We start from the raw sequence: 57,671 nt of genomic DNA, 5'->3' as shown, positions 1-57,671 counted from the left end.
CCGCGGTGAGGGTGAGCCCCTCACCGGCCCGGCCGTGCCAGAGCGCCAGGGCCTCGCCGTAATGGTCGAGCGCCGCCTCGTCCTGCCCGCGCTCCCGGGCGATCCGCGCCCGCTGGACGCGCTCCCGGAACACCGTCAGGTCGAGCATGCCGGCCGCGGCGGTGAACTGGTACCCGTCGCCGATACGGTGCAGCCAGCGGCTCGACCCGCGGGCGGGGAGGCCGGGTTCGAGCACCCGGCGCAGGGCGCCGACGTACTTGTGGATGACGTTGAGCGCGCTGCCGGGGGCGTCGCGGCCCCAGAGCAGATCGATGAGCTCGGCCGTGCCGACCGGCCGGCCGTGCTGGACCAGCAGCAGGGCGAGCAGGTAGGTCTGCTGCTGCGGGCCGGTCTCCACCTCGGTGCCGTCGAGCCAGAGCCGTAGCGAGCCGAGGATCCGCAGGCGTGGGGACCCGCTGGGTTCCTGCATGCCGGACCACCCCCGGGCGACAACGTGACGGTTTGTTCAGTGCACGGAATTCGCTGGTAAGTATCGCGTGCCCCGGACACCGTCGATCAAGCGGCGGCAGTAACAAGGAAGAAATAATCCACTACGGGCCGTTACGGTCCGGTCATGACGGTGTGCGGTGGCCCACAGGTATGAAACCGGCCGGACTGCGGGTGCAGATCATGGGCCCGATGCGGGTGTGGTTGCGCGGTGCCGAACTCGACACCGGGCCACGCCAGCAACGCCGGCTGCTCGCGCTGCTGGTGGCGCGCGCCGGTCACCCGGTCGGCATGTCCGACCTGATCACGCTGCTCTGGGGCACCGAACCACCGGCGAGCGCGGTCAATGTGATCCACAAATACATCGGGGTGCTGCGCCGGTTGTTCGAACCCGCGCTGCAGGCGCGATCCTCCGGGTCGTACCTGATCCGGCATGCCGACGGGTACTGCTTCGCGGGGGGTGCCGGGATCCTGGACCTCGCGGACTTCCGCCGGATCGTGGACGCGGCCGGGGCCGGTGGTCTGCCGGACGAGGAGGCGCTCGACCGGTACGCCGACGCGTTGCGCCTGTGCCACGGCCCGGCCGGGGAGGGACTGGCGTCCACCGCCGGCGGCGCGGCCGTCCTGACCGCCGTCGACGCCGAGTTCCTGGCCGCCACCGTCGCGGCCGCGGAGATCGCCGTACGGGTGGGCCGGCCGTCCCGGGTGCTGAACGCGCTGCGGCTAGCCGCGGACATGGCTCCCGGGCACGAGCGGGTACAGGCGAGCCTGATGGCCGTGCTGGCCGCCGCCGACCGGGAGTCCGCGATGCCGGGCGACCGCGGCCGCCCTGCCGGCGATCCCCGGCCGGCCGCGATGGTGCGTCCCGCGCAACTCCCGCCGGACCTCCCGGTGTTCACCGGGAGGTCGGCCGAACTGGCCACGCTCGGTGGCCTCGTCGCCGGCCGGCGGTCGGTCGGGCGGACCGGTCCGCTGGTGGTGGCGTTGAGCGGTGCCGGCGGCGTCGGCAAGTCGGCCCTCGCCACCCGCTTCGCGCACCGGGTCGCCGCCGGCTTCCCCGACGGCCAGCTCTTCCTGGACCTGCGGGGCGACCGGGATGACGCGATGCTGTCCACCTCGGACGCCCTGCAGGCGTTCCTGCACGCGCTCGGCGTGCCCCGATCGGGGATCCCGGACCTGCCCGAGGCGCGGATGGGCCTCTACCGCAGCCTGACCGCGGGCAAGCGCGTGCTCGTGCTGCTGGACGACGTGCGCGATCCGGTGCGGGTCCGTCCGCTGCTGCCGAACTCCGCGCACAGCCTGGTGCTGGTCACGAGCCGCCGTCCGCTGGTCGGGCTGGCCGCGTTCGAGGGGGCGGACCTGCTGCGCGTCGGCCGGCCCGATCCGGCGGCGGCCCGCGAGCTGTTCAGCCGGCGGATCCAACGGCCCGGCCCAGCCCCGAAACCGGACCCGGCCCCGGACCCCCTCGACGAGATCGTCGGCTGGTGCGACCGGCTGCCGCTGGCCCTGGCGATCCAGGGTGCCCGGTTGCATGCCCAGCCGTCACTGACCCCGGCAGCCGTCGCGGCCGAGCTGCGCGACATCGGCCGGCGGTTGGACGCGTTCTCCTGCGGCCCCGGCCTGAGCGATCCCCGGGCGGTGCTCTCCTGGTCCTACCGCCTGCTCAGCCCCGGCGCGGCCACCCTGTTCCGGTTGCTGTCGCTCGTGCCGGGCCCAAACATCACGGTCGCGGCGGCGGCCGCCCTGGCCGGGCGGGACGTCGGCCGTACGCGTGCCGACCTCGCCGAACTGGCGGAGCCGGCCCTGGTCACCGACGACGACCGTGGCTTGTTCAGGATCGGGTCGCTGGCCGGGGCGTACGCGGCCGAGGTCTTCCGCATCGCCGGGACGCCGGCCGAGCGGCGGACCGCGACCGGCCGCCTGCTGCGGCACCACCTGCACAGCAGTTACCACGCCCGGTCCGCGCTCGGGGCCGGGGAAGCGGCTTTCGCGCTGCCCGCGCCCCCACCCGGGGTCGTCCCCGAACGGCCGGCGTCGCCCGCCGAGGCCATGACGTGGTTCGCCGCCCGCCGGGACATGCTCACGGCAGCGGTCCGCGCGGCCGCCGAGCTCGGGTACGGCGTCGAGGCGGGGCAGCTGGCGCTCTGCCTGCAACCGTTCCTGGAGCGGTCCGGGCTGCTCCAGGAACGCGACGAGATGCTCGGGTACGCCCCCCGCCGGGGCCGTTGAGGTGCGTCAGCAGATGCCGGAGAGCTGGTTGTCGAGGTTGCCGCCCGCGAAGCTGCCCGACGGCACCACGGTGGCCATGTTGGGCACGCTCTGCTGCCAGGAAATGATGTAGTCGATGTCGATGCCGTTGGTGGCGGGATCGAGGTACAGGTCGACTGCCTTACCCGTGTTGTTCTTGATCGAGGAGGCCTTATTGTCCATCGGCTCCCCGTTGTAGAACGTGTTGTTGCGCAGGTCCATGTCGCACAGCCAGCCCCTGCTGTCGGCCGGGACCTTGAAGACCGAACCGGTGTAATTGCTGTGCTGATAGACGCACAACTCACCGGCGTAACATGCGGCCGCCGCCTGTGCGCTCGACGCCACGACCGCCGACGAGGCGGAAGCCACCGCGAGTGCGGAGAGGAAGACAGCGATCCGTCGAGGGGTTCTCATCGGGGTACACCTTTCGGTTCCGGGCGGCGCCGTCGGATGGCCACGCCTGGACCGAAGCTAGGTGCGTGCACTGAACTCCCACTTGATTCGGATTCCTATGTGGTGGATGAGGTCAGGTAGCCCAGCTCGGTGGCGCGGGTGATGAGTTCGGCCTTGCTCGACGCGTTGAGCTTGGCCCGGATGCGCTTGAGGTAGGTCTCCACCGTTGCCTCGCTCACGCTCATCTGTTCGCTGATCACCGCGTTGGTGAGTCCGGCGGCGGCGAGCCGCAGCGTCTCGATCTCGCGGCCCGGCAGCCGCACCGGTGCATCGTCGGGACTGCCGAACACCGTGCTGACCAGGCCCGGGCTGAGGTAGACGCTGTCCAGCGCGGCCGCCTCGGTGGCGAATCGCAGGTCCTGCGCGGTGGGGTCGGGCAGAATCAGCGCGCGGGCCCCGGCCCGGACCGCGTCGCGCAGCGCCGGTGGCTCGCCGGGGCGGCAGATCAGCACCAGCCGGGTCCGCGGCGGCAGCAGGGACCAGTACTGCCGGTTGATCGAGCCGGGGCGGATCCGGGTGATGTCCACGATGGCGATCGGTGGCCCGGACGGTGGCGGGGCCAGCTGGGTGATCGAGGAGAGCTGCAGGCTCACGATCAGACCGGGGATGTCGGTGGCCAGGCGGCTGAGGCTGGTCCGGGTCGGTTCGGACGGCGAAACCACGGCCACGTTCGTCGTTCTCATGAGTGTCTCCTGCGGGCGGATCGGTCGCTGCGGTGGATCGGTCGCAAACCGTAGCCAGCCCCAGTTGACGGTTTCTTACCGAACGGCGCGGCGGTCCGGGTCCTGGCGCAGTTGGTTGCTGACCGCGGTCAGTGACAGGGTGGGTGCGGCGGCGAGCCGGGCGGCGAGCAGCGACAGGGTCAGCGGCATCCGGCCGCACAGCTCGACGATCTCCGCCAGCGCCGCGCTGTCTGGGCGGTCCCGGCCGTCGAGGCGGCGGGCGAACAGCTCCCGTGCGGCCGGCGGGTCCGGCGGATCGACGCGCAGCTGGTGTGCGCCGGCGCGGGCGGCCAGGTCGAGCAGCGGCGGTCCGCTGGTGACCAGCACGAGGGTTCCGGCGGAGCTGGGCAGCAACGGCCGGACCTGCTCGGCGTCGTGCGCGTGGTCCAGCAGGATCAGGAGCCGCCGGCCCGCGGTCAGGCTGCGGTACGTCCCGACGAGCGCGTCGAACGTGTCGGGGACGTCGTTTCTGCGCAGGCCCAGTCCGTACAGAAGGGATCGGAGCAGGTTGTCGGGTCGGCTTTCCCGCAGGTCGAGGTAGAGCTGCCCGTCGGGGAAACGGTCGGCGACGAGGTGCGCGAAGCGGACGGCGAGGGTGGACTTGCCGGCGCCGTCAGGGCCGTCCATCGTGATCACCAGCGGCCCGGTACGCCCTTCGGCGCGCAGGCCCGCGGCCAGCGTGTCGAGCGCCGCCAGCTCGTGCTCCCGGCCGGTGAACATCGGCAGGTCCGGCGGCAGCTGCGCCGGGTGGATCAGCGGCCCGGGCGAGTCGGTGCCGCCGGCCGGCACCACGGTCTGGGTCAGCACCCGCCGGTGCGCTTCCTGCAGCGCGTGCCCCGGGTCGATGCCCAGCTCGGCGGCGAGTGACCCGCGCACCGTGCGGTAGGCGGCCAGTGCCTCGGCCTGGTGCCCGGCGGCGGCCAGGGTCGTCATCAGGCTCGCCTGCAGGAGCTCGTTGAGCGGGTCCAGCTCGGCGGCCCGCCGCAGCGGCGCCAGCAGCAGCCCCGGGCGGCGCAGGCGGACCGCGATCTCGGCCGCGGCGAGGAGCGCGTCACTGAACTCGCTGTCCAGACCGGCGAAGACCGCCCGGGCCGACGGGGTGTCGGCGAGTCCGTCGGCGACCCGGCCGGCGCCGAGCCGCAGGGCCTCGGTGTACCGGTCGAGGGCCTCGTCGAACTCGTCGCGGCCGGCGTGCGCCGAGGCCTGCGCGACGAGGTGCCGGAACCGGACCAGGTCGAGCGATTCCGGACCGGCGGTGAACCGGTATCCGTTGCCGTGGCGCAGCAGGTACTCGCCGGGAGCCCGCGGCGGCAGGCCGGGTTCGAGCAGCCGGCGCAGCACCCCGATGTACTTGTGGATGACATTGACCGCGGTTGGCGGCGAGGACGGGCCCCAGAGCAGCTCGATCAGCTCGTTCATGCTGATCGGATGCCCTTCCCGGGCGAGCAGCAGCGCCAGGAGGCACCGTTGCTGGTTGGGTCCGGCATCCACTTCGCCGTCGCCCCGGATGACGCGCAAGGGGCCGAGGATCCGCAGGTGCACTGTCATGCGGATGAAGCTAGGGGCAGCTCAGGGTCGTCAGACTACGTCAGATGACGTAATGATCCGGGCCAGTTCGGTGCGTGAGCTGACGTGTACTTTCGGGTAGATCCGGTAGAGATGCGTGCTGATCGTCCGCGGGGACAGGAACAGCCGCGCGCCGATCTCGCGGTTGCTCAGGCCCTCCGCGGTCAACCGGGCGATCTGCTGCTCCTGCGGGGTGAGCTCGGCCAGCGCGTCCATCGGCTTGCGGCGGGTCTCCCCGGTGGCCCGCAGCTCGGCGCGGGCGCGGTCGGCCCAGGGCGCCGCCCCGAGCGAGTCGAACGTGTCCGCCGCCACGCGCAGCAGGGGACGGCTCTCGGTGAGCTTGAACGCGCGGCGCAGCGCCGACCCGTACGTGAGCTGCAGCCGGGCCCGGTCGAACGGCCAGCCGGTCAGATCCTGGGCCAGCGCGGTCTCGTAGTCCCCGCTGAGCACCGCGCGCGCATAGCCGAGCCCGACCTGGAGCGACGGTGACTGGCTCCGCGTGGCGACGGGTTCCAGGTCTGCCACCACCGGGCGCAGCTCGTCCAGGAAACCGCCGAGCACCGCGGCCTCGGCCAGATGTCCGAGCAGGTGCAACCGCTGGTGCGGCAGATGGGCACTGTCGGCCGGGTCGAAGACGCGCATCAGTTGCCGGAAAGCGTCGTCCGCGTGGCCCTCGGCGAGCGATGCCACCCCTCGGGCCCGCTGCACGAGCGCCAGCATCGGCAAGCGGCGGGCCGCGGTGAACATCCGCTCGCCGACGTCGGCCCGGTGCCGGGCGGCGACGATGTCCCCGCTCAGCGCCTCGGCCAGCGCGACGACCAGGCCGCCGCCCACCGCCCACATCATCTGCCCGGCCTCCTCCGCGAGGGCGACGCACTCGGTGGCCAGCCGCAGCGCGGAGCGGGCGTCGCCCAGCCCGGCGTGCGCGGACGCACCCGCGCTGAGGGCCTGGACCAGCGAGCCGATCCGGCCCTGGGCCCGGTGCTCGGCCGCGCTGGACAGGGCGAGCGCCTCGGCGATCTCGAAGGCGCCGAGCGCCCAGGCACCGAACGCGATGTCGCTGCGCCACACCGGCGGCAGGTCCGTGCGGTGCACGAGCTGCCGCAGCCGTTCCAGCCCGTCGGCGCCCCGGCCGACCGGGTCGACCATGAGCAGCACGCCGGTGAGCCGGGGGTCGTCGGCCGCGCGGCGCAGAGCGAGGGTGACGTCGACGAGCCGATCGGTGACGTCGGCCGGGGTGGCTGTGTAGTAGGCCCGCACCCCCACCTCGCTCATCGCCTCGACGGCGTGCTCGATGCTGTCCTCGTGATGGACGACGTCGATCAGGTCGGCGAACGTGAGCAGCTGCTCGGCCCCGGAGAATGCCTTCGAGGAGTGGCCCTCGCGGAACAGGGCCAGCCGGGCCTGTTCCGCCGGGGCCAGCGCGCTCACGTCGATCTCCTCGAGGATGCGCCGCGCGGTGTGCTCGTCGCCCTGCTCCACCGCCAGCGCGCCGGCCATGAGCTGCCGCCGGCCACGTGCGGCCGGGTCCTGGCTGAGCTGCACCGCCCGGGCGACGGTGGCGGCGGCGATCGCGACCGCCTGGCGCTGGGCGGCCTCGGCGGCGACCGCGGTGAGTTCACGGGCCAGGGTCTCGTCCGGCCCGGGCGACGCCGAGGCCCGGTGCCAGAGCCGGCGTGCCGGGTGGCCGGACAGGACCTCGGCGAGCGCTTCGTGTCCCCGTCGGCGGTCACCCGCAGCGGCCTGCTGACGCAGCGCCGAGCGCAGCAGGGGATGCCGGAACCGCAGGTCGTAGTGTTCGTCGACGGTCACCAGGCGGGCCGTCACCGCGGGCTGGACCGCGTCCGCGGGCACGTCGGCGCCGGTCAGCAGCGCGGCTGCGGCCAGGGTCTCGCCGAGGTTGCCGCCGTCGTTCAGCGCCGCGACGAGCAGCAGGGTGCGGGTGAGCGGCGGCAGGTCGGCGACGAGACCGCCGAAGGTGCGTTCCACCCGCGTGCTCAGCGGCACTGACGCCGGGAGCAGGGCGGCGCTGCCGGACCGCGCGACCGCGGCCCCGAGCTCGACGACGCCGAGCGGGTTCCCGGCGGCCTCGTCCAGCACCCGGCTCCGCAGCGGTGCGGGCAGCCCGGGCGCGGTCCGGTCCAGCAACCGCCCGGCGTCGTCCGGGCAGAGCGGTTCCAGCCGCAGCTCGGGGAGCCCGGCCGCGGCCAGCCGCCGGTCGATGTCCTCGCCGTCGCGCACCGCCATCAGCACGGCGATGCGGTCCGACCCGACGCGCCGGCCGAGGAACGTCAGCGTCTCCCAGCTGGCGGCGTCCAGCCAGTGCGCGTCCTCGATCGCCAGCAGCACCGCCTCGTCCGGCTCACCGAGAAGATCGAGGACCTCGACCGCCATCCGGTACGGGGACCCGGTGTCCATCGCGACGGGACGTAACGGGCGCAGGAGCAGATCGAGTCCCGCGTACGCGATGTGCACCTCGGCCTGCACCCCGGTCACGGTCAGCACCCGCATCCCACGCTCACGCCCGGCGTCGACCGCCCGCTCCAGCAGCGCCGACTTGCCGATGCCGGCCTCACCGCGCAGCACCAGGGCCGCGCCCCGCCCGCCGGCCGCGTCGCCGAGCAGCGCCTCGAGCGTGGTGACCTGGTCCTCGCGCCCGACAATCTCCGCCATACCCCCATCCTCCAATGGCACCCACGAAGATCAAAGTCGAGCCCGGCCCGTCCACATATCGTCCAGTGCCGTCGATTACGGTGCGGATCGTCCGTGCCGCCCGACCGCGAGGGGGAACCCGCCCGTGCCCGATCCCACCGACCCCGCACCCCGGATCGAGATCCTGGGCGCGTTACGGGTCTGGCTCGGCGACACCGAGGTGGATGCCGGGCCGCGACAGCAACGGTGCCTGCTCGCCGTGTTCCTCGCGCTCGAGGGCCGCCCGCTCGGCGTGACCGAGCTGGTCGGCCTGCTCTGGGGCGACGACGCGCCGGCCAGCGCGGTCAACGTGATCCACAAGTACGTCGGTGCCCTGCGCCGGATGCTGGAGCCGGGCCTGGCACCGCGCTCGACCGGGTCGTACCTGCTGCGGCACGGCAGCGCCTACCTCTTCTCCCTCGGCACCGCGCAGCTCGACCTCAGCACGTTCCGCACCCTGGTCGCGGCGGCGACGGACGAGGTCGCCGCCGGCCGCCCGGACGCCGCCCTCGACCGGTACACCGAGGCGCTACGGCTCTGGCACGGCCCGGCCGGTGACTCGCTGGCGGACAGCGCGGCGGCGACGGCGGCCTTCGCGTCGATCGACGGGGAGTTCCAGGACGCGGCCATCGCCGCCGCGGCCGTCGCCAACACCCTCGTCCAGGACGCCCGGGTGCTGGCCGCGCTGCGGCTGGCCGCGTCGATGGGCCGGTTCCACGAGCCGGTCCACGCCGGCCTGATGATCGCGCTCGCCGCCGCCGGGCACCAGGCCGAGGCACTGGCGCTGTACCGGACGATCCGCGAGCGGCTGGCCGATGAACTCGGCATCGACCCCGGCACCGAACTGCAGGCCGCGCACCGCCGGGTGCTCACCCAGACCGTGGCGCCGGTCTTCGACGAGCCGGCCCTCGACCCCGGCCGGCTCACCGACCGCCCGATCCCGCCCGACCAGCTGCCCCGGCCCGCGCAACTGCCCCCGGACCAGCCCATGTTCACCGGCCGGACGGCCGAGCTCGGCACCCTGCGGGACCTGGTCGCGGCGCGGGACCCCGACGGCCGGGGCGGACCGCTGATCGTGGCACTGGACGGCATGGCCGGGGTGGGGAAGTCGACGCTGGCGGTGCACTTCGCGCACGAGGTCGCCGACCTGTTCACCGACGGTCAGCTGGCCCTCGATCTGCGGGGGCACGAGACCGGGCAGGAGGCCCTGACCACCTTGCTGTACGGGCTGGGCGTACCCGCCCGGCAGGTACCCGGTACGTACGACGCGCGCCTCGGCGCCTTCCGCAGTCACACCGCGGACAAGCGGATCCTGCTCCTGCTGGACGACGCGCTCGACGCCGATCAGGTGCGTCCCCTGGTGCCGGCCTCCCCGGGGAGCATGGTGCTGGTCACCAGCCGGCGGCCGCTGGTCGAGCTGGCCGCCCACGACGGCGCCCACCTGCTGCGGGTCGAACCACCGGACCCGGCCGCCGCCCGTGACCTGCTGCGCCGCCGCCTGTCCGCCGCGCCGAACCGGGCCGCGGAGATGGACGCGGCGGCCGGCGACGCGGTCGAGGTGATCCTCGACCGCTCCGGGCGCCTCCCGCTGGCGCTGGCGCTGCTGGCCGCCCGGCTCAGCGCCCGGCCGCGTCTCACGCTGGCCGCGGTGGCGGCGGAGCTGGCCGGGGGTGCGGCCACCCTCGACGCGTTTCCCACCGGGGAGCACGGCGACCCACGGACCTCGTTCGTCCGGTCGTACCACGAGCTGGCCCCCGGGGCGGCGCACCTGTTCCGGCTGCTCTGCGTCCCGCCGGCCGCGGGTGTCTCGGTCGGGGCCTGCGCGTCGCTGTCCGGGCAACCGGTCGCCGTCACCCGCGCGCAGCTCGGCGAGCTGTGCGAAGCGGCGCTGATCAACGAGGACGGCCGGGGCCGGTTCTCGCTGCACGTGCTGCTCAAGGCGTACGCCGCCGAGCTGTTCCGGAGCACCGACCCGGAACCGGAACGGTCCGAGGCGATCAGCCGCCTGTTGCAGTACTACCTCTACAGCAGCGTGCACGCGCACGCCCTGCTCTGCCCGCACGACCCGCCGGTCACGCTGCCGCCCGCCCTGCCGGGGGTGCTCGCGGAACAGCCGTCGACCCGCGACGCGGCGATCCGCTGGTTCGCCGCCGAGTACGACGCCCTGCGCGCGGCGGTGCGGCACGCCGCGGACCTCGGTTACGGCATCGTGCCCTGGCACCTGGCCCTCGCCATGCAGCCGTATTTCGAGCAGAGCGGCCACTTCGGCGACTGGGAGCAGACCACGCGGACGGCGTTGCGGGCCGCCCGGGAACAGCACGACGAGGCCGGCGAGGAACACATCCTGCGCAACCTGACCGCGGCCCGCCGGGCGCTCGGCACCGTCCACTAGGCGTCCACTCGTCGTGAAGTGGCCAACCCTAGCTTGATCACAACGAGCTAGAGGCGAGGCGCATCATGACAGATAACGTTGTCTTCATCCATGGACTGTGGATCCATTCCGAGGCCTGGCAGCCGTGGCGTGAGCTCTTCGGCGAGCAGGGCTACCGGACGTACGCGCCGGGGTGGCCGGGCGACCGTGACTCGGTGGCCGACACCCGGCTGCACGCCGACGGCCGGACCGTCGGCGTCGAGGAGATCACCGACTCCTACGCCGCGTTCATCGCCGGGCTCGACAGCCCGCCGATCGTCGTCGGGCACTCCTTCGGCGGCCTGATCGCGCAGAAACTGCTCAGCCGTGGCCTGCTCCGGGCGGCGGTGGCGTTCTCGCCGGCACCGATCAAGGGCATCCGCATCATCCCGCCGAGCTTGCTGCGGTCCAGCTTCCCGGTGCTGTCGCGGCCCGGCAACAAGCGCAACGTCGTGTCGCTCACCGAGAAGCAGTTCGCCTATTCGTTCGGCAACGCGCTGCCGGCGGCGGAGAGCACCGAGCTCTACGAGCGGATCGCCATCCCGAGCCCGGGCCGCCCGCTGTTCGAGGCCTCGTCGGCGAACTTCACCAGGAATTCCCCGACCGAGGTCGACACGACCCGCGACGATCGGGGCCCGTTGCTGCTCGTGTCGGCCGGCAAGGACCACACCGTGCCCGCCTCGGTGGTCGCGGCCGCGTTCCGGTTGTACTCGACGTCCAAGGCCCGTACCGACATCGTCACGTACGCCGACCGTGGGCACAGCGCCCCGTTCGACCACGGCTGGCGCGAACTCGCCGACGACACCCTGGCCTGGCTCGGCCGTCAGGGCCGATGAGCCGCGAGCGGGACATCGAGGCCGGTGTCGCGTGGTATCAGCGGGTGTTGCAGGCCGCCGGGCGGGCCGGTCTCGCGGACCTCGTCGTCGAGCCCCGCACCGGCCCGGACGGGGTCCGCGCCGGTGACGACTACATCTCGCTGCGGGTCAGCGGCCGGCCGGCCCTCGAGGCCTGGGTGGCCCGGCTGGACAGTCTCGACATCGCGCATTCCGGCATCCAGCGGAGCAACGATCCCTACGTGCGTTCGACCATCGTCCTGCGCGATCTCAACAACACCAGGCTGGAAGTCGTCGCCGTCGATGACTGACGCAGCCGGGCCGGCCCCGCACCTCGTCACGGGTGCGGGGCCGGCGCCGTCAGAGATTCGCGATCAGGAACGTACGGATCAGGGCGGTGGTCTGCGTGAGGGCGCTCTCCAGCAGGAAGTGCCCGCCGTCGAGCAGGTGGATCTCGGCGGTCGGCAGGTCGCCGGCGAACGCGAGCGCGCCGGCCGGACCGAAGATCGGGTCGTTACGTCCCCAGACCGCGAGCAGCGGCACCTGATGTTCCCGGAAATACGCGTGCACGCGGGGATAGAGCGGCGGGTTCGTACCGTAGTCGCGCATCAGCCGCAGCTGGACGAGGTCGTTGCCGGGACGCGACAGCAGCGCGTGGTCGTGCCGCCAGGTACCCGGGTCGACCAGGGTCTCGTCGGCGACCCCGGTCAGGTACTGCCAGCGGGTGAACTCCTCGGTGAGCGCCTGACGGGCGCCCGCCTCGGTCTCGGGGTTCTGGTCCTTCCAGTACTCCCGGGCGCCGTCGAAGAACGCCGGGACGAAGCCCTCCTCGTACGCGTTGCCGCTCTGGCTGATGACCGCGGTGACGGCCGCCGGGTCGCGCAGGGCGAGCCGCCAGCCGATGGGAGCCCCGTAGTCCTGGACGTACAGCGCGTACCGGGGCACGCCGAGCTGGTGGAGCAGATCGGCGGTCAGGTCGGTGAGAGCGTCGAACGTGTAGTCGAACTCGCTCGCCGGCGGTGCGTCGGACTCACCGAACCCCAGGTGGTCCGGGGCGATCACGCGCCAGCGGTCGGCCAGCAGCGGGATCAGGTTGCGGAACATGTGGGAGCTGGTCGGGAAACCGTGCAGCAGCACCAGGGTGGGCGCCGACGCCGGGCCGGCCTCGCGGTAGAAGAGCCGGTGGCCGCGGACGACGGCGTAGCGGTGATGGATCTCGGTCATGGCGGTCACTCCGTGACTTCATCGGGAAAGAGCTGAATTGATGGACAAGGCCCCCCGGTCATCCGTGCTGAGCGGCTTCTGGAGCGTGCTGGCCGGCGCGGTGTTCCTCGCCGGCCTGCTGATCTGGCTGCACCCGGTCGTCGATCCGGGGGAGTGCCCCAACCTCGGCGGCAACGGCAACGCCAGCGCGTTCGCCGACCCGGTCTGGGATTCCTACCTGCCGGTCCTGGCACTCGGCTGGGTGATCCTCGTGCTGGCGGAGCAGGCCCTGCCGGTCACCTGGCGCGGCCGGGGCGGCGCGGAGGTCGCGGTGCGCGGGGGCACCGCCGTCCTGGGCACGATCACGCTCTGCTGCTGCGTGCTCGTCCCGTTCCTGACGGTCTGCCGGTGACCCCGCGCCGCGGTGGCTACTTGCTGACGGCCTGCAGGGCCTTCTGGATCACGGCGACGACCTCGGCCGGGCGCGCCACCATGACCAGGTGCGACGAGTCCAGCTCGACGATGTCCGCACCGGCCCGCTGGTAACCGAAACGCTGCACGTCGGGGTTGATGGCCCGGTCGGCGGTGGCGACCACGGCCCACGACGGCTTGGTCTTCCACGCAGCGGCCGGCGCGGGCTCACCGAAGGCCTGGGCGGCCAGCGGGCGCTGGGAGACCGCGAGTACCCGGGTCACGGCGGTGTCGACCTCGGCGGCGAAGATCGCCGGGAACTTCTCGACGTCGACCGAGACGTCGATGCCGTCCTCGCCCCCGGCCACCGGGAACGGCGTGTAGACCAGCGCGGTGGCCAGATCGGCGTCGGCGAACCCGCTCTGGAGCTGCCCCAGGCTCTCGCCCTCGGCCAGGGCGTAGCCGGCGAGGTAGACCAGACCGGCGACGTTGTCCTCGGTGCCGGCGACGGTGATGACCGCGCCGCCGTACGAGTGGCCGACAAGCAGGACCGGTCCCTCGATCTGGCGCACGATCGAGGCAAGATAGGCGGCGTCGCCGCTGAGGCTGCGGTTCGGCGAGCCGGGGGCGATCACCTTCACGCCGCTGTCGAGCAGTGCCGGAATGACCGCGGCATAGCTGGAGGCATCGGCGAAAGCACCGTGGACAAGGACGACGGTCGGGGTGGACATGATTCTCCCTCGGTTGGGCACATGCGGAACGGGTTCGTTACCGAGCAACCTAGGAACCGCCAGTGGACGAATAGTGAATTCGCCACCGGGAACGGCTCGAGGGCCCGCTACAGGGTCATGCTGGATCACTTCGTCGACGACGTACGCGCGAACGCCCCGGCCGTCATCACCGAGCTCCGCGCCGACCTGCCCGCCGCCGTCTGCCACGACGAGTTGTTCTTCATCGGTTCGTCCGTGGCGGGACTTCTCGGCGTACCGGAGATCCGTCTGGTCCCGCACTTCGCGGAGAACGCCCACGTCTCGCTGGCCGCCCGCATGGTGCCGTTCGGGCTCGACCCGGGTGACGAGCGACTGGCCGCTTTCGGGCAGAACGCGTTCCGCCTGGCCCAGGAGATCGGCCCCGCGCGTGATCCGGCGGCGTCGGCACCGAGACTCCCGGCCGTCCGCAGCCGGGCGGGTGGGTCCCGCCGGCCGGCCGCGTGGTGTACGTGTCGCTCGGCACCGTCCTGAGCAACCGGCCGGATTTCCACCGGTTGTGCGTGGAGGCGTTCACCGGGACCGACTGGCACGTCGTGGTGTCCGCCGGTGACCGGGCCGATCTCGGTGACCTGGTGGTGCCGCCGAACGTCGAGTTCGGCCGGTCGTTCCCCCAGCGTCAGGTGCTTCGGCATGCCGCCGTCTTCGTCTCGCACGCGGGCATGAACTCGCTGATGGAGGCGCTCGCCGAGCGGGTGCCGGTGGTGGCTCTGCCGCTCACCCCGGAGCAGGCTCTCAACGCCGCCCGGCTGGCCGAGGTGGGGGCCGGCCGGGTCGCCGACATCGCGACGCTCACCGCCGGGCACCTGCGCGAGCTGGTCGAGCGGACCGCCGCCGACCCGGGTGTGGCACAGGTCCTGGACCAGCGGTTCGGGCCCCGGACGAGCACCGGCGGAGCACGGCTGGCGGCCGACGTGGTCGAGGCCGCCGTCAGAGCGGGCTGACGGCGGCCGACCCTGACAGGAACCGTTCGGCGCGGTCGGCGAACAGGTGCGCCCCGCGCGCGGCGGACCGGGCCCGGGCCAGCTCCGCGGCGGTGCGGACGGCGGCCGGCGCCTCGCCGCGGGCCGCGAGCAGGCGGGCCCGGACCAGCGGCAGCAGGCCCTCGGCGTAACGCTGGCCGTGCTCGTCCAGGGCCCGCTCGGCGGCGGCGAGGGCGGCGCCGGCCCGGTCCGGACGGTCGGCCGCCAGCCACATCTCGGCGATCAGCGCGAGGTGGAACGCGACGGCCCAGCGCGGCGGGTCGAGCAGGGTCGCGGCCAGCAGGCGTTCGGCCTCCGCGGCCGCGCCGGCCGGGTCGTCGCCGGTCAGGGCGCGGGCCCAGCACCAGCTCTGCCGCAGGTAGTCGACCTGGATGAAGAAGTGCTCGGGGTTCGCGGCGAGCCAGCGGTGCACCGCCCGCAGCGCCCAGGCGGGATCGCCGGCCATGGACGCGACCATCGAGGCGTAGTGGGCCCAGATCGAGATCGCGTACGGATCGTCCGCCGCGCTGATCTCGATCGCGTCGAGCAGTGTCCGCGAGGTGTCGAGGTCACCGTGCAGAGCGGCCAGCGTCGCCTGCCACACCGGCCAGAGCATGAGCAGGTCATGGCGCAGGGGATTCTCCTCTCGGCCGGCGATGATCGGACCGTTCGTCCCCAGCAGCCGGTAGGCCTCGGCGATATCGCCCCGGTCCCACCGCCGCGGCGCGCCGGCGAGCAGGCCGTACCGGCGTACGTCCGGGTCGGTGCTGGTCTTCCCGGCACTGACCAGCTGGTGGGCCAGCTGTCCACGGTCCGGTTGATAGGTATGGCTGGCGCCCACGAAGCGGGAGAAGAGGAAGTCGGCGGCCTCGGCCTCGCGGCCCAGGTCCCGGGCGAGGCTTTCGGCGCGTTCCAGGATCTCGACCGTCGAGCCGCCGTACCCGGTCCGCCGCCGGACCACCGTGACGAGCAGCGACAGCGCGGTCAGCTCCAGCTCGGCGAGACCCGCCGTGCGCGCGAGGTGCACCGCGGACAGCAGGTGACGCCGTGCGCCGTCGAACGCGGACCGGGTCGCCGCGCGTCGCCCGGCGCGCATCAGCGCGTCCGCGGTCCGGGCCGGGTCCGCGAGCGGGCCGGCCGCGACCAGGTGGTGGGCGAGCCGTTCGGCCAGGGACTCGTCATCGGTCTCGGTGCGGTCGAGCGCGTCCGCGATGCTCAGGTGCAGACCGCCCACCCGGTGCGCGGGCATCGTCCCGGTGACCGCCTCCCGGACGAGGTCGTGGGCGAAACCGACCGTGAACGGGTCGTCCGGGGCGGGTACGAGCAGTCCGAGCCCCTCCAGGCGCTCCAGCCGTTCGAGGCAGTCCGGGATGCCGGCGCCGGTGGCGTGGGCGAGCAGCCGGAGCCCGGCACCGCGGCCGATGAGCGCGGCGACCTGCACCAGGCGGGTGGCGCACCCGTCGAGGCCGGACATCCGGTCGAGGACCACGTCCCGGACGCTGGAGGGTACGCCGGCCCGGGCCACGCTCTGCTCGGTCAGCTCACCACCGGCGGCGAGCAGCCGCGACAGCTCGCGGACGAAGAAGGGATTGCCGGCGGTCCGGGCGTGGATGCCGAGCACCGCCGGCGACCCCGGGTCGTGGCCGGTCTCGTGCCGGACCAGTTCGGCGACCTCGGCCGGATCGAGCCGGTCGAGCCGCACCCGGTGATGCCCGGGCACCCGGCTGGCGGCGGCGAGCGTCCGGGACAGCTCGGTACCGGGGGCTGGGGCCCGGTCGCGGAGCGCGCCGAGGATGACCGTCCCGGCCGGGAGCCGCCTCGCCACATGGGCGAACAGGTGCAGCGAGGTGTCGTCGGCCCACTGCAGGTCATCGATCACGAGCACCACCGGCTGCAGCGCAGCGGCCTGGCCGAGGAGCGCGACGACCTGTTCGAACATGCGGAACTGGGTGCCGTTGTCCGGCATCGACGGGGTGGTCGCGTACGGATCGTGCGGCTCGACGAGCCGGCCGAGCTCCCCGCCGAGCCAGCTCTCCCGGGCGGCGGCCGGCAGCCGGTCGAGAAGCGTGCTGATCGCGCGTTCCCACGGCCACATCGACGGCGTCGCGTCACCGTCCAGACAGGAGCTCCGGACGACGAACGCGCCGCGCCGGGCGGCTTGCGTGGTGGCCTCGTCGAGCAGCCGGGTCTTGCCCACGCCCGGTTCGCCCTCCACGATGCCGAGCCCGGTGCCGCCGGTGATCGCCAGCTCGGTGGCCCGGTGCAGCACCGCGAGTTCCGCGACCCGGCCGACCAGCCCGGTCGTGCTCGCCGCGCCGGGGCGCGGGGCCAGGATCGCACGGTGGGCGGCCCGCAGCGCCGGTCCGGGTGCGATGCCGAGGTCGCCGTCGAGACGGTCCCGGACGGTCTCGTACGCCGACAGTGCCTCGTCGCGGTGCCCGGCGGCCAGCAGCGCGTCGATGAGGGCGACGTGCACCGGTTCGTGCAGCGGGGCCATGGCGACGGCGGTGGCGAGGGGGCGCAGCACCGTCCCCGGCCGGCGGTGGGTGACGGCGAGCGCGGCCGCCGTGCAACAGGCCGCGAGGAACTCGCTGTCGAGGGCGGCGAAGACCGGCGCGGCGGCCGGCCGGTGGGCCGGGCCGGCCCCGGCGGGACCGCGCCAGAGCTCCAGCGCCTCGGCGTACCGGTCGATGGCCTCGTCGTGGCGGCCCTGGGCGGCCGCGGTCGCGGCGCCGGCGGTGAGCTCGCGGAACGTGATCAGGTCGAGGGTTCCCGGCCCGGCCGAGAAGACGTAGCCGGGGCCGCTGCGATGCAGGTGGGAACCGATCGCCCGGGCGGGGAGACCGGGCTCGAGAATCCGTCGCAGAGAACCGATGTACTTGTGGATGACGTTGCGGGCGCTGGCCGGTGCGTCGTCGCCCCAGAGGAGATCGATGAGCTCGGGGATGCCGATCGGCTCGCCCGCGCGGGCGAGCAGCAGCGCCAGCAGGCACGCCTGCTGCCGGGGTCCCGGATCGAGGTCGACGCCGTCGCGCCGGATCCCCAACCGGCCCAGGATCCGAAGGCGCAGCAGCATGTGCCTCATCTTAGGGAGACGCTTGTTGACGGGCAGTTGACGGATCGTGGCTCCGGACGCCATCGACCAATCATGTCCTCAGGCGGTGCCGTATTCATCTCGATACTTTGGTATCGCCGAGTTGAAATACGCTGAATGGACGACGGTGCCGGTGACCGACCCGATTCACAATCCGTCAACGATCTGTAAAGTCGCGCTACTTATGCTGGCAGGTTGCCAGGCATCGCACCCATCCAGAAGGGCTTGTGCGGTACTGATAATCATCGTAGATGTCATTTGTTCAACGGCGAGTCGACGTGGTGACGCGTCGAAATGGGGGAATGAGATTTGTCCGCAGCGATCAGTGTTTTGCGCACCCGTGGCCGGGTCCAGCCGCCCGCCGCCGGTGCCTTGCGATTCCAGATCCTCGGGCCGCTTCGGCTCTGGCGTGACGGTGTCGAACTGGACATCGGTCCCCGGCAGCAGTGTTGCCTGCTCGCGCTCTTCCTCGCCCGGGAGGGCCGGCCGATCAGCACCGGTGACCTGGTCGAGCTCGTCTGGGACGAGAACGCGCCGGCGAGTGCTCTCAACGTCATCCACAAGTACGTCGGAGCGCTGCGCCGGCTGATGGAGCCCGACCTGGCGGCCCGGTCGGCCGGCTCGCACCTGCTGCGGCACGGCAACGGCTACCTGTTCACGGCCGGCCCCGGCATGCTGGACCTGGCCGCGTTCCGCGGATTCGTCGTCGCCGCCCGGACGGAGCTGCTGGCGCAACGCCGCGACGAGGCGCTGGACAACTACGTCGAGGCCCTGCGGCTGTGGCACGGGCCCGCCGGCGGCACCTCGGTGTACGGATCGGCCGCCACGTCCATCTTCGCGGCGCTGGACGGGGAATTCCTGGACGTGTGCACCGCCGCGGCGGAGCTCGCGGTGACGCTGCGGCAGCCCGCACGGGTGCTCGCGGCCCTGCGGACGGCCGCCGCCATGGCGCCGCTGCACGAGCCGGTGCAGGCGAGTCTCGTCGCCACCCTCGCCGCCGCCGGCCAGCAGGCCGAGGCGCTGTCGGTGTTCCAGGCGGTCCGCGAGCGTCTCGCCGACGACCTGGGGATCGACCCCGGTCACGCGCTGCAGGCGGTGTACCTGCGGGTGCTGAGCCAGACCGTGATGCCCGCCCCGGTGCCGGGCGGCGAGCCGCGCGCGGAGGCGGCGACCCCGGGCTCCTGGTCCGCCACCGCGTCCCTGGCACCGGCGCAGCTGCCGCCCGACCTGCCCACGTTCGTGGGCCGCGCCGACGAGCTCGCGGCGCTGTCGCGGATGTTCGACGCGCTGTGCCAGGGGAACCGCACCTCGCCGCTGATCGTGGCGATGGACGGGATGGGTGGCGTCGGCAAGTCCACCCTGGCCGCCCACTTCGCCCACATGGTCACCGACCGGCTCACCGACGGCCAGCTGTACCTGGACCTGCGGGGCCACGAGGACGAGAGCGTGCCGGCCGCCGACGCGTTGCGGTCGCTGCTGTCGTCGCTCGGCGCGGAGGAGTCCGGCATCCCCGACTCGGTCGACGCCCGGACCGCGACCTACCGCAGCTTCACCGCCGGCAAGCGGATCCTCATCCTGCTGGACAACGTACGCGACGTCGCGCAGGTGCGCCCGCTGCTGCCCAACTCGGCGGAGAGCCTGGTCCTCGTGACGAGCCGGCGGCCGCTGGTCGGCCTCGCGGCGCTGGACGGGGCCCACCTGCTGCACATCGACCTGCCCGACATGTCGTCGGCCCGGGCCCTGCTGAAGCGGCGGCTGGAACGCTCGTCGCACCGGCCCGGGGCGGAGCTCGCCTCGTCGGCCGACGTGCTCGAGGAGATCATCGAGCTGTGCGGCCGGCTGCCGCTGGCGCTGGCGATCCTGGCCGGCCGGCTGAGCGCCCGCCCGCGGCTCTCGCTCGCCGCGGTCGCCGCCGAGTTGCGCGACGACGCCCGCAAACTCGCCGCCTTCCCCGGTGGCAGCGGCGTCAGCGATCCCCGGGCGGCGTTCGCGTGGTCGTACCGTCAGCTCAGCCCGGACGCGGCCCGGCTCTTCCGGCTGACCTCCGCGGCGCTGGCGCCGGGTATCTCGGCCGAGGCGTGCGTCAGCCTGTTCGGTGAACGCCCGCAGATCATCGACGCCCTGCTGCAGGAGCTCACCGAGGCCGCACTGCTGGACGAGGACGACAAGGGCCGGTTCTCCTCGCACGTACTGGTCAAGGCGTACGCGCAGGAGGTCTTCCTGGCCGAGAAGTCCGAACCGGACCGCAGGGCCGCGCACACCCGGCTGTTGCAGCACTACCTGCACAGCAGCTACCACGCCGTGGTCATGCTGTCGCCGCGACGGTGGCCGATCGCACCGCCGCCGGCGTCGGCGGGCGTCGTCCCGGAGCGGCCGGGCGACTACGACAGCGCGATGCAGTGGTTCGAGAATCACTACGAGGTGCTCAACGAAGCCGTACGTCACGCGGCCGACCTGGGATTCGGTGTCGTCCCCTGGCAGCTCGCCCTGACCCTGCAACCGTCGCTGCAGTGGAGCGGCCGGTTCCACGACTGGCAGGACGTCATGCGGGTCTCGTTGCGGGCCGCGCTCGACAACGGCGACCGGGTCGGCGAGGCACACGCCCTGCGGAGCCTGGCCGGCGCCCGGCACTCCTTCGGCGACAACGAGGAGGCGGTCGAGCTGCTGAAGGCCGCCCAGCAGATCTTCGCCGAGCACGCCATGCTCCCCGAGCAGGGCATCGTCCACACCAACTTCCACCGGATCTACAGCGAGCTCGGCCGGCACGAGGACGCTCTGCAGGAGAACGAGAAGGCGCTGGCCCTGTACCGTGCCGCCGGCAACGAGCAGGCGGAGGTGTGGGCCCTGGAGGCGCGCGGGCGGTCCCTGGTCCAGCTCGGCGCTTTCGACGAGGCGAGGGACGCCCTGGAGAAGGCGCTCGCGCTCAACCAGAAGTCCGGCCGCAAGACCGACGAACCCGAGATCCGGATGTACACCGCGCAGTACCTCGTGCAGATGGGCCGCCCGCTCGACGCCGCGGATCAACTCGACCAGGCCCTGCGCGCCGCGGTCGGTACGAAGAACAAGGTGGACATCTTCCAGGCCTCGACGCTGCTCGCGGACGTCATGATGTCCGTCGGCGACGTGCCCGGCGCGACCCGGGCGTGGCGCGGTGCCTGCGACGTCATGCAGGACATGCAGAACGGGGGGACCCAGAACATGCGCGACGCGGTCTACCGCCTCGGCACCAGGATCGCCGAGGCGACCGGGGCCTGAGCCGGGGGGATCTCCGGGGTCTGACACCGTCGGCAGACCCCGGAGATCGCTCACGGGCGGGCTCAGGCCGTCTCGGTGATCGGCTTGTCCACCCAGCTCATCATCGCGCGCAGGCTGCGGCCGGTCTCCTCGATCGGGTGCGCGGCGCTCTCCGCACGCCACGTCGTGAAGCGGGGCCGGCCCGCCTCGTCCTCGGCGATCCACTCCCGGGCGAACTCCCCGGACCGGATCTCCGCGAGGATGCGGCGCATCTCGTCCTTCACCCGGGCGTCGACCACCCGGGGACCACGGCTGTAGTCACCGAACTCGGCGGTGTCGGAGATGCTGTACCGCATCCGCGCGATGCCACCCTCGTACATGAGGTCGACGATGAGCTTCAGCTCGTGCAGGCACTCGAAGTAGGCGATCTCCGGGGCGTACCCGGCCTCGGTCAGCACCTCGAAGCCGGTCTGCACGAGCGCGGTCACCCCGCCCGCCAGCACCGCCTGCTCACCGAACAGGTCGGTCTCGGTCTCGTCCTTGAAGGTGGTCGCGATGGCACCCGCCCGGGTGCCGCCGATGGCCTTGGCGTACGACAATGCCAGCTCCCGCGCGCGGCCGGTGGCGTCCTGCTCCACGGCGACCAGCACGGGTACGCCCTTGCCGTCCACGAACTGGCGGCGCACCAGGTGTCCCGGCCCCTTCGGGGCGATCATCGCCACGTCGACCTCGGCCGGCGCGGTGATGAACCCGTACCGGATGTTGAACCCGTGGGCGAACAGCAGCGCGTCGCCCGCCTGGAGGTTCGGCGCGACGGCCTCGGCGTACAGCGTGCGCTGCGTGGTGTCCGGGGCCAGCACCATGATCACGTCGGCCCAGGCGGACGCCTCCGCCGGGGTGAGCACGGGCAGGCCCTGCTCGGTGGCCTTGGGGCGGCTCCGCGAACCCTCCGGCAGCCCGATGACGACCTCGACGCCGGAGTCACGCAGCGACAGCGCGTGCGCGTGCCCCTGGCTGCCGTAGCCGAGGACCGCGACCCGGCGTCCCTGGATCAGGGACAGGTCCGCGTCGTCGTCGTAGAAAACCTCGATGGACATGTTTGCCTTTCCCGGCCGGTGACAGCGTGCCGGAAAACCCTATGGGCGCCCAATGAACAAGCACTGGACCGGCAGAATCCCGGACGCCACGATGTCCATTCGCTGTCCACTCCCGGCACATATCCGCGCGTCATCGCTTTTGTCGACGACCTCCCGATGACCGCGACCGGTAAACCCCGCAAGCGTGATCTCCGATGACGGTGTTACGTCAGGGTAATGGCTGCTTCGACGGTCAGTGAAAATCAACTGCTGTGCGGCATGCTCGGCCGTCGGGCCGTTCGAGTCGGCATCGGAGGGCTGAGGAGCCGGCACATGCATGCGAGACAGGAAAGTACGCACGAGGTCCGGGTGGGGGACATTTCCCTCCTGTGCCATATTCGGGGCCGGGGTCCGATCTGTGTGGCGCATCCCGGGGGCCCGGGAATGCACTGGGAATACCTGCGGATGCCGTTGGTCGAACGGGATCTGACGATGGTCTACCTGGAACCGGTGGGCACCGGCGGATCGGATCGGCTGCCGGCCGGCACCGGGTACGACCTCGCCACCTATACCGGGCACCTGGCCGCGGTCGCCGATGCGTTCACCGCCGGCCCGGTGTTCGTCCTCGGTCACGGGCACGGGGGTTTCGTGGCCCAGAGTCTCGCTCTGCGGCTGCCGCAGCGGGTTGCCGGCCTGATCCTGTACGCGACGGCACCCCTGGCGGACGAACGGACCCGGGCCGCCGCGGTGGACTGTCTGCGTACCCGTGCGGGCGAGCAGATCGTCGCCGCCTACGACCGGCGGCCCGGCGACGACGTGCGGCAGGAGACCGGCCGGCTGCGGGAGATCCTCCCCGCCTACTTCGCCGACCACCGGCGCCGGGAGCCCGCGTTCGAGGCCCTGCGGGCGGCGGCGCGTCGCTGGCCGCGGCCGGTCGCCGAGTTCGACCCCGTCTTCGACGTCCGCGCCGAGCTGCCCTCGCTCAGCACCCCGGCCCTGGTGCTGGCCGGAGCGTACGACTTCGCCTTCGGGCCGGGCGCGGCGGCGATGTTCCGTCCGGTGCTCCCGGGCGCCACCGTCCGGGTGTTCCGGGAGAGCGGGCACTTCCCGCACGTCGAGGAGCCGGAGCGGTTCGCCCGCGTGGTGCGGGACTTCACCGGGAGCGCGTCCGCCCACCGGCCGGCCGGGTGGTAACGGGTCAAGTGGGTGTACAGAGGGTGCTGACTACGCTGGCCCCCGCGATCGGGGACGAGCGAGGGGGAGGGCCGACGATGACGGCGGATCGAGCGGCGCAGGCGTTGGTCGACGCGGTGGCCCGGCTGGTCGCGGTGACCCCGGCCGGCTGGTCGACCGGGCGCGGGAACGTCCGGGGACTGGCCGGCGGGTCGGCCGTCGCGTCGCTCAACGCCGTGGTGAGCACCGCGGCGGAACCGGACCCGGCGGCGCTCGACGCGGTCGCCACCGAGCTCGGCGCGCTCGGCCTGCCCTGGTCGATCCTGGTCCGGGAGGCCGCGGGTGACGCGGTCGCCGCGGTGGCCGCCCGCCACGGGCTCTCCCACCGCGACGAGTCGCCGCTGATGGTCTGCGACGCGGGTGACGCGGTGCTGACGTCCGACGAGCACCGGAGCACGCTGATCCACCGGGTCGGCGCGGCCCGCAGCGACGCGTACACCGCGGCACTGGCCGCGGGTTTCGGCGTGCCCGACGGCGTCTTCGGATCCCTGATGGGCGGCGGGGTCCTCGATGCCCCGGGGTTCACGGGCTACCTGGCCGGGGAGCCCGGGGGCCCGGTGGCCACCGGCCTGGGGGTCACCGGCCACGGGATGGTCGGCGTCTTCAACATCACGGTCGACCCGTCCCGGCGCGGTCACGGGCTCGGCCGGGCGATGACCGCCCGGGTGCTGGCCGACGGCTTCGCCGCCGGTTGCACCACCGCGTACCTCCAGACCAGCGAGGACGGCAGGGCTTTGTACGAATCCATGGGCTTCCGGCTCGTGGAGAACTGGGCGGTCTTCACCACGGGCGCGTGATCGCGCCGGCAACAGGAGTTCGTATGATCGGCAATCTCAGTCCGGGCACCCACGGTTTCACGGTGGCCGGCACCCGGCAGGTGTACCACGTGGCCGGTTCCGGGCCGGTGCTCGTCGCCCATTCCGGTGGGCCCGGCGTCGACTTCTCCTACCTGCGCTCCCCGGCGCTGGAGGAGCATTTCACCATCGTGTATCCGGAGCCGGTTGGCACCGGGGATTCCGGCCGGTTGCCCGAGGGCGCGAGCTTCGTGGCGACGTACGCGGAATTCCTGGCCGCTCTGATCGACCACCTGGACGTGCCGCGGGTCTTTCTTCTCGGGCACTCGCACGGCGGCCTGGTGGCGATGCGGTACACGCTGGATCACCCGGACCGGGTCGCGGGACTGTTCCTCTACAGTTCCCCGGCATCGACCTTCCCGGAATTCTGGGCGGACACGGAACGCACCACCGCCGAATACCTGCAGCGCAACGCCGGCAACCCGGAGGCGGCCGCGGCGGTCGCGGCGCTCGGCGGGTTCTACGGGTCCACGGACGCGGAGAAAACGGCCCACCTGCGGGCCTGCCTGCCGGTCTACTTCGCCGATTTCTGGGGCCGGCAAGCGGAATTCAAGGACCTGCGGGACGCCGTACGGGCCTGGGCGGTCGATTTTGCATCGAGGGTCTTCGACATCCGTGCGGAACTGCCGTCGATCGGCGTCCCGACGGTGGTGCTCACCGGTCGCTACGACTTCATCTGCGGTCCGGTCTGGGCGACGATGCTGCACGAGGCGATTCCCGGCTCCCGGCTAGTGATCCTGGAGAACAGCGGGCATTTCGGCCAGCTCGAGGAACCAGGTGCCTTCGACGCGGCGGTGCTGTCGCTGCTGCCGAGTTTCGAGGACCGGGTACGGGCCACGTTCCGGCGCGGCGACAGCGCCGAGGTGCTGCGGATGGCCCGGGCGGAGGTCGACCGGGCGCGCGCGGCCGGGGAACCGGGCGGTGAGGTGGAAGGGCTCTACGCCCAGGCGCGGGTCGCTATCCGGGGCGGGGACCTGCAACGCGCGCAGGAGCTGGCCTCCGCGGCGCTGGACGTCGCGGTGCGGGCCGGTGACCGGCGGCTGGAGGAGCGCCCGCGGCACGTGCTCGCCGCGGTGGCGCGGGTGGCCGGGAAATACGCCGAGGCCCGCGAGCTGTACCTCGCCAGTATCGCGTTGAACAAGGAGCTGGGACAGCCGGAGACGGTCAACTCCGAATTGCACAACCTGGCCTTCACCGAGTTGCATCTCGGCAACCTCGACCGGGCCCGCGACCTGTTCCTCGCCGGCCGGGAACGGGTCTTCCTGGAAGGGTACGACTCCTTCGTACCGTACCTGTGTGTCGCCGCCGCGGCGCTCGCGTCGGCCGAGGGTGACCACGCGCTGACCGCCCGGATGATCGGCCTGACCGACGCCGCCTACGCCGCGATCGGGCAGGTACCCGACCCGGACGACGCGCTCGAGGTGGCGGCGGCGAGACGGTCGGCGGTGGCGGCGCTCGGCGCGGAGGGCTTCCGGCGGGAGTACGACGCGGGCGCCGCCACGACCCCCGCCGTGGCATTCGGTTTCGATCCGATCGCGCACGAGTGACATAAGTTTCCGTCAAGTTCGTTTCCACAATCGCGCACTAGGGTTGCCCGGAATTCGCAATGTGCGGCGATAAACTGTGGGAGCGGGGATCACCATTCAGCGCGACAACACCCGGCCGGCCGCACGGTTGCGCTTGCAGATCATGGGGCCGTTACGCGTCTGGCGCGGGGATGTCGAACTGGAGGCGGGACCCCGCCAGCAGCGGTGCCTGCTGGCGCTGCTGGCGGCCCGGGTGGGCAGCCCGATCACGATGACCGATCTCGTCGACCTGATCTGGGGACCGGACGCGCCCACCAGCGCGGTGAACGTCATCCACAAGTACATCGGCATGCTGCGCCGCATGTTCGAGCCCGAGCTGCCGTTGCGGGCGCCGGGGACCTATCTGGTGCGGCACGGCAACGGATACCGCTTCACCGCCGGGCCCGAGACACTCGACCTCGTCGCGTTCCGGCGGTCGGTCGCCGCGGCGCGGTCGTGCACCGACCGGGACCAGCTCGACGAGGCGCTGGACCATTACACCGACGCTCTGCGGCTCTGTCACGGGTCCACCGCGGACAGTCTGGCCGACAGCTCACCGGCCGTGGCGACCTTCGCCCGCATCGACGGGGAATTCTTCGACGCGACCGTCGCGGCGGCCGGGATCGCCGTGCGGGCCGGCCGGCCGGCGCAGGTCCTCGCACCCCTACGGGTGGCCGCGAACCTCGGCCGCCTGCACGAGCCGGTGCACGCGAGCCTGGTCACGGCCCTGGCCGCCGCCGGGCACCAGGCCGAGGCCCTGGCCACGTACCGCAGGATCCAGGAACGTCTCGCGGACGAGCTGGACATCACCCCGGGCGGCGACCTGCGGGAGGCGCAGCGGCGGGCGCTGACCCCCACCGTCGCGCCGGCCGCCGCGCCCCCACCGGAGCCCCAGGCGGTGCCGGTGGTGCGCCCGGCGCAGCTGCCGCCGGACCTGTCGCTGTTCGCCGGGCGCACCACCGAGCTCACCGTGCTCGGTGACCTGGTCGCCGCCGCCGGCGAGGAGCAGCGGACCGGCCCGATGGTGGTGGCCGTCGACGGGATGGGCGGGGTGGGGAAGTCCACGATGGCGGTGCACTTCGCCCACCTCGTCGCGGGCCGGTTCACCGACGGGCAGCTCTACCTCGACCTGCGTGGGCACCTCGGCCGGCAGGAGAGCGTGCCGGCCGGGGAGGCCCTGCGCTCCCTGCTGTGCGCGCTCGGGGTCCGGGCGCCGGACGTGCCGGACACCTTCGACGCGCTGATCGGCATGTACCGCAGCCTGACCGCGGACAAGCGGGTCCTGCTGCTGCTGGACAACGTCCGGGACCCCGAGCAGGTCCGGCCGTTGCTGCCCAGTTCCGCGGCCGGTCTGGTGCTCGTCACCAGCCGTCATCCGCAGCTGGGCCTCGCCGTGTTCGACGGCGCCCGCCTGCTCCACGCGTCGGTGCCCGGCCTGCCGGAGGCCCGGGAGATGATCCAGCGGCGGCTCACCGTGCTGAACCGGCCGCCGGCCGACCGGGACGCCGAGCTGCTGGACGAGATCATCGAGTTGTGCGGGCGGCTGCCGCTGGCCCTGGCGATCCTGGCCGCCCGGCTCGCGGCCCGCCCGCGGTTGTCGCTGAGCGCCGTCGCCGCGGAATTACGCGACGGCGCCAACCTGCTGCAGGCGTTCTCCGGTGGGCACGGCCTGAACGACCCACGCTCCGCGTTCGCGTGGTCGTACCGTCAGCTGAGCCCCGGCGCGGCCCGGTTGTTCCGGCTGATGTCGGTCACCCCGAACCCGGCGGTGCCGGCCGACGCCTGCGCCAGCCTGTCCGGTCAGGACCCGGAGAGTACGCGGGTACAGTTGCGCGAACTGACCGAGGCGGCCCTGGTGGCCGAGCAGGGAACGGGCCGGTTCGCCTCGCACGTGCTCGTCAAGGCGTACGCCGACGAGTTGTTCCGGGCCGCCGAGTCGCCGGAGCAGCGCCGGGAGGCGATCGGCCGTCTGCTGAACCACTACCTGCTCAGTGGTTCCCACGCGCGGGCGGTGCTGGAGCCCGGTCACGTCCCGGACCCACCGCCCCGGCCGTTGCCCGGTGTGACCCCGGCCCGGCCGGGCACCTGCACCGAGGCGGTCGACTGGTTCGCGACCGAGCACGAGGTCCTCAAGGACGTCGTCCGGATGGCCGCCGACCTCGGGTACGGCATCGTGCCGTGGCACCTCGCCGTCACGATGCGGAACTATCTGCACTGGGCCGGGCTGTTCCAGGACTGGGAGGACGTCATGCGCTCGGCCCTGCTCGGCGCCCGGCAGCAGGGCGACACCATCGGCGAGGCGCACGCCCAGCACGGTCTCGCCGGCGCCCGGTGGTCACTCGGCGCCCACGAGGAGGCGCTCCGGCTGCTCGCCGCGGCCCTGGAGACGTTCCGGCGGCAGGGTCTCCCACGGCCTCAGGCCACCATCCACAGTGACCTGAGCCGGATCCACGACGCGCTCGGTCACCACGACCGGGCGCTGGCCCACAGCGACCAGGCCCGGCGCCTGCACCACACGCTCGGCGACCACCGGGCCGAGGTCACCGACCTGATGGCCGGCGCGAGGTCACTCATGTGCCTGCACCGATCCGGCGAGGCGGTCCGGGCGATGGAGACGGCGCTCGAGGTCGAACAGCCGGACCCCGTCGGGCTGGACCGGGGCGACATCCGGATCGCCATCGCGTACGACCTCGTCGGCATCGGCAGCGCCCGGGAAGCGCTGCGGCACCTCGAACTCTCCGCGGAGAGGTCACCTCAGCCGGGCCTCCGGGCGGCCGAGTCCGACGCACTGCGGCGGCTCATGGAACTGCTCGTCACCACCGGGGACCGGCCCGCAGCCCGGCGGATCCTCGACCGGATCCGGGAGAGCCCGCGGGAGCGGTGACGACTGCCACCGGCCCCGCGGGCGGGGTTTCTACTGGAAGTCGCAGCCTGGGTTGGGGGCGTCCACCGACAGCGCTGAGCCGGTCGGCAGGACGTACAGGACGTCGAGGATGATCGGGACCTTGCCGCGGTTGACGCCGATGTGCACATTGCCGGCACCCGGGGGTTCCTCGATGAAGCTGCCGCGGCGGTAGACCCCGTCGGACTCGCACGTGGCGTCGAAGTGGCTCAGGGTGCCCTGCCTGACCCGGCCGTACAGCGTGCCGAGGTGGCTGTGCCAGCCGGTGGCCTGACCCGGCGGGATGGTGATCTCCCGGAGGATGTAGTCCGTGCCGCCGACCGTGGTCTGCGAGATGATCGTGCCGCTGACCCCCGGGCCGGCCGGCGTGGCCTGCGCCGGCGCGCCCATGGCCAGCACCGCACCCGCGACCGTGACGGCGACGGTGGCGGACCCGATGAGCGTCCTGCGTGTGGTTGATGGAGTTCTCATCGACGGGAGTCAACCAGCGGGCACTTGACGGCCAGTGAATCCCGGTCAGGCCCGGTCCTCGACACGCAGGACGATCTTGCCTCGGGTGTGGCCCTGCTCGGCGTCGCGGTGGGCGGTGGCGACGTCGGCGAGGGGGAGGACCTCGGCGACCTCGACCGTGACCGTGCCGTCGTCGATCAGGGCGGCGATGCGGGCCAGGGCCGGGCCGTCCGGTTCGACGAGGAACGCGCTCGCGCGGACCCCGGCGGCCCTGGCGGCGGAGGCCAGGTCGGGGGAGACGCCGCCGGGTACGGCGATCAGCAGGCCGCCCGGGCGCAATGTCTCGAGGGCGCGGGTGCTGGTGGCGTCGACGGCGTCGCCGACTAGGTCGAGGACCACGTCGACGTCGTGGACCTCCTTCTCGAAGCGGGTGGTGGTGTAGTCGACGACCTCGTCGGCGCCCAGGTCGGTCAGCCACCGCTGGTTGCGGCTGCCGGCGACCGCGATCACGTACGCGCCCAGGTGCTTGGCGAACTGGACCGCGAGGTGCCCGACGCCGCCGGCCGCGGCGGTGATCAGGACCCGCCGGCCGGGCTGCACGGCGGCGGTGTCGACCAGTGCCTGCCACGCGGTCAGCCCGGCCAGCGGCACCGCGGCGGCCTGCTCGAACGACGCGGTGGTGGGCTTGCGGGTGAAGTGGCGGGACGGCGCGGTCACGTACTCGGCGTAGGCGCCGGCCGCCCGCGGGAACCACGGCATGCCGTAGACCTCGTCGCCGGGGGCCAGGGTGGTGACCCCGAAGCCGACCTCCTCGACGACGCCGGCGACGTCCCAGCCGAGGATGAACGGCGGCTCACCGAGCACCCCGGCCATCCCGGTGCCGCCGCGGGTCTTCCAGTCGACCGGGTTGATGCCGGCCGCGTGCACCCGGACCAGCACCTCGGTGGGCAGCGGGGAGGGACGCTCGACGTCCTCGACGGTCAGGGTCTCCGGCCCGCCGAAGGTGTGCTGGCGGACGGCTTTCATGGTGGTGTGCTCGCTCATGGGGACAAGTCTCGGCGCGATGAGCATCGATCGACAGCGGCACGAATGACATTGTGCGTAAGATTCGTGCCATGGTTCATCGCGTCGCTGTCCTCGCCCTCGACGGTGTCATCCCGTTCGATCTCGGCATCCCGGCCCGGGTGCTCGGCGAGGCCCGCGGCTCCGGCGGGGAGCCGCTCTACGAGGTCGTCACGTGTTCGCTGGACGGCGCTCCCGTCCGTACCAATGCCGGGTTCTCGATCCAGGTCTCGCACGACCGGCGGGCGCTCGCCGGCGCGGACACGGTCGTGATCGCCACCCAGGAACCGTCGCGCGCCATGCTCGCCGGTGGGCAGGCCGACGCCGGGGTCGCCGCGGCGTTGCGGTCGCTGAGCCCCGGCACCCGCGTGGTCAGCACCTGCACGTCGGCGTTCGTGCTGGCCGCGGCCGGCCTGCTCGACGGTCTCGAGGCGACCACCCACTGGGCGCTGAGCGACCGCTTCGCCGCGCTGTTCCCGGCCGTCGACATGCGGCCCGACGTGCTGTTCGTCGACGCCGGGCGGGTGCTGACCTCGGCCGGCGCGGCGGCCGGCATCGACTTGTTCCTCCACATCGTCCGCACCGACCACGGCACCACCGTCGCCAACGACGCCGCCCGCCGCTGCGTGGTCGCCCCGTGGCGCGACGGCGGCCAGGCCCAGTTCATCGCCCACCCGACCCCGCCGGAATCGTCGCTGGGCACCGGCCCGACCCGGGCCTGGGCCCTGGAACGGCTGGACCTGCCGCTCACCCTTAGCGAGCTGGCCGGACACGCGAGCATGACGAAACGTACGTTCAGCCGGCGCTTCGTCGCCGAGGTGGGCGTGACCCCGCTGCAGTGGCTGATCGCCCAGCGCGTCGACCGCGCGCGGACCTTGCTGGAGAGCAGCGACCTGCCCGTCGAACGCATCGCCACCGAGGCCGGGTTCGGCAGTGCCACCCTGCTGCGCCAGCACATGCACGCGGTCATGGGGGTCACGCCGCAGCACTACCGCCGTACGTTCCGGGCTCCGGTTGTTTCGTCGTTCTGAAACCCGGAACTCGTAGCATCGGGGGCATGGGTATCGATTTCGCGCCGTCGCAGCGTTCGCGCCTGGGGATCGAGTGGGAACTCGCCTGTGTCGACCGGCGCAGCGGTGAGCTCGCGCCCGCCGGCCCCGAGCTGATCTCCCGGCTGGGCACCTCCTCCGACGCGTTCCCGCACGTCACCGGCGAGCTGCTGACCAACACCGTCGAACTGGTCAGTGCGCCGCACCATCGGGCCCGGGACGCGGTCGCGGACCTCACCGGGCTGCTGGAACGGGTGGTGTCGATCGCCGAGCCGATGGGCGTCGACCTGCTGTCCTCGGGCACGCACCCGTTCAGCCAGTGGTTCCAGCAGCAGGTGACCCCGGACCGGCCGCGTTACGAGACGCTCATCGACCGGACCCGGTGGTGGGGGCGGCAGATGATGATCTGGGGTGTGCACGTGCATGTCGGGGTCGAGGACCGGCGCAAGGTGCTGCCGCTCGTCGACGGGCTGCTCACCTATCTGCCGCACTTCCAGGCGCTGAGCGCGTCGAGCCCGTTCTGGGCCGGGGAGAACACCGGGTACGCGTCCAACCGGGCGCTGATGTTCCAGCAGCTGCCGACCGCCGGGCTGCCGCCGCAGTTCACCGAATGGGCACAGTACGAGTCGATGGTCGCCGACCTGCGGCACACCGGCGTCATCGAGGAGCTCAACGAGCTGCGCTGGGACATCCGGCCGTCCCCGAGATGGGGCACCATCGAGGTCCGCGCGTTCGACGGCATCCCGACCGTCCGCGAGATCGGTGCCGTCGCCGCCCTGACCCAGTGCCTGGTCGAGCACCTCTCCCGGGAGCTCGACGCCGGCCGGGAGCTGCCGAGCCTGCAGCCGTGGTTCGTCCGCGAGAACAAGTGGCGCACCGCCCGCTACGGGATGGACGCCATCATCATCCAGAACGCGGCCGGCGACGAGCGCCTGGTCACCAAGGACCTCGACGAGCTGCTGCCCGCGCTGGCGCCGGTGGCGGAGGCGCTCGGGTGCACGGAGCAGCTCGAGCACGTCCGCGACATCGCCGAGCACGGCGCGAGCTACCAGCGCCAGCACCGGGTCGCGGCGGCCAACCACGGCAGCCTCAAGGCCGTGGTGTCGTCGCTGGTCCGGGAGCTGCGTGAGGGGCGGCCGGTCACCGGCTGAGCACGGTCACCGCCCGGGCCCTTCCTCCGGTCCGGTCCGGGTCAGCCCGGCGGCCGTGCGGTTCAGGTGGCGGCGGAGCAGGTCGGCGGCCCGGCCGGCGTCGCGTACGAGAGCGGCTTCCTCGATCGCGCGGTGTTCGGCCGCGCCGTCCCGGCCGGGGTTGATGAGGGTGGACCAGCGGCGGGCCAGCTCGCTGTCGGTCCAGAGCCGGTCGAAGGTGGACAGCAGCACCTCGTTGCCGCAGCCTTCGAGCAGCGCGCGGTGGAAGAGCCGGTGCGCCTCGGCCCACGCGTCGCTGTAGTGCACGTCGCTCTCCCGCTCGTACGCCGGGGTGCCGGCCAGCCGGTGGTGCGCGGCCCGGACCCGGGCCTCCCATTCCAGGTCGCCGCGCTCGATCGCCATGCTCAGCATGGCCGGCTCGATCACCGTGCGGGCCTCGGTGATCCGCTGCCACCGATCGGCCCCGGTGGCGGGCACGACGAAGCCACGGTTGGGCAGCCGCTGTGCCAGGCCCTCCCCGGCCAGCCGCAGCAGTGCCTCGCGGACCACGGCGAGGCTCACGCCGTGGTGGGTCGCCAGTTCCTGCGGCTTCAGGGGCTGCTGAGGCGCGAACTCGCCGTGCAGCACGGCCGCTCGCAGCGACGCGTACACCCGCTCCGATCGAGGTGATGAGCCCTCGGTTGACGCATTGATCACGTGAATCACAATACCGCTAATAATCGATTATTTCTAGTACTGTCGATCGCGCTTCGTAGTCCTCCGAACGGTGGCTTGACCTGGGGTGCCTCGTACTTTCGGTTGGCGCTTTGCGGGTGATGAGCCTATCGTTGCCCCTGAGCAATCATTTGCTTCGGGAATTTGAGGAGAAGCATCGATGACGGTTCTCACCGCTACGACATCGGAGACCGACACGGCCGATGAGCTGATCAAGGCGCTGGCGACCACCGACGCCGCCGACCCGGGCCGCGGCCGGCTCCGGGACCGGACGATCCAGGCCTGGTTGCCGCTCGCGCAGCACCTCGCCCGCCGCTACGCCGGTCGCGGGGAGCCCTCCGACGACCTGGTCCAGGTCGCCTACGTCGGTCTCATCAAGGCCGTCGACCGCTACGAGGCCGACCGCGGGATCGAGTTCGCCGGGTTCGCCATCCCGACCATCGCGGGCGAGATCAAGCGCCACTTCCGCGACCGGACCTGGGCCATCCGGGTGCCGCGCCGCCTGCAGGAGCTGCGCCTGGCCATCACCGCGGCGAACAACACGCTCGCGCACACGCTGGGCCGCTCGCCGACGGTCGCGGACATCGCCGTGCACCTGGAGATCAGCGAGGACGAGGTCCTCGAGGGCCTCGAAGGGGCCCGGGCCTACAGCGCGACCAGCCTGTCCACCCCGATCGGGGGCACCGACAGTACCGAGCTCGGCGACACCCTCGGCGGCGAGGACACCGCGTTCGAACTCGCCGAGCTGCGGATCGCGCTGGGCCCGGCGCTGGCGTCGCTGGACGAGCGCGAGCAGCGGATCCTGTCGCTGCGGTTCTACGGCAACCAGACCCAGACCGAGATCGCCGACCAGCTCGGCATCTCCCAGATGCACGTCTCCCGGCTGCTGACCCGGGCCCTCGCGAAGCTGCGCACCAAGCTCGGCGACTGATTCCAGGTTCCTCGGTTCCGACCCGTTTCCATGACGAACCGATGACAGTGCGTACGCAGAGATCCCCGCCAATTCCTCCAAACCGGACGGTCGGCGGGTGATTTCTCTACTTTTAGGGGCCTTGATCGGCTGCTTGCCCCGCTGAAACCGGCGTCCTACCGTTCTGGCGATTTCGTCGCGGAGATACGGGGGACAGCTGCGATGCAGCACAGACGTGCGCTCTTTTCCGGCCGGTGGAGCTTCCCGCTCGTGCTGGCCCTGGTGGTCACGATGGCCGATGTGCCCAGGGCCGCACCCGTCGCGGCCGCGCCGGTGGTGCCGGTACCCACCCGGGCGGCGTGCCCGGCGGACCGCGCGGACCTCACGTCCGCCGCGGTGGCCGCGAAGCTGTGCGGCAGCCGGGTCGAGGCGCTGGGGATGCGGACCGAGACGACCCAGGTGTTCGCCAACGCGGACGGCACCGTCACCGAGGACCGGGCCCTGGCCCCGGTGCGGGTGAGGTCCGGCGACACCTGGCAGGACGTCGATCTGACCCTGGTCCGGACCGCGGACGGGGCCGTGGAGCCGCGGGTCCACGCGCGGAACCTGCGGCTGAGCGGCGCGGCGCCCGGTGCGGGGGAGCACGAGGTCGCCTCGATCGGGTCGGGTGACCGGCGGGCGAGCATCTCGTGGCAGGGCGCGCTGCCGGCTCCGGTGCTGGACGGGCCGACCGCGACGTACCCGCAGGTGCTGCCCGGGGTCGATCTGGTGATCAGGGCGCAGACCACCGGGTACGAGCAGTTCTTCGTGGCGAAGGACCGCGCCGGGCTGGCCCGGGTGCGGAAGCTGACCCTGCCGATGACCACCGGCACGTTGAACGCCGTCGACGACGGCGCCGGCGGCCTGCTGTTCAAGGACGCGAAGGGCCGCGAGGTGGGGCGGTCGCAGGCTCCGGAGATGTGGGACGCGACGGTCGCCCCGCTGGCCAAGGTGCACGTCAACCGGGCGCCCGTACGGATGCGTACCGTCCGGAAGAGCGCGGGCAGGTCCGTGCTGGAGCTGACCGCCGACCCGGAGTTCGTCGAGCGGCCCGATCTGATGTTCCCGGTGACGATCGATCCGCCGGCGTCGTTGCCGGTGGCGTTCGACGCGTTCGTGCAGAACACTTATTCCAGCGACCAGTCCGGCGCCGACGAGCTCCGGCTCGGGCACGTCGACGACGGTGGTTCGTTCACCGCCCGGTCGTACCTGCGGTTCGGCACGTCCGGGATCTGGGGCAGCCGGATCATGACGGCGAAGCTGCGGCTGTGGGAGACCCACTCATGGTCCTGCACCGCGGCGTCGTGGGAGGCCTGGCGCACCGACACGGCCAACGCCTCGACCCGGTGGAGCGCGCAGCCGACGGCCCGGGAGAAGGTCGGCACGTCGACCGAGACGAAGGGATACAACTCGTCCTGCTCGGACGGGTACGTGTACATCGAGGTCGCCAAGGCGCTGCAGTACGCCGCCGACGCGCGGACCGGTGACGTCACGATCATGCTGCGCGGCACCAGCGAGACGTCGTCGACGAGCTGGAAGAAGTTCGACTCCTCCGAGGCCGCGCACCCGCCGGTGATCTCGGTGACCTACAACGCGGCGCCGGCCGCACCGACCACGCAGGCCGTGGCGCCGTGCTACACCGCTTGCGGCGCGGGGGCGTACACGTCGGCGGCGCGGCCCACCCTGTCGGCGAAACTGGCCGACACCAACGCCGGTCAGGCGCTGCGCGCCGAGTTCGAGGTGCGCAACAAGAGCACCGCGGCGGTTGTCGCGACCTCCGGGACGCTCACCGGCAACCCGGGCTGGACGAACGGGTCGACCGCGACCTGGCAGGTGGGGGTGAACCTGGCCAACGCCACCGCCTATCAGTGGCGGGTCCGGGCCAAGGACCCGTACGACGACGGCCCGTGGACCGGCTGGACCGACCTGACCGTCGACACCGACAAACCGGGCGTGCCGTTCGTGTCCGCGAACCTCTATCTCAACGACGGTCAGCCGCACGGCGGCGCCGGCCAGTCCGACACGTTCACCCTGAGCCCGGCGTCCGGGACCGCCGACCTGGCCGCGTTCGTCTACCGGCTCGACACCGACGCGTCCGCCACCACGCTCGCGGCCACCGGGGCGAAAACCGTCACGCTGAGCCCGCCCGACGGGTTCCGGACGCTGACCGTGCAGGCCAAGGACCGGGCCGGGAACCTGTCCGGCGCCAACACGTACACGTTCGCGGCGGGCAACGCGGCGCTGGCCCAGCCGTTGCCGGGGGCCACCGTCGTCAAGCGCACCAAACTGCAGATCTTCACGCCGGTGGCCGGCTACACCCGGGCCTACTACGAATACCGCCGGGGCCCGGGCGCGGCCGTGCTGCCGGTGCCGTCGGCCAACCTCCTGTCGGCGGGCGGCGCGCCGATCATCGCGACCGCCGCCTCGCCGGTGGCGTTCAGCGCGCTCGGCGGGCACGCGGTCTGGAACGCCACCGACACCCTGGGCCAGATCGGCGGGGTCGTCGAGGTCCGCGCCCGGATCTACACCGCCACCTCCACCGCGCCGGTTTACGACACCCCGTGGGTACGGGTCACCGTCGACTCCAGCGGCTCCGGCGGCGCCGACACCCAGGCCGGCCCCGGGTCGGTCAACCTGCGCACCGGTGACCAGGTGCTCTCCGCCGCCGACGTGGACGAGCTGGGCCTGACCGTGACCCGCTCCGCGTCGTCGCGCAACCCGGCGGACGGGTTCGTGGCGATGCCCGAGAAGCTCACCGCCAACCAGCGGCAGGTCGCCACCGACCTGACCGGGTTCACCGCCGCGGCGACCTCGGCCGCGGCCCGGTCCACGGCCCGCGGGCAGGCGAGGTGACCCCGGCCGACTCGCTGGAGATCACCCCGGTCACCACCACGTCCAATGACACGTACGTGGCGCTCGGTGGGGACAACGGCGCGCTGCGGCTCGGCATGACCCCGGGGCGCACCTACCGGGCCACCGGATGGATCCACGTGCCCGCCGCGTCCGGTCTCGCCCCGGCGAACACCATGCGGGGGCTGCGGATCGTGGGCCTGGTCCGTACCGGCGCCGGATACACCGAGGTGGCCTCGCCGATGGCGCGGTACGTCGACGGCTGGCAGGAGCTGTCCGTGACGATGACCGTGCCGGCCGGGGCCACCGAGGCGCTGTTCCGGCTCTACAACGGACACCAGGGCGGCTCCGGCAAGCGCGTCTACTGGGACAACCTCTCGGTCACCGAGGTCGTCGCGCCGTTCGGTCCGTCGTGGTCCGGTGGTGTCGCCGGCGGCAGCGCGGACACCGACTACACCACGCTGGCGTTCCCGCAGCCGTCGCTCGCCCTGGTCAACACCGTCGGCGGAGGCTGGATCACGTTCTCCCGCAACGCCGACGGCACCACGTTCACCCCCGAGCCCGGCTCCGAGGAACTGACGCTGACCCGGCCGGACACCACGACGTACCGGCTGGCCGAGGCGGACGGTGCCACGACCGACTTCACCGAGCAGGGCGGCGTCTGGTCGGTCAGCTCCACCCGCACCGACGAGGCGAGTTCCACCACCCGTTACGTCTACGACGTCACCGGGGGCCGCTCGCTGCTGCGCCGCGTCATCAACGCGGTGGAACCGGGCGTGGACGACGCCGGCGGTTGCACCGGGACCACCCCGCCGCGTGGCTGCGAGGTGCTGGAATACGTGTACGCGGCCACGGCCACCCCGGGACTGAGCAGCACCGTGTTCGGCGACTACCCGGACCGGGTCACCGCCGTGCGCATCCACACCTGGGACCCGCAGGCCGCCGCGGTCACCGCGGTCGAGACCGCCCGCTACGCGTACGACGCCGACGGGCGCCTGCGCGAGGTCTGGGACCCGCGGGTCAGCCCGGCGCTGAAGACCCGTTACGGGTACGACGCGGCCGGTCGCGTCACCACCGCCACCCCGCCCGGGGAGCTGCCCTGGACGCTGGACCACGCGAACCCGGACGCCGACGCGGCCGCGCTGCGCTGGGATCTCGACGGCACCGCCACGGACACCTCCGGCAACGGCCGCAACGGCACCACGACCGGCGTCGGCTGGTCGCAGGGCAGCGACCCGGACGTCGGGGAGGACCGGGCGGCCTCGTTCACGGCCGCGTCCGGCGCGCAGATCACCGCGGGTGGCACCGCGCTGTCGAACACCGCCTCGTACACGGTGTCGGCCTGGGTCCGGTTGACCGACAAGTCCGTGAACCGCACCGCGGTCTCCAAGGACGGCACCCGTACCAGCGGATTCTTCCTGAACTATGTCGCCGAGAGCGACCGGTTCGCGTTCTCCCGGGTCACCGCGGACAGCGACAGCGCAACGGCGGTGCGAGCCACCTCGAACGTCGCCCCGACGCTCGGCGCGTGGACCCACCTGGCCGGCGCGTACAACACGGCCACCGGGCGCATGACGCTGTACGTCAACGGTGTCGCGCAGAGCACGACCGCGGTCACCGGGGGCTGGAACGCCACCGGCGGGTACGTGATCGGCCGGGCCAAGTGGGCCGGCGCCGCCACGAACCTGTGGCACGGCGACATCGACGACGTCCGCGTCCACGGCTCGGCGCTGTCCGCCGGGCAGATCACCACACTGGCCGGCGACGAGAACCCCGGGCGGCTCGTCCGGGTCCGCCGTGCCGCGCTGCAACAGGGCAGCCGCACCGTCACCGACGGCGAGCTCACCACGAGCATCGTCTACGACGTGCCGTTGACCCGGGCGCTGGGCGGACCGTACGACCTGGGGCCGGCCTCGACCGTGACCTGGAGCCAGACCGACGTGCCGACCGACGCGACCGCCGTGTTCGGGCCGCAGGACCCGCCGGTCCGGCACCGGGGCACCCCGGCCGTGCCGGGAGCGGACGGCTACCCGTACGCGACCGTGCACTACCTCAACGCGAACGGGCAGGAGGTCAACACGGCAAGTCCCGGCGGGCACATCGACACCGAGGAGTTCGACCGGTTCGGCAACGTCGTGCGCAGCCTCGAGGCCGAGAACCGGGCCATGGCGCTGGGCACGGTGCCCGGTGCCGACGCGCACCTCGCCGAGCTGGGCCTGCTCGGCTCGGACACCGCGAGCCGGGCGCTGGCGCTGTCCACGGTGAACACGTACAGCAGTGACGGCACGGACCTGCTCGACGTGGCCGGCCCGACCGCCACGACGGTGCTGGAGACCGCGGTCGCCGACCCGGACGGCACCGGGCCGCTGACGGAGCTGGCGGCCGGCACGACCGTCATCGGCCGCGGGCACACCGTGAGCCGCTACGACGAGAACAAGCCGGACGGCGCCGCCTACCACCTGATCACCACCGAGACCACCGGGGTACGGGTCGACGGCTACCCGGACGCCGACACGCGCACCACCCGGCACGGCTACGCGGCGGTCGGCGGCGGCACCTCGGGCTGGACGCTGAAGCTGCCGACCACGGTGGTCACCGACGCCGGGCCGGGCGGGCAGAACCTGACCGCCTCCACCGTGTACGACGCGGCGGGCCGGGCCACCGCCTCCTGGGGCATCGGGTCGACCGGCTCGGACGCGGCCGCGCGGGAGAGCGTCTATTACACCGCCGGGACCAACACCCGCGACGCCGCCTGTGGCAACCGCCCCGAATGGGCGGGCCAGCCCTGCCTCACCCGGGCCGCGGGAGCGGTCACCGGCCACGACCCGGACCGGATGACCGGCACGCTGCCGGTGTCCCGGACCACCGCCTACGACCGGTGGGGCAAAGCGCTCACCCTGGTGGAGACCGCGGCCGGCCGCACCCGCACGACCACGTCGCAGTACGACGCCATGGGCCGCACCACGTCGGCCCACACCGGGTCCGACGAGGGGGTCGCGGTCCCGGCCGTGACCACCACGTACGACCCGGCTACCGGCAAACCGTCCGGCAGCGTCTCCGGCCCGGCCACAATCAGCCGGGGTTACGACGCGCTCGGCCGGCTGGTCGCGTACACCGACGCGGACGGGGCGACCACCACCACCGAGTTCGACCGGTTCGGCCGGCTCGCCCGGGTCGTCGACCCGACCGGGGTCAGCGGATACACGTACGACCGGCAGATCGACCCGCGCAGCCTGCTCACCTCCGTCACGGACAGCGTGGCCGGCACGTTCTCGGCCCGCTACTCGCCCGACGGGCACCTGGTGGAGATGTCGTACCCGGGCGGGATCACCCGCCGGGACCGGCTCGACGCGAAACGGGAACCCGTCGAGCGCAGCTACACCCGCGACGGCGACACGCTCTACGCCGAGTCGGTGGTGGAGAACTCGGCCGGCCAGTGGGTGGAGCACGAGTACACCGGCGGCACCCGGCACTACGGCTACGACCGGGCGGGGCGGCTCACCGAAGCCCGCCAGGACAGCGCCATGACCGGCGGCTGTGTCACCCGGCGGTACGCGTACGACAGCCGGGCCAACCGGACCAGCCGGTCGGTGTTCGAGCCGGACGGGGCCGGGGAATGCGACCTGGCCGGCGCGGACGGGGTCACGACGCACACGTACGATTCCGCCGACCGGATCGTCGACGCGGGGTTCCGCTACGACGCGTTCGGGCGGACCACCGCGGTGCCGGACGGCCCGGCCGGCAGCTACTTCGTCAACGATCTGATCGCCGGTCAGCAGATCGGCAACGCGCGGCAGACCTGGTCGCTCGACCCCGCCCACCGGTTCCGCACCTCGGTGGTGGAGACCCGGACCGATGACACCTGGACCGCCGCGCCCGCGACGGTCGACCATTACGGCGACGATTCCGACGAACCCCGCTGGATCACCGAATCCGGTGGCACGGTGGGGCGCAACGTGTCCGGCCCGGACGGTGACCTGGTCGCCACCACGTCCGCGACCGGCGATGTCCGGCTGCTCCTGACCGGCCTGCACGGCGACGTGGTCCTCACCACGGATCCGGCCCTCACCGACGTGGCGCTCCACGACTACGACGAGTTCGGTGTCGCGATGCCGGGCCAGGCCACGCAGCGGTACGGATGGCTCGGCGGCAAGCAGCGCCCGGCGGAGGGCTTCGGCGGCACGATCCTGATGGGCGTGCGGGTCTACAGCCCCACCCTGGGCCGGTTCCTGCAGGTCGACCCGGTCGACGGCGGCAGCTGCAACGACTACGACTATGTCTGCGCCGACCCGGTCAACCGCTTCGACCTGGACGGCAAGGCCTGCTGGTCGTGGGCCCGCCGGGCCTGCGGGGTCGCCCAGCGCGCCGGGCGGGCCGCGGTGTCGGCCGGCCGCGCCTCCGGCCGGTTCGTGGTCAAGCACCGCAACGCGATCACCCTGGGCGCGTCCACCATCGCCATGGGCGCGTGCATCGTGGCCACCGCCGGCGTCTGCGGCATCGTGGCGGGCGGCGCCGCCGCGGTCAGCATCGCCTACCGTGGCTACGACTTCTCCAGGACGAAGAGGACCAAGCGTGACATGGCGAACTTCGCGGCGGGTGCGGCATTCGACGTGGCGGCGTCCCGGCTGCCCGGCGCCCGCGTCAAGGTCAGGCCCTTCCGCCTGCCCTATCGCAAGGTACGGAGCATCCGGATCGGCCGGCGCCCGCTGATCAACCTGTGGGGCGGCCGTTACGTCCGATCGACCAACCGCTGGTCGCGCCGGGGCGCGGCGTGGACCATCGGTGGCTGGACCGCGGCCAACCACTGGCCGTCGGAGCCCTTCGGCCGCCGCCGCTGACCCGCACGCACGGGTGGGTGCTCCGGTCGCCGCACCGGAGCACCCACCGCCCGCCCTGAGCTGTTGTGACGCGAGGAGATCATGGAACTGTCGACCGTGCTGTTGATCATCGCCATGGCGGTGCTCCTCGTGCTGTCCAACGTGCCGTACGGCCCGCCGGGCAGCCGGCGGCGGGCGGACGACGCCCGGCACCTCCGCTCGCACCGGCAACGGGCGAACACCAGCAGCCTGGCGCTCGTCACCTTCGCCGCCGCGATGCTGGCCCTGCTCCTCGCTACCGGCGACGACTCGTCCTGGTCGGACTGGGGCCTCCCGGCGCTGGTCGCCGCCCTCGCCGCCGGCCTGCTGATCCGCCGCCTGCGCCGCGGCCGCGCGCACTGGTGGCCCCGCGACGGACAATGACCCGCGCTCAGCGGGCGATCCGGGTGAAGCGGCGGGCGAGGTGGGCGAAGGCCTCGGTCAGCTCGGGTGGGCCGACGACCTCGATGTCGGCGTCGTAGCGGGCGATCGCGGCCGCGAGGCCCGGCCAGGACCATGATCCGAGGGTGAGGCGGCAGCGGTCCGGGGTGATCTCCTCGACGAGGCCCTCGCGGGTGTACAGCGCCACCGTCGCCGCGGGCAGGTCGAGGATCACCGTGCCCTGGCAGGGCCAGTTCCCCGAGGTGTCGCCGGAACCGCGGAAGACGCCGGTCACGTACGCCGGCACGTCTCCTCCGGGCAGCTCGCGTGGCGTGAACCGGGGGCCGTTCGGGGTGCGCGGCACGATCTTGTCGGCGCGGAACGTGCGCCAGTCCTCGCGGTCGAGGTCCCACGCGATGAGGTACCACCGGCCGTCCCAGGTGATCACGTGGTGGGGTTCGGTCCGCCGGTTGATCCCGGTGCCGTAGTCGAAGCGCAGGATCTCGTGGGCGTGCACGGCGGCGCTGATCGTCAGCAGCGTGTCGCCGCCGACCGGGGTGGCCGGGCGGGTGGTGGGGCGTGCGACGGCGGTGATGCGTAGCGCGTCGACCCGGTGGCGCAGGCGGCTGGGCAGGACCTGCCGGATGGTGGTCAGGGCCCGTTCGGCGCTCTCGGCGAGCCCGTTGCCGGGGGTGGTGGCGGCGATCTGCAGGGCGATGGTGAGCGCCACCGCCTGCTCGTCGTCGAACAGCAGCGGGGGCAGTTCGGTGCCGGCGCCGAGCCGGTAGCCGCCGTCGGGGCCCTTGACGGCGGCGATGGGGTAGCCGAGCTCGCGCAGCCGGTCGACGTCGCGGCGCACGGTGCGCAGGCTGATGTCGAGGCGGTCGGCGAGCACGGTGCCGGACCAGTCGCGGCGGGTCTGCAGCAGTGACAGCAGGGCCAGCAGGCGCGCGGAGGTTTTCGGCATGGGGACGATTCTGCCCGAGGTAGGTGCCACAACCTGTCACCTACCGCTGCGAATCTTGGTCCCAGAGCTTTTCGTCGTCCGATCAAGGAGTCACACCATGGCCCTGGCCACCACCACCCACCTGAACTTCCGTGGCGACGCCCGCGCGGCGCTGGAGTTCTACCGGTCCGTCTTCGGCGGTCACCTGACGGTCGTCGCCTACGGCGATCTCGGGATGCCCAAGGAGCTTCCGGACGCCGACAAGGTCGTCTTCGGCCAGGTCACCGCCGACAACGGGTTCAGCATCATGGCGTACGACGTGCCGGGCCATGCCCCCGCCACGGCCCCGGCCGGCGCCACCACCCGGGAGAACGGCGTGACGCTGACCGGTGAGCGCTTCTTCGTGTCGGTCCGCGGCGAGACCGTCGAGGAGGTCGGCGCGCTGTGGGACCGGCTCGCCGACGGGGCCGAGGTCATCGAGAAGTTCGCCCCGTCGCAGTGGGGTCCCGGCTTCGGGATGCTCACCGACCGGTTCGGCGTGACGTGGATCCTGGACGTCGCCGCCGCGTACGCGGGCTGATCCGGGCCGGCCGCGGTCAGCGCGAATCAAGATAGTGCCTGATCGCGGCCACGGTCTCGTCGGGCGCGCTGAGGTTGGGGCAGTGGCCGGTGGCGTTCATGACCACCAGCGTGCTCTCCGGCAGGTACTCGTGCATGTACTCACCGACGGACCGTGGGGCGATGACGTCGTCGGTGCACTGCAGGATCAGCGCCGGGGTGCGCAGTTTCGGCAGGTCGGCGCGATTGTCGGAGAGGAACGTGACGTGCGCGAACCGCTTGGCGATGTCCGGGTCGGTGGCGCAGAAGCTGTTGATCAGCTCCAGGCTCAGCTCGGGCCGGTGCGGGTTGGCCATGATGATCGGCGCGATGACGCTGGACCAGCCCAGGTAGTTGCTGTCCAGCGAGTCCATCATCTCGGCGATGTCGGCGCGCTGGAACCCGCCGACGTAGTCGCCCTCGTCGATGTAGGAGGGGGATGGCCCGACCAGGATCAGGTGGGCGAAGTGCTCGGGCTCCCGGATGGCCGCGAGGATGCCGATCATGGCGCTGACCGAGTGCCCGACGAAGATCACCTCGGACAGGCCGAGCTCGTGGATGATGGCCAGCACGTCGGAGGCGTACCCCTCCAGGTTCGAGTACCGGACCGGGTCGTACGAGCGCAGGTCCGACCGGCCGACGCCGACGTGATCGAACAGCACGACCCGGTGGGTGCCGCTGAACGCCGGTGCGACCAGGCGCCACATGTTCTGGTCGCAGCCGTAGCCGTGCGAGAACATCATCGGCTGCCCGTGCGGTAGCCCGTCGATGTGCAGGGCGTGCTTCTGATCGATCTTCATCTACGAACCACCATCGGCAGATCGTAGGGCCGGCGGCCGGTGCGGATGTCGCCCTGGTTGTCCGTCGCGGCGGCCGGCCCGGTCGTGTGAGGACCGGGCCGGCCAATCGATCGGTCCGGTGGATCAGTCCTGCGGCTGCGGGTTGCCGTTGAGGTCCTTGCGGGCGTCCGGAGTGAGCGGGTTCATCGCCGTGAAGTCACGGGGGATCAGCTGGAAACCCTGCCAGTGCATCGGCATCGGGCTCTGGTCCTCGTCGCGGGGCACGTGGTGGAAACCGGCCCGGACCCACATCACCGGGTCGGTCAGCTTCTCCTTGTTCGCCGCGAAGTCGATGATGGTCCTGCTCTCCAGCGGGCACTCCGGGTCGGCCGCGTTGTCCGACGCCCACTTCTCGCACAGGTTGGCCTGGGTGAAGGTCACGTCCGGCTGGGTCTCCGGATGCCCCTCGTACGGGTCGTCGGCCCCGAGCCCCAGCTCGTACGACCGCTGGTGCCCGTCGGCGTTCAGGCTCTTCTGACTGACCACGCGCCACCAGCGGCGGTCCACCTTGGTGTAACTGCCCTCCTTGGCGATCGCCTTCTTCGTGGTGAGCAGCTTGGCGGCCATGGTGCCCTGCCCGTCGAGCTTCGTGTCGTACTGCTCGACCGCCTCACCGCCCTTGCCGCCGATGTTGAAGTCGACCCGCCAGAACGCGCTGTGGTAGTGCATGGTCGCGTAGTCCCGGGCCTGCTTGCCGATCGGCCAGCCGTTGTCGGCGGTGGAGTACTCGTTCGGGGCCAGGTCGCCGGTCGCGCCGAGGTTCGCGGTGATCTGGCCGGTGTCGCTGAGGCGGTACTCGGACACGTACTCGTACCAGCCGACCTTGCTGATCGAGCGCAGCACCAGGTCGTACCCCTGCTCGGTGTAGAGGGTCTGGCTCTCCTCACCGGTCTCCGGGTCGTAGTCGTACTCGTTGAGCCGGTAGGCCTGCCCGGTCGGCTCGGCGCTGACGCAGAGCACCGCCCGCTGTTCCGGGTTGTCGCTGCCGTCGGTGCCGACCCGTTTCGAGCCGTTGCGGCAGTCGCTGTCGGTGATCGTCTCCAGCGACCAGCCGCCGAGGCCGTACTCGGTGAGGTCGTTGTATTCGGTCTCGCCGGTGTCGTAGGGCACGTTGAGCTGGGCGAGGCGGATCGAGCTGAGCACCTGCACCGGCTCGGGCTGCAGCTTGGTGGAGACGAAGACGTTGTTGAGGACCAGCCCGGCCAGGTTGTTGATGCGCCAGCAGAGCTGCCACGTGGTGCCGTTGGGCAGCGTCTCCTGGACCATCGCCGCGGCACCGCAGGGCGAGGCCTCCGGTGCCGCGGAGGCGGGGGACTGCGCGGCCAGACCCAGTCCGGCGGCGAGCAGGACCGCCGCGGCGCCGGCCATTCTTCGGTACGTCATGCTGCGGGTAACCTCGTTCACGTCAGGCGGGCGACCCGGCGCCCGGACAGGTCGATGATCAGGTTCTTGACGTTGATGTAATGGCCGTCCGTGGTCTGCACCAGGAGTTGCACACAGCGCTTCACACCGCACTCGCTCGCCGCCCCGGTGTCGGCCGGCCGGGCCTTGTAGATGTGCGCGGTGGCGTCGAGGCCCTCCTTGCCCGTGAGTTCCTTGCCGGTCGCCTTCGCGTACGCGGTGCGGAAGTCGGCGCTGAGCGGGTCGGCGAGCAGCAGGTCCAGGGCGACGGACGCCTCCCGGACCGACGCCGGCGGCTGCATCCCGGCGGCGGAGAACGACTCGACGAGCTTGCCGGACTTCAGGTCGACGACCTGTTTGATGAGCTTGTCGGTCTTGTAGTCGTAGAAGTACATCTCGGCCTGCCGTCCGGTGCCGTCGAGATCCACCTCGGCCGACAGATACTCCGGCCCGGCCTCGCCGGTCACCCCCTCGGCGCTCGAGGCGAGCTTCCCGGTCACGGCCGCGGTGCGGGCTTTCCCGACCTCGGTGCTGGTCAGTGCGTCGGTTCCGGTTCCGGAGGCCGGTTCGGGTACGGGGCTGGGGTCGGACACCCGGGGCGCGCCCGCGGCGTCCGGTGGGGCCGACGGGGCGGGCGTCGCGTTCGCCTGCCACGAGGCCGCCCCGAAGGCGGCCACCGCGGTGATCGTCGCGATCCCGAGGCCCCACCCCCACCGTTGATAAGAACTCACTGTCGGCATTCCTCCTGTGGATAGGCGGTCCGCATGGACCATGCCGAGCACCGTGTGAGGCCGATGTAAATTGACATTTGTCTACCTCAGGGATCCATGGGTACGGGCAGCCTGGGAACCCGGTCCGCGTCGGTGACCACCCGCGCACCGTCCGGCTCGTCGACCGGACATCCACGGAGAGCGTTTTCGTTCCGCGTAGGTGGGCAATCAGCCGGTCCATGAAAACCCCGCGGTCGGCACCGGTTCCCGTGCACGCCGCTGAACTGCGGCGATGGGAGCTCACGTCCGGGGACGACCTGCGCACCGTGCGGGCGGAGCTGGCCCGTGAGCTGCGTGACCGGCGACTCGCGGACGACCAGCTGTGCGAGCGGATGACGCTGGTCGCCACCGAGCTGGGGAGCAACGCGTTGCGGCACGGGCTGCCACCCGTACACATCATGTTGTTGCGGTCCTCGGTTGACCTGATCCTCGCCGTGTCGGACCGGGACGTGGCCGGGGTGCCGCGCTCGGTGGACGCCGGTGGTGTGGTGGCCGGCGGCCGGGGGCTGCCCATCGTGTCATCGTTGTCGGACGACCTGTGCTGGCAGGTCGACGGCCAGGTCAAGTACGTTTGGGCGGCTTTCCTGCCGCCCGGTGGGGACCCGACGGCCGGATGACCCCGGCGGAGGTGCGCGTCATGACCGGCCCGGAACCCCGTGGTGTCGTCGACGGTGCCTTCCGGGTGCTCCGCGCCCTGCCCGAGACCGGCCGCGAGCGTCAGGTCGCGCGCCTGTCGGAGCTGACCGGCCTGCCCCGGCCCACGGTGCACCGGCTGCTCGGGCAGTTGCGCGAGTCCGCGGCGGTGGAATGGGTCAACGGTCAGTGGTCGCTGTCGCCGTCGCTGCTGGGCCTCGCGCAGCGGGTGGAACCACTGGCGGGGCTGCGGGCGGCCGCGGCGACGGTCATCGGCCGGCTCCGGGAGCAGACCGGCGCCGCGGTGTCCCTGGTCGTGCCGTCGGAGGGCGCCTTCGTGGCGCTGGAGATGGTGCCCGGCCGCGACCCGCTGCCGATCGACGCCCGCAGCGGCGCGCACATGCCGGCGTCGACGGCCGCGGCGATGGTCCTCGACCCCGCCGCGGCGACCGCGGAACGCCGGCGCCCGTTCGGTGCCGCCATCGACGACGAGGACGTGTTCCCCGGCCTGACCTGCTACGCCGTGCCGGTCGGCCTGCCCGGTGGCCGGCGCGCGTCGTTGCAGGTCGCCACCGCGGCGCGACGCCCGGCGGACCGGCTCGCGGCGCCCGTGCACCGGGCCGCCGTCGCGCTCGAACGCCGCCTCGCCCCGCGCTGACCCCGGGCGTTGTCCGTTCAGCGGACAACGCCTCGACCGGCGCCGGTGGCTGATCCATCGTGGCGGGGACCGTTTCCCCGACCGAAGGACTCCGATGACAGACCGGAAGATCGCCCTCGTCACCGGCGCGAGCCGTGGACTGGGCCAGGGCATGGCCCAGCAGCTGACCCGCTCGGGCGTCGAGGTGCTGGGCACCTACCTCACCACCGAGCCGGAGCCCGGCGACCTCTTCGTCCGGCTCGACGTCGCCGCGTACCCGGCGTTCGTCGCCACCGTGCGTGACATCCTGCGGGACCGGTTCGGGGTGGAGACCTTCGACTACCTGGTCAACAACGCGGGCATCGGCACCTACGCGCCGTACGCGCAGACCACCCCGGAGCAGTTCGACGAGCTGGTGGGCATCAACCTGCGGGCGCCGTTCTTCCTCACCCAGGCCCTGCTGCCGCTGATCAACGACGGCGGCCGGGTGCTGAACGTGAGCACGGCGCTGACCCGCGGCGTCGTGCCCGGCATGTCGGCCTACGCCGCCACCAAGGGCGCGATCGAGGTCCTGACCAGGTATCAGGCCGTCGAGCTCGCGGACCGGGGCATCCGGGTCAACACCCTCATGGGCGGCGCGGTGGAGACCGACTTCGGCGGCGGCATCATGCGCGCGCCCGAGGTGCAGAAGCTCGCCGCCGCAACGATCGCCCAGGGCCGCATCGCCACGACCGGCGACATCACCGCGGCGGTGCCCGCGATCCTGTCCGGCGCGTTCGGCTGGGCAACCGGCTCGATCATCGACCTGTCCGGCGGCCAGAGCCTCTGACCTGCTCCAGCAGCTCGTCGGCGCGCTGGGCGAACAGGTGCACCTCGCCCTCGATCGACGTCGCCCGGGCCCGCTCGGCCGCGGCCCGGACGTCATCGCCGGACGCGCCGCGGGCCTGCAGCAGCCGGGCCCGCAGCAGCAGGATCAGGCCCCGCGCGTATCGCTGACCGTGTGCCTCGAGGAACCCGTCGGCCCGGTCGAGCGCGGTCGCCGCGTCGTCCGGGCGGTCCGCCGCCAGCCACATCTCGGCCAGCAGCGCGTACCAGGTGGGCAGGTTGGAGCGCGGTGGGTCGAGCAGCACCGTGGTGATGACCCGGTCGGCCTCGGCCGCGGCGCCGGCCGGGTCCACCCCGGAGACCGCGTGCGCCCAGGACCGGGCCAGTCGCAGGTACGCGCCGAAGAAACGGTAGGAGAAACCGGGGTCGACGGCGATACCCCGATCCGCCGTCCGCAGCGCCCAGGCCGGATCCCCGGCCATGGCGGCGATCCGCGCGGCGAAAGCGGCCCAGACCGTGATCGCGTACGGGTCGCCGCCCGCCCCGGCCGCCACCGTGTCGAGCACTTTCCGGGCCGCGTCCACGTCCCCGTGCAGGGCGGTGGTCTCGGCGAAGATCCCGTCCGACATCAGCCGCAGGTCGTGGCGCAGCGGGTGGTCCTCGCGCCGGGTGCGGCCCTCGGCCATGTCTTTGTTCGACCGGCTCAGGTACCGGAACGCCTCGCCGATGTTCCCGGCGTCCCATTCGTGGATGCCCCAGGCGCGCAGGCCGTACGCGCGCACCACCGGGTCCTCCGACGCCTCGCCCTGCCGGCGCAGCCGGTGGGCCAGCCGGCTGCTGTGCTGCAGCTGCGCGGCCTGCGAATACGCGGCCCGGCGGGAGAACAGCAACTCGGCGGCCAGCCGTTCCCGGCCCAGCCCGCGGGCCAGGGACTCCGCGCGTTTCAACAGCCCGGGCGCCGCCGAGTTGAACCCCGACCGCATCCCGGCGACGGTGGCGAGCTGCGCCAGCGCGGACAGCTCCAGCTCGTCCGACCCGGCCGCCCCGGCGATCCGTGCGGCCCGCCGCAGATGCCGCTCGGCGGACTCGAACGCGGACTTGCCGGCCGCCCGGCTGCCCGCGCGCACCAGCGCACCGGCCGTACGGTCCGGCTCCGCCAGCGGCCCGGCCGTCCACAGGTGATGGGCGAGACGTTCGTCGACGGACTCACCGGGGGCCGCGACGCGTTCCAGCGCGTCCGCGACCCGCAGGTGCAGCTGCGTCGTGAGCAGCCGCGGTGTCGTGTCGAGCACCGCCTCACGGATCAGGTCGTGCCCGAAACGCACCGTCGCGGGGGCGGGATCGAGCAGCCCGGCGGCCCGCAGCACCTCGACGCGGGCGAGGCAGGTCCGCTCGTCCAGCCCGGCGGCGGCGGCCAGCAGGCCGGGTTCCACGTCCCGGCCGGCGAACGCGGCGACCCGCAGCAGCCACTCGGCGCCGGGATCGAGGCCGTCCATCCGGTCCCGGACGATGTCGCGCACCGTGGACGGCACCCCCGCCCGCGCGGTGGCCTCGCCGTCGGCCAGGAACCGGGACAGTTCACGAACGAAGAACGGGTTCCCCGCCGTACGGGTGTGAATGCCGCGAACCGTGTCCGGATCGGCATCCCGGCCGGTCTCCTGGCGCACCAGCTCGGCCACGTCGCCGGAGCTGAGCGGCCCGAGCCGGATCCGATGCCGGCCGGGCTGCCGGTCCGCCGCGGCGAGGATCCGGGTGAGCGCGGAACCGGGAACCGGCGCGCGGTCGCGCAGAGCGCCGATGAGCACCGACCCGCCCGGCAGGTGTTCGGTCAGGTGGTCGAACAGGCGCAGCGAGGCGACATCGGCCCACTGGAGATCGTCCACGACCAGCACCACCGCCCGGGTCGTGGCCACCTCCGCGATGACGGCGACGACCTGCTCGAACAGCCGGAACTGGGTACCGGCGTCCGGTGGCGTCGCGGTGGTGTCCGGCGCGGTGATCCGGCTGAGCTCCCCGCCTCGCCACCCGTCACCCGTCTCGCCCGGGAGGCCGTCGAGCACGGCACCGATGGCCTGCGTCCACGGCCACATCGCCGGCATCGCGTCACCTTGCAGGCAGCGGCCCCAGGCCACCAGCGCACCCCGCGCACCGGCCGCATCGGCGATCTCCTCCAGCAGCCGGGTCTTCCCGCTCCCCGGCTCGCCCTCGACAAGGACGATGGGGGCGTCGCCGTCGAGGGCCGCGTCCAGCGCCTGCCGCAGCACGGCCAGCTCCCCGTCCCGCCCGACCAGCAGCCCGTCCGCCCCGGCCCGCCCACCACCGTCCGCCGCAGCCGGGCCGCCGCTGTCTGCCACGCTGCCGTCCGCCAGGACCGGGCCGCCATTGTGGGTCGGGCTGCCGTCCGCCAGGGCCGGGCCGCCGCTGTGGGCCGGGCTGCCATTGTGGGCCGGGCTGCCATTGTGGGCCGGGCTGCCGTTGTGGGCCGGGCCGGCCAGTGCCTGCCGGTGGGCGGTCACCAATGCCGGGCCGGGGTCGATGCCGAGTTCGTCGGCCAGCCGCGCCCGGACGCCGGCGGACACCGACAGTGCTTCGTCGCGTCGCCCGGCCGCGGTCAGCGCGACGATCAGGCCCGCGTGCACCGGCTCGTGCAACGGCGCCATCGTCGCGGCCAGTCGCAGCGGCCCCAGGACCTGCTCGGCCCGGCCCAGCGGCACCGCGAGCCCGGCCGCCGTCACACACGTGTCGAGGAAGTCACCGTCGAGCGCGGCGAACATCGCCGTCGCGCCCGGCCCGCAGGCCAGACCCGTGGCCACCGGTCCGCGCCACCGCCCGACCGCGTCCGCGTAGGCGTCGAACGCTTCCACCGGGCGTTGCTCCGCGAGGTGGGACTCGGCCAGCCGTACATTCGCCCGGAACGCGGCGAGATCCAGCACCTCCGGCCCGGCCTCGATCAGGTAACCGTGACCGCGGCGTACCAGGAAGGAACCAGGGTCCCGGGCCGGGAGTCCCGGCTCCAGCGTCCGCCGCAACACGCCGATGTACTTGTGCAGGATGTTCATCGCGCTGACCGGGGCCGCGTCGCCCCACATCAGCTCGATCAGCTCGGGGCCACCGGCCGGCCGGTCCTCCCGGGCCAGCAGTACCGCGAGCAGGCAGGCGACCTGCTCGGGAAGCGGGAGCGGCTTCCCGTCACCGTGCCGGACCCGCAGCGGACCCAGGATCCGCAGACGCGGCGCGCCGTTGCCAGAAGCCATTCGATGGAGGGTAGTCCCGCGGCCGGATCACTTTTCCACCAGCGGCAGCGTCAGCCCGCGGCGGCTCCAGAGGAAGGTGGGGACGAGGGCGAAGAGGATGCCGCCCGTGCCCAGGAGCGTGACCGTCAGGCCCGCGCCGAACTGATCGGCGAGCAGACCGGCGAGGAACGCTCCGATGCCCTGGGCGGTCGCATTCGCCGAACCCGCGATGCCCATGCCCCGGCCTCGCTGGTCGTCGGGGAGCAGGTCGGCGAACGAGGCCGCCGCGACCACGGTGAGGACCGCCCAGACGGCTCCGCTGGTGCCGAACGCCAGCATGATCAGGTATGGGTCGTGGGTCGCGAACACGGCCAGCAGCGGCAGTCCGGGTGCCAGGCAGGCGAGCGGGAAGATCCTGGCGTAGCGGTCCGCGGGCACGCGGCGGGCGAAGAACGCGAGCGCCACCACGGAGAACAGGCCCTCGGCGGCCATGAAGAAACCGACCCAGCGGCTGCTGAGGTGCAGTTCGAACGCCAGCGGTGCGGCCAGGGCCTTGGGCGCGGTGAGGAACAGGCCCATGAACGTGGACAGCAGGATCGCGCGCCGGGCCGGGGACCGCCAGATGACGGCGAACGTGGGCAGGACGCTGCCCGACGACGTGGTGGTCGCGAGGCCCGGTCGCGGCTGGATGAAGCGGCGTACCACCAGCGCGGCCGCGGCGAAGGTGAGACCGTCGATGGTCAGGCAGGCCGCCGGCGTGAACGCGGTGGCGAGGAAGCCGCCGGCGCAGAACCCGACGAGCTGGCCACCCTGGGAGAGCGACTGCCGCAGAGCCATGCCCGCGCCGTACTGCTCCTGCGGGAGGACGTCGCGCAGCAGTGCCAGCCGGGCCGCGGTGTAGGGCCCGCCGAGGAACGACGACGCGGCGACCAGGCAGCACAGCGCGGCGAGGGGAGCGCCGGGGATCGCCATGGTCAGGACGATCACCGCCCGGGCCGCGTCGATCGCGACCAGCATCTCGCGGCGGGGCCGCCGGTCGGCCAGCGGTGACAGCAGCAGCGCCCCGGCGACGGTGGGCAGGTAGGTCAGCGCGTAGGTCAGCCCGCTGAGACCGGCGGACCCGGTCCGTTCGAACACCAGCAACGCGAGCGCGACCCGGGACAGCTGGTCGCCGATGACGGACAGCACCTCGGTGGCGGCGATCGCCCGGAACTCCCGGTGGTGCAACAGCGACGCCATGACGTGATCTCCTCCGGCCGGTACCGCTGGAAACGATGTCAGGACGGAGTGGAAAACGACTGAGGTCGATGGAATCTGCCGTCCACTGTGTATCCAGTTGGCGTGTGTTGACTGATGGGCACATCGAACGAAAGGAGGCGCGTCATGCTGCTGCCCGACTGGTGAACCGTGACCGCCGGGGCCGTGTGCAGGTGGACGCGGCCCCGGCGCCCCCAGCTGACCTATCACTCACAGAAATGGGAAGAAATGCGAATCCGGTCAATGGTTGTTGCCGCGGCTGTGGCCCTGTCGGGCACGTTCGCCGCGGCCGCCCCGGCGAACGCCGCGATGGTGAACAACTGCTTCTCGGAGCGGGTCTGTCTCTTCGAGAACACCACCTACACGGGCAGCGGGTACACGCTCCCGTCGTGGCCGTGTGCCTCGAGCCTGCCGGGATTCAACGACAAGGCGTCGTCCGTCTACAACAACTCGGGCGTGTCCATGAAGTTCTTCCAGGACACGAACGGGGGCGGCAAGTACATCGTGGTCAAGCCCTACAGCGGCATCGCGGATCTGCGTAGCGTCAACATCTTCAACGCCGACCACACGGTCTTCGGCTGGAACACGCTGAACGACCGGATCTCCAGCGCCTGCCCGGCGTGATCGATCCTCGCGTGTTGCGGTGATCCCGGGGTGTTCCCCGTCTTCGCTGTCGCGGACGGGGAACACCGGGGCGGTTCGCTATCCGCCGATCGCCCGGACCTCGAACGACGAGATGAGGTCGTTGAAGCCGTTGTTGACGAGGTTCGAGTTCCACTTCAGCGTGCCGATCTCGAAGTAGTAACCCTTGTAGCTGGCATCGGTCCAGAACCTGACGACACCGTTGCTGTTGTTGATGATCGATGATGCCGTGTCATTGAACGAGATGTCGTGCGCGAGGTTGGGGATGCCGCCGCCCAGGCTGACCGTGTAATAGATCATGCGGCCGCCGTAATTGGCGTCCGCGTACAGACAGACGGTGCCCGAGGGGCACGGTGTGGCGGCGGACGCCGCGGTCGCGGGTAATCCGATCATTGCCGCGAGGAACGCGGTAACGGCGGCGAAGAGCTTCACTCTCATGGGAATGTCCATTCTGTCGATCGTTCCGGCGTCGGTCGGCCGGACTCGTGAATGGACATTACATATTGATAGTTGACGAATTCTGGGTAGTAACTTCATCGATCCGGGCCGGGCCGCCGCGGTCGTGGAGATCGCGCGCCTGCTCGGGCTCCGGCATCAGGTGCTGGTGCCCCCGGTCGCGCCCGGGCAACCGGCGGGTGGAAGGCTGGCTGCCGTCGCAGCGGGACGTCCTGCACCGCGGCACGCGCGCGTGACCTGCGGATCGGCCTGTGGCTGGACCGGCTCCCCGCGCTGATCGTGCCAGGAAGGACATCATGCGGACACTGCTGGTCGACAACTACGACTCGTTCACGTACAACCTCTTCCACTATCTCGCCGAGGTCAACGGCGCGGACCCGGTCGTGGTGCGCAACGACGACCCGGGTTTCGACCCGGCCGTGCTCGACGAGTTCGACAACGTGGTGCTCTCCCCGGGTCCGGGCTCGCCGGACCGCCCGGCCGATGTCGGCATCTGTACCGGCATCATCGCGTCGGCCCGGCTGCCGGTCCTGGGCGTCTGCCTCGGGCACCAGGGCATCGCCCACGTGCACGGCGGCGTGGTCGAACGGGCCCCCGAGCCGCGTCACGGGCGGACCTCGCCGGTCAGCCACGACGGGACCGGCCTGTTCGCCGGCCTGCCCGCGCCGCTGGAGGTCGTGCGCTACCACTCGCTGGCGGTCACCTCGATGCCGGCCGAGCTGGAGGTGACCGCCTGGGCGCCGGACGGCGTGGCGATGGCGCTGCGCCACCGCACGCTGCCGCAGTGGGGGGTGCAGTTCCATCCGGAGTCCATCGGCACCGTGGGCGGTCACCGCCTGCTGGCCAACTTCGCGCGGCTGTCGCGCGAGCACAACGAGGCGACCGGCCGGGCGGTGCGGCCGCCGCGCGTCACGGGCGTGCCCGTCACCGCCGGGGAACCGCCCCGGCGCCGGCTGCGCGTGCACACCCGGCGGGTGAGCGTGCCGGTCGAGGCGGAGGCCGCGTTCGGCCGGCTGTTCCGGGGCGGCCCGCACGCGTACTGGCTGGACAGCAGCCGGGCCGGGGGCCGGCTCGGCGAGGTCTCGATCATGGGTGACGCCTCCGGGCCGCTGGCCCGGATCGCCCGCGCCGACGTCCCGGCCGGCACGGTGAGCGTCACGTCGGGGACGGTGACCACGGTGGAGACCACCGGGTTCCTCGACTGGCTGGACCGCGATCTGGGCTCGCTCGACGTACGGGCGCCCGCGTTGCCGTTCGCGTTCGCCCTGGGCTGGGTGGGCTACCTCGGTTACGAGCTGAAGGCCGAGTGCGGGGGATCGGCCGCGCACACCGCCGAGGACCCGGACGCCGTGACGGTCTTCGCCGACCGCGCCCTGGTCCTCGACCACCGCACCGGTACGGCCCACCTGCTCGCGCTGGCCGAGGACGGGGACGACGACGCCGCCGTTGCGTGGTTCGAGCGGACCGGGACGGCGCTGGCCGGGCTCGCGGACGCCGGCGGTGGCGCCACCACCGGGCCGGCGCACGAGCCGGGGGCCGCGGTCACCGGCGGGCTGTCGCTGCGCCACGACCACGACGCCTACCTCGACCTGATCGGGGCCTGCCGGCGCGAGATCGCCGCGGGGGAGACGTACGAGGTCTGCCTGACCAACATGGTGACCGCCGGGGCCGGGCTCGATCCCTGGCAGGCCTACCGTTTCCTGCGGCGCAGCAGCCCGGCGCCGTTCGCGGCGTACCTGAGCTTCGGTGACGTGTCGGTGCTGAGCACCTCGCCCGAGCGGTTCCTGCGGATCGGGGCGGACGGCGCGCTGGAGTCCACGCCGATCAAGGGGACCCGGCCGCGCGGTGGCACCGAGGCCGAGGACGCCCTGCTGGTCGCCGACCTGGCGACCAGCGAGAAGGACCACGCCGAGAACCTCATGATCGTCGACCTGGTCCGGCATGACCTGGGCCGCTGCGCCCGGGTCGGGTCGGTGGTCGCCGGCCCGGTGTTCCAGGTCGAGACGTACGCGGCGGCGCACCAGCTGGTGAGCACGGTCCGGGCCCGGCTGCACCCGGACCGCAGCGCGGTGCAGGCTGTGCGGGCGGCGTTCCCGCCCGGGTCGATGACCGGGGCGCCGAAGATCCGGACGATGGCGATCCTCGACCGGCTGGAGGGCGGCCCGCGCGGGGTCTACTCGGGCGCGATCGGCTACTTCTCGCTCAGCGGCGGCGTGGACCTGAGCGTGGTCATCCGGACCGTCGTGCTCAGCGACGGCCGGGCCCGTTACGGCGTCGGCGGCGCCATCATCGCGCTGTCCGACGCGGACGAGGAGTACGAGGAGACCGCCGTCAAGGCCACCCCGCTGCTCCGGTTGCTCGGCGCGGACTTCCCCCTCAGATCGACTCCGGTGGCACAGCCTCGTACGCCTTGATCAGGCTCCGCAGTCCCTCGTGCCCCACCGGCCAGCGGGTGGAGTCCAGGCTGCTGACCGGCCGCACCCCGACCGCGGCATTGGTCACGAAGGCCGCGTCAAAACCGGTCAGGTCATGCCGGGACACCGCCTCGGTGCGCACCGGGCCGCCGAACGCCGCGGCGAGCAACCCGAGCGTCACCCCGGGCAGTGCGGGCGCTGACGGCAGCACCAGCGTCTCCCCGGCCAGCCAGGCGACGTTCCAGGTCGGCCCCTCGCTGATCAGTCCGTCCGGCCCCGCGAAGACCGCGTCGTCATAGCCGGCTGTCTGCGCCGCGCGCCGCTGGTGCAGCGCGCCGAACAGCCCGGTGTGCTTGACCCCGGGCCGGTCACGGACATACTCGGCGGACCGCAGGCGCAGCGCCGGCAAGGGCCCGGCGACGGCCGCCCGGGTGGTCACCACCGGCCGGGGACGCGCGGGCGCAGCGGGCCGGTCCAGCGGCAGATCCGGATCAAAAACGGTCACTCGTACGGTGAGAGGCCCGGCCGTGGCACCCACCGCGTCCCGGATCACGGCGCGGACCAGGCCGGTGTCGAGCTCCGTACCGAAGAGCGCCCGGCTGTCGTGTGCCAGGCGCGTCAGATGCCCGGCCAGGCCCCGTACCCGGCCCCGCTCGACCCGCATCGTGGTGAAGTGGCCGTAGTTCATCAGCGCCAGGCGCTCCCACGACGTCATGAGGTCCAGTCTGACCGGTCCCCACGTCTTCAACCGGGAGCGGCTCGTGGCCACGACGGTCACCGTTCGCCCGGAGGCAAAAAGCCAGCCGCTCAACAATCCGGCCTGGTATCAGAACCAGACCCAGCTCCTGCC

The 57,671-nt window shown here is 72.5% G+C and carries 45 protein-coding genes (2 of these 45 only partly in view); 25 read left to right on the top strand and 20 right to left on the bottom strand.

Annotated elements, in window-relative coordinates; translation table 11 throughout:
* Positions 1-469, bottom strand: the beginning of a protein-coding gene (locus ACIA6A_RS18035) for an AAA family ATPase (RefSeq protein ID WP_396098806.1). 2,750 nt of this gene lie to the left of the window's left edge; the window shows 469 of its 3,219 coding nt (coding positions 1-469); it begins with the start codon at positions 467-469; its stop codon lies off the left edge, out of view.
* A gap of 170 nt (positions 470-639) precedes the next feature.
* Here ACIA6A_RS18035 and ACIA6A_RS18030 point away from each other — a divergent pair, with 170 nt between their 5' ends.
* On the top strand, positions 640-2,715 hold the full coding sequence (locus ACIA6A_RS18030; protein WP_396098805.1) for a BTAD domain-containing putative transcriptional regulator: 2,076 nt from the start codon (positions 640-642) through the stop codon (positions 2,713-2,715).
* A 6-nt stretch (positions 2,716-2,721) separates the two neighbouring features.
* Here the strand turns inward: ACIA6A_RS18030 and ACIA6A_RS18025 are convergent, their stop codons facing one another.
* From ACIA6A_RS18025 to ACIA6A_RS18010, 4 genes are all read right to left on the bottom strand, one after another.
* Positions 2,722-3,147, bottom strand: coding sequence for a peptidase inhibitor family I36 protein (locus ACIA6A_RS18025; RefSeq protein ID WP_396098804.1), 426 nt, complete (start codon positions 3,145-3,147; stop codon positions 2,722-2,724).
* Between the two features lie 95 nt (positions 3,148-3,242).
* Positions 3,243-3,869 carry a response regulator transcription factor gene (locus ACIA6A_RS18020; protein ID WP_396098803.1) on the bottom strand — a complete coding sequence of 209 codons (627 nt, stop codon included), beginning with the start codon at positions 3,867-3,869 and terminating at the stop codon, positions 3,243-3,245.
* A 75-nt stretch (positions 3,870-3,944) separates the two neighbouring features.
* The gene (locus ACIA6A_RS18015) at positions 3,945-5,456 is read right to left on the bottom strand and encodes a BTAD domain-containing putative transcriptional regulator (protein WP_396098802.1); all 1,512 of its coding nucleotides are present in this window, start codon (positions 5,454-5,456) and stop codon (positions 3,945-3,947) included.
* Between the two features lie 30 nt (positions 5,457-5,486).
* Positions 5,487-8,147 carry a LuxR C-terminal-related transcriptional regulator gene (locus tag ACIA6A_RS18010; RefSeq protein ID WP_396098801.1) on the bottom strand — a complete coding sequence of 887 codons (2,661 nt, stop codon included), beginning with the start codon at positions 8,145-8,147 and terminating at the stop codon, positions 5,487-5,489.
* A 124-nt stretch (positions 8,148-8,271) separates the two neighbouring features.
* Here ACIA6A_RS18010 and ACIA6A_RS18005 point away from each other — a divergent pair, with 124 nt between their 5' ends.
* The 3 genes from ACIA6A_RS18005 to ACIA6A_RS17995 all read left to right on the top strand — a co-directional run bounded on the left by ACIA6A_RS18005 (position 8,272) and on the right by ACIA6A_RS17995 (position 11,719).
* Positions 8,272-10,557, top strand: a complete 2,286-nt coding sequence (locus ACIA6A_RS18005) for a BTAD domain-containing putative transcriptional regulator (protein WP_396098800.1) — start codon at positions 8,272-8,274, stop codon at positions 10,555-10,557.
* A 65-nt stretch (positions 10,558-10,622) separates the two neighbouring features.
* Positions 10,623-11,411 carry an alpha/beta hydrolase gene (locus ACIA6A_RS18000; RefSeq protein ID WP_396098799.1) on the top strand — a complete coding sequence of 263 codons (789 nt, stop codon included), beginning with the start codon at positions 10,623-10,625 and terminating at the stop codon, positions 11,409-11,411.
* The gene (locus tag ACIA6A_RS17995) at positions 11,408-11,719 is read left to right on the top strand and encodes a hypothetical protein (RefSeq protein WP_396098798.1); all 312 of its coding nucleotides are present in this window, start codon (positions 11,408-11,410) and stop codon (positions 11,717-11,719) included. The genes ACIA6A_RS18000 and ACIA6A_RS17995 overlap by 4 nt, the downstream gene beginning before the upstream one ends.
* 49 nt (positions 11,720-11,768) lie before the next feature.
* On the opposite strand, the gene ACIA6A_RS17990 is transcribed toward ACIA6A_RS17995, so the two are convergent.
* Entirely contained in the window at positions 11,769-12,632 is an 864-nt protein-coding gene (locus ACIA6A_RS17990; protein WP_396098797.1) for an alpha/beta fold hydrolase, read from the bottom strand.
* Positions 12,633-12,672: 40 nt separating this feature from the next.
* On the opposite strand from ACIA6A_RS17990, the gene ACIA6A_RS17985 reads away from it, so the two are divergent.
* A complete protein-coding gene (locus tag ACIA6A_RS17985) occupies positions 12,673-13,023 on the top strand; it encodes a hypothetical protein (RefSeq protein ID WP_396098796.1) in 351 nt (116 codons plus the stop codon).
* Positions 13,024-13,039: 16 nt separating this feature from the next.
* Here ACIA6A_RS17985 and ACIA6A_RS17980 read toward each other — a convergent pair whose 3' ends face one another.
* A complete protein-coding gene (locus ACIA6A_RS17980; RefSeq protein WP_396098795.1) occupies positions 13,040-13,753 on the bottom strand; it encodes an alpha/beta fold hydrolase in 714 nt (237 codons plus the stop codon).
* Between the two features lie 117 nt (positions 13,754-13,870).
* On the opposite strand from ACIA6A_RS17980, the gene ACIA6A_RS17975 reads away from it, so the two are divergent.
* Together ACIA6A_RS17975 and ACIA6A_RS17970 are read left to right on the top strand one after the other, a co-directional pair.
* Positions 13,871-14,263 carry a hypothetical protein gene (locus tag ACIA6A_RS17975; protein WP_396098794.1) on the top strand — a complete coding sequence of 131 codons (393 nt, stop codon included), beginning with the start codon at positions 13,871-13,873 and terminating at the stop codon, positions 14,261-14,263.
* Positions 14,242-14,733, top strand: coding sequence for a nucleotide disphospho-sugar-binding domain-containing protein (locus ACIA6A_RS17970; protein ID WP_396098793.1), 492 nt, complete (start codon positions 14,242-14,244; stop codon positions 14,731-14,733). The genes ACIA6A_RS17975 and ACIA6A_RS17970 overlap by 22 nt, the downstream gene beginning before the upstream one ends.
* Here ACIA6A_RS17970 and ACIA6A_RS17965 read toward each other — a convergent pair.
* A complete protein-coding gene (locus ACIA6A_RS17965) occupies positions 14,720-17,827 on the bottom strand; it encodes an ATP-binding protein (RefSeq protein ID WP_396098792.1) in 3,108 nt (1,035 codons plus the stop codon). The genes ACIA6A_RS17970 and ACIA6A_RS17965 overlap by 14 nt on opposite strands.
* Positions 17,828-18,175: 348 nt before the next feature.
* Between ACIA6A_RS17965 and ACIA6A_RS17960 the strand changes: the two genes are divergently transcribed.
* Positions 18,176-21,100: a BTAD domain-containing putative transcriptional regulator gene (locus ACIA6A_RS17960; protein WP_396098791.1), complete on the top strand. Its 2,925-nt coding sequence runs from the start codon at positions 18,176-18,178 to the stop codon at positions 21,098-21,100.
* A gap of 62 nt (positions 21,101-21,162) precedes the next feature.
* On the opposite strand, the gene ilvC is transcribed toward ACIA6A_RS17960, so the two are convergent.
* Positions 21,163-22,176: a ketol-acid reductoisomerase gene (ilvC, locus tag ACIA6A_RS17955; protein WP_396098790.1), complete on the bottom strand. Its 1,014-nt coding sequence runs from the start codon at positions 22,174-22,176 to the stop codon at positions 21,163-21,165.
* A 216-nt stretch (positions 22,177-22,392) separates the two neighbouring features.
* Between ilvC and ACIA6A_RS17950 the strand changes: the two genes are divergently transcribed.
* The 4 genes from ACIA6A_RS17950 to ACIA6A_RS17935 all read left to right on the top strand — a co-directional run bounded on the left by ACIA6A_RS17950 (position 22,393) and on the right by ACIA6A_RS17935 (position 28,691).
* Entirely contained in the window at positions 22,393-23,349 is a 957-nt protein-coding gene (locus ACIA6A_RS17950; protein WP_396098789.1) for an alpha/beta fold hydrolase, read from the top strand.
* Between the two features lie 77 nt (positions 23,350-23,426).
* Positions 23,427-24,185, top strand: coding sequence for a GNAT family N-acetyltransferase (locus tag ACIA6A_RS17945; protein WP_396098788.1), 759 nt, complete (start codon positions 23,427-23,429; stop codon positions 24,183-24,185).
* Between the two features lie 23 nt (positions 24,186-24,208).
* Positions 24,209-25,789, top strand: a complete 1,581-nt coding sequence (locus ACIA6A_RS17940) for an alpha/beta fold hydrolase (RefSeq protein WP_396098787.1) — start codon at positions 24,209-24,211, stop codon at positions 25,787-25,789.
* A 76-nt stretch (positions 25,790-25,865) separates the two neighbouring features.
* Positions 25,866-28,691, top strand: a complete 2,826-nt coding sequence (locus ACIA6A_RS17935; RefSeq protein ID WP_396098786.1) for a BTAD domain-containing putative transcriptional regulator — start codon at positions 25,866-25,868, stop codon at positions 28,689-28,691.
* A 30-nt stretch (positions 28,692-28,721) separates the two neighbouring features.
* Here ACIA6A_RS17935 and ACIA6A_RS17930 read toward each other — a convergent pair whose 3' ends face one another.
* Together ACIA6A_RS17930 and ACIA6A_RS17925 are read right to left on the bottom strand one after the other, a co-directional pair.
* The gene (locus tag ACIA6A_RS17930) at positions 28,722-29,180 is read right to left on the bottom strand and encodes a cupin domain-containing protein (RefSeq protein ID WP_396098785.1); all 459 of its coding nucleotides are present in this window, start codon (positions 29,178-29,180) and stop codon (positions 28,722-28,724) included.
* Between the two features lie 45 nt (positions 29,181-29,225).
* Positions 29,226-30,203, bottom strand: a complete 978-nt coding sequence (locus tag ACIA6A_RS17925) for an NADP-dependent oxidoreductase (protein WP_396098784.1) — start codon at positions 30,201-30,203, stop codon at positions 29,226-29,228.
* Between the two features lie 71 nt (positions 30,204-30,274).
* Between ACIA6A_RS17925 and ACIA6A_RS17920 the strand changes: the two genes are divergently transcribed.
* Positions 30,275-31,252, top strand: coding sequence for a GlxA family transcriptional regulator (locus tag ACIA6A_RS17920; protein WP_396098783.1), 978 nt, complete (start codon positions 30,275-30,277; stop codon positions 31,250-31,252).
* A gap of 26 nt (positions 31,253-31,278) precedes the next feature.
* Positions 31,279-32,421, top strand: coding sequence for a glutamate--cysteine ligase (locus ACIA6A_RS17915; RefSeq protein WP_396098782.1), 1,143 nt, complete (start codon positions 31,279-31,281; stop codon positions 32,419-32,421).
* A 6-nt stretch (positions 32,422-32,427) separates the two neighbouring features.
* Here the strand turns inward: ACIA6A_RS17915 and ACIA6A_RS17910 are convergent, their stop codons facing one another.
* Positions 32,428-33,117: a GntR family transcriptional regulator gene (locus ACIA6A_RS17910; RefSeq protein ID WP_396098781.1), complete on the bottom strand. Its 690-nt coding sequence runs from the start codon at positions 33,115-33,117 to the stop codon at positions 32,428-32,430.
* Between the two features lie 178 nt (positions 33,118-33,295).
* Between ACIA6A_RS17910 and ACIA6A_RS17905 the strand changes: the two genes are divergently transcribed.
* From ACIA6A_RS17905 to ACIA6A_RS17890, 4 genes are all read left to right on the top strand, one after another.
* Positions 33,296-34,066 carry an RNA polymerase sigma factor SigF gene (locus ACIA6A_RS17905; protein ID WP_396098780.1) on the top strand — a complete coding sequence of 257 codons (771 nt, stop codon included), beginning with the start codon at positions 33,296-33,298 and terminating at the stop codon, positions 34,064-34,066.
* A gap of 201 nt (positions 34,067-34,267) precedes the next feature.
* Positions 34,268-36,937, top strand: coding sequence for a DNRLRE domain-containing protein (locus tag ACIA6A_RS17900; protein ID WP_396098779.1), 2,670 nt, complete (start codon positions 34,268-34,270; stop codon positions 36,935-36,937).
* Positions 36,934-41,772, top strand: a complete 4,839-nt coding sequence (locus ACIA6A_RS17895; RefSeq protein WP_396098778.1) for a LamG-like jellyroll fold domain-containing protein — start codon at positions 36,934-36,936, stop codon at positions 41,770-41,772. Before ACIA6A_RS17900 ends, ACIA6A_RS17895 begins: the two co-directional genes overlap by 4 nt.
* Before the next feature lie 81 nt (positions 41,773-41,853).
* Complete coding sequence (locus tag ACIA6A_RS17890) at positions 41,854-42,174, top strand: hypothetical protein (protein ID WP_396098777.1); 321 nt, start codon at positions 41,854-41,856, stop codon at positions 42,172-42,174.
* A 7-nt stretch (positions 42,175-42,181) separates the two neighbouring features.
* Here the strand turns inward: ACIA6A_RS17890 and ACIA6A_RS17885 are convergent, their stop codons facing one another.
* Complete coding sequence (locus ACIA6A_RS17885) at positions 42,182-43,138, bottom strand: helix-turn-helix transcriptional regulator (RefSeq protein ID WP_396098776.1); 957 nt, start codon at positions 43,136-43,138, stop codon at positions 42,182-42,184.
* Positions 43,139-43,235: 97 nt separating this feature from the next.
* On the opposite strand from ACIA6A_RS17885, the gene ACIA6A_RS17880 reads away from it, so the two are divergent.
* Positions 43,236-43,697 (top strand): VOC family protein, encoded by a 462-nt coding sequence (locus tag ACIA6A_RS17880; RefSeq protein WP_396098775.1) that lies wholly within the window; start codon positions 43,236-43,238, stop codon positions 43,695-43,697.
* 16 nt (positions 43,698-43,713) lie between these two features.
* Here ACIA6A_RS17880 and ACIA6A_RS17875 read toward each other — a convergent pair whose 3' ends face one another.
* The 3 genes from ACIA6A_RS17875 to ACIA6A_RS17865 form a co-directional block, all read right to left on the bottom strand.
* On the bottom strand, positions 43,714-44,514 hold the full coding sequence (locus ACIA6A_RS17875) for an alpha/beta fold hydrolase (protein ID WP_396098774.1): 801 nt from the start codon (positions 44,512-44,514) through the stop codon (positions 43,714-43,716).
* Positions 44,515-44,637: 123 nt separating this feature from the next.
* Positions 44,638-45,936, bottom strand: coding sequence for a primary-amine oxidase (locus ACIA6A_RS17870; RefSeq protein ID WP_396098773.1), 1,299 nt, complete (start codon positions 45,934-45,936; stop codon positions 44,638-44,640).
* Between the two features lie 17 nt (positions 45,937-45,953).
* Positions 45,954-46,685, bottom strand: a complete 732-nt coding sequence (locus tag ACIA6A_RS17865; protein WP_396098772.1) for a hypothetical protein — start codon at positions 46,683-46,685, stop codon at positions 45,954-45,956.
* A gap of 218 nt (positions 46,686-46,903) precedes the next feature.
* Between ACIA6A_RS17865 and ACIA6A_RS17860 the strand changes: the two genes are divergently transcribed.
* The 3 genes from ACIA6A_RS17860 (at position 46,904) to ACIA6A_RS17850 (ending at position 48,823) form a co-directional block, all read left to right on the top strand.
* On the top strand, positions 46,904-47,341 hold the full coding sequence (locus tag ACIA6A_RS17860) for an ATP-binding protein (protein ID WP_396098771.1): 438 nt from the start codon (positions 46,904-46,906) through the stop codon (positions 47,339-47,341).
* A gap of 20 nt (positions 47,342-47,361) precedes the next feature.
* Positions 47,362-48,015 carry a helix-turn-helix domain-containing protein gene (locus tag ACIA6A_RS17855; protein WP_396098770.1) on the top strand — a complete coding sequence of 218 codons (654 nt, stop codon included), beginning with the start codon at positions 47,362-47,364 and terminating at the stop codon, positions 48,013-48,015.
* A gap of 94 nt (positions 48,016-48,109) precedes the next feature.
* Positions 48,110-48,823 (top strand): SDR family NAD(P)-dependent oxidoreductase, encoded by a 714-nt coding sequence (locus tag ACIA6A_RS17850; RefSeq protein ID WP_396098769.1) that lies wholly within the window; start codon positions 48,110-48,112, stop codon positions 48,821-48,823.
* On the opposite strand, the gene ACIA6A_RS17845 is transcribed toward ACIA6A_RS17850, so the two are convergent.
* Positions 48,792-52,073, bottom strand: coding sequence for an ATP-binding protein (locus tag ACIA6A_RS17845; RefSeq protein WP_396098768.1), 3,282 nt, complete (start codon positions 52,071-52,073; stop codon positions 48,792-48,794). The two genes, ACIA6A_RS17850 and ACIA6A_RS17845, sit on opposite strands and share 32 nt — an antisense overlap.
* A 27-nt stretch (positions 52,074-52,100) precedes the next feature.
* A complete protein-coding gene (locus ACIA6A_RS17840) occupies positions 52,101-53,291 on the bottom strand; it encodes an MFS transporter (protein ID WP_396098767.1) in 1,191 nt (396 codons plus the stop codon).
* 261 nt (positions 53,292-53,552) lie between these two features.
* On the opposite strand from ACIA6A_RS17840, the gene ACIA6A_RS17835 reads away from it, so the two are divergent.
* The gene (locus tag ACIA6A_RS17835) at positions 53,553-53,933 is read left to right on the top strand and encodes a peptidase inhibitor family I36 protein (RefSeq protein WP_396098766.1); all 381 of its coding nucleotides are present in this window, start codon (positions 53,553-53,555) and stop codon (positions 53,931-53,933) included.
* A gap of 78 nt (positions 53,934-54,011) precedes the next feature.
* Here ACIA6A_RS17835 and ACIA6A_RS17830 read toward each other — a convergent pair whose 3' ends face one another.
* Complete coding sequence (locus ACIA6A_RS17830; protein WP_396098765.1) at positions 54,012-54,389, bottom strand: peptidase inhibitor family I36 protein; 378 nt, start codon at positions 54,387-54,389, stop codon at positions 54,012-54,014.
* Positions 54,390-54,703: 314 nt separating this feature from the next.
* Here ACIA6A_RS17830 and pabB point away from each other — a divergent pair, with 314 nt between their 5' ends.
* Positions 54,704-56,821 (top strand): aminodeoxychorismate synthase component I, encoded by a 2,118-nt coding sequence (gene pabB, locus ACIA6A_RS17825; protein WP_396098764.1) that lies wholly within the window; start codon positions 54,704-54,706, stop codon positions 56,819-56,821.
* On the opposite strand, the gene ACIA6A_RS17820 is transcribed toward pabB, so the two are convergent.
* Positions 56,784-57,536 (bottom strand): aminotransferase class IV, encoded by a 753-nt coding sequence (locus ACIA6A_RS17820; RefSeq protein ID WP_396098763.1) that lies wholly within the window; start codon positions 57,534-57,536, stop codon positions 56,784-56,786. The two genes, pabB and ACIA6A_RS17820, sit on opposite strands and share 38 nt — an antisense overlap.
* Here ACIA6A_RS17820 and ACIA6A_RS17815 point away from each other — a divergent pair.
* Positions 57,535-57,671: the beginning of a hypothetical protein gene (locus tag ACIA6A_RS17815; RefSeq protein WP_396098762.1), read on the top strand. 1,678 nt of this gene lie beyond the right edge of the window; 137 of the gene's 1,815 nt are visible here — the first part of the coding sequence; its start codon is at positions 57,535-57,537; its stop codon lies off the right edge, out of view. The two genes, ACIA6A_RS17820 and ACIA6A_RS17815, sit on opposite strands and share 2 nt — an antisense overlap.

It is taken from the genome of Actinoplanes sp. NPDC051494 (assembly GCF_044454705.1).
GTDB lineage: Bacteria > Actinomycetota > Actinomycetes > Mycobacteriales > Micromonosporaceae > Actinoplanes.
Note: the sequence above shows the minus strand (reverse complement) of the source record. Positions and strands in the feature narration are given on the sequence as shown.

Coding starts and splice junctions, on each gene's coding strand:
- ACIA6A_RS17840 (WP_396098767.1), bottom strand. CDS start 53,291: ATGGCGTCGCTGTTGCACCACCGGGAGTTCCGGGCGATCGCCGCCACC.
- ACIA6A_RS17830 (WP_396098765.1), bottom strand. CDS start 54,389: ATGAGAGTGAAGCTCTTCGCCGCCGTTACCGCGTTCCTCGCGGCAATG.
- ACIA6A_RS17905 (WP_396098780.1), top strand. CDS start 33,296: ATGACGGTTCTCACCGCTACGACATCGGAGACCGACACGGCCGATGAG.
- ACIA6A_RS18015 (WP_396098802.1), bottom strand. CDS start 5,456: ATGACAGTGCACCTGCGGATCCTCGGCCCCTTGCGCGTCATCCGGGGC.
- ACIA6A_RS17950 (WP_396098789.1), top strand. CDS start 22,393: ATGGCTGCTTCGACGGTCAGTGAAAATCAACTGCTGTGCGGCATGCTC.
- ACIA6A_RS17875 (WP_396098774.1), bottom strand. CDS start 44,514: ATGAAGATCGATCAGAAGCACGCCCTGCACATCGACGGGCTACCGCAC.
- ACIA6A_RS17870 (WP_396098773.1), bottom strand. CDS start 45,936: ATGACGTACCGAAGAATGGCCGGCGCCGCGGCGGTCCTGCTCGCCGCC.
- pabB (WP_396098764.1), top strand. CDS start 54,704: ATGCGGACACTGCTGGTCGACAACTACGACTCGTTCACGTACAACCTC.
- ACIA6A_RS17995 (WP_396098798.1), top strand. CDS start 11,408: ATGAGCCGCGAGCGGGACATCGAGGCCGGTGTCGCGTGGTATCAGCGG.
- ACIA6A_RS17835 (WP_396098766.1), top strand. CDS start 53,553: ATGGTTGTTGCCGCGGCTGTGGCCCTGTCGGGCACGTTCGCCGCGGCC.
- ACIA6A_RS17930 (WP_396098785.1), bottom strand. CDS start 29,180: ATGAGAACTCCATCAACCACACGCAGGACGCTCATCGGGTCCGCCACC.
- ACIA6A_RS17885 (WP_396098776.1), bottom strand. CDS start 43,138: ATGCCGAAAACCTCCGCGCGCCTGCTGGCCCTGCTGTCACTGCTGCAG.
- ACIA6A_RS18010 (WP_396098801.1), bottom strand. CDS start 8,147: ATGGCGGAGATTGTCGGGCGCGAGGACCAGGTCACCACGCTCGAGGCG.
- ACIA6A_RS17920 (WP_396098783.1), top strand. CDS start 30,275: ATGGTTCATCGCGTCGCTGTCCTCGCCCTCGACGGTGTCATCCCGTTC.
- ACIA6A_RS17965 (WP_396098792.1), bottom strand. CDS start 17,827: ATGCTGCTGCGCCTTCGGATCCTGGGCCGGTTGGGGATCCGGCGCGAC.
- ACIA6A_RS17945 (WP_396098788.1), top strand. CDS start 23,427: ATGACGGCGGATCGAGCGGCGCAGGCGTTGGTCGACGCGGTGGCCCGG.
- ACIA6A_RS17900 (WP_396098779.1), top strand. CDS start 34,268: ATGCAGCACAGACGTGCGCTCTTTTCCGGCCGGTGGAGCTTCCCGCTC.
- ACIA6A_RS17860 (WP_396098771.1), top strand. CDS start 46,904: ATGAAAACCCCGCGGTCGGCACCGGTTCCCGTGCACGCCGCTGAACTG.
- ACIA6A_RS17980 (WP_396098795.1), bottom strand. CDS start 13,753: ATGTCCACCCCGACCGTCGTCCTTGTCCACGGTGCTTTCGCCGATGCC.
- ACIA6A_RS18020 (WP_396098803.1), bottom strand. CDS start 3,869: ATGAGAACGACGAACGTGGCCGTGGTTTCGCCGTCCGAACCGACCCGG.
- ACIA6A_RS17880 (WP_396098775.1), top strand. CDS start 43,236: ATGGCCCTGGCCACCACCACCCACCTGAACTTCCGTGGCGACGCCCGC.
- ACIA6A_RS17985 (WP_396098796.1), top strand. CDS start 12,673: ATGGACAAGGCCCCCCGGTCATCCGTGCTGAGCGGCTTCTGGAGCGTG.
- ACIA6A_RS17890 (WP_396098777.1), top strand. CDS start 41,854: ATGGAACTGTCGACCGTGCTGTTGATCATCGCCATGGCGGTGCTCCTC.
- ilvC (WP_396098790.1), bottom strand. CDS start 22,176: ATGTCCATCGAGGTTTTCTACGACGACGACGCGGACCTGTCCCTGATC.
- ACIA6A_RS18030 (WP_396098805.1), top strand. CDS start 640: ATGAAACCGGCCGGACTGCGGGTGCAGATCATGGGCCCGATGCGGGTG.
- ACIA6A_RS18000 (WP_396098799.1), top strand. CDS start 10,623: ATGACAGATAACGTTGTCTTCATCCATGGACTGTGGATCCATTCCGAG.
- ACIA6A_RS17855 (WP_396098770.1), top strand. CDS start 47,362: ATGACCGGCCCGGAACCCCGTGGTGTCGTCGACGGTGCCTTCCGGGTG.
- ACIA6A_RS17975 (WP_396098794.1), top strand. CDS start 13,871: ATGCTGGATCACTTCGTCGACGACGTACGCGCGAACGCCCCGGCCGTC.
- ACIA6A_RS17925 (WP_396098784.1), bottom strand. CDS start 30,203: ATGAGCGAGCACACCACCATGAAAGCCGTCCGCCAGCACACCTTCGGC.
- ACIA6A_RS18025 (WP_396098804.1), bottom strand. CDS start 3,147: ATGAGAACCCCTCGACGGATCGCTGTCTTCCTCTCCGCACTCGCGGTG.
- ACIA6A_RS17845 (WP_396098768.1), bottom strand. CDS start 52,073: ATGGCTTCTGGCAACGGCGCGCCGCGTCTGCGGATCCTGGGTCCGCTG.
- ACIA6A_RS17915 (WP_396098782.1), top strand. CDS start 31,279: ATGGGTATCGATTTCGCGCCGTCGCAGCGTTCGCGCCTGGGGATCGAG.
- ACIA6A_RS17940 (WP_396098787.1), top strand. CDS start 24,209: ATGATCGGCAATCTCAGTCCGGGCACCCACGGTTTCACGGTGGCCGGC.
- ACIA6A_RS17820 (WP_396098763.1), bottom strand. CDS start 57,536: ATGACGTCGTGGGAGCGCCTGGCGCTGATGAACTACGGCCACTTCACC.
- ACIA6A_RS17990 (WP_396098797.1), bottom strand. CDS start 12,632: ATGACCGAGATCCATCACCGCTACGCCGTCGTCCGCGGCCACCGGCTC.
- ACIA6A_RS17850 (WP_396098769.1), top strand. CDS start 48,110: ATGACAGACCGGAAGATCGCCCTCGTCACCGGCGCGAGCCGTGGACTG.